At 35.5% G+C, this 57,671-nt stretch carries 42 protein-coding genes (1 of these 42 cut by a window edge); 13 read left to right on the top strand and 29 right to left on the bottom strand.

Annotated features, from left to right (window positions below; translation table 11 throughout):
- The 3 genes from BM088_RS00255 to prlC form a co-directional block, all read right to left on the bottom strand.
- On the bottom strand, positions 1–487 hold the 5' portion of the coding sequence (locus tag BM088_RS00255; RefSeq protein WP_425439261.1) for a class I SAM-dependent methyltransferase. The gene continues 233 nt to the left of window position 1, outside the view; 487 of the gene's 720 nt are visible here — the first part of the coding sequence; its start codon is at positions 485–487; the stop codon falls past the left edge of the window.
- 124 nt (positions 488–611) lie between these two features.
- Complete coding sequence (locus tag BM088_RS00250; protein WP_091978661.1) at positions 612–1,820, bottom strand: response regulator; 1,209 nt, start codon at positions 1,818–1,820, stop codon at positions 612–614.
- A 166-nt stretch (positions 1,821–1,986) separates the two neighbouring features.
- Positions 1,987–4,026: an oligopeptidase A gene (gene prlC / locus BM088_RS00245; protein ID WP_177207915.1), complete on the bottom strand. Its 2,040-nt coding sequence runs from the start codon at positions 4,024–4,026 to the stop codon at positions 1,987–1,989.
- A gap of 175 nt (positions 4,027–4,201) precedes the next feature.
- Here prlC and gorA point away from each other — a divergent pair, with 175 nt between their 5' ends.
- Positions 4,202–5,560: a glutathione-disulfide reductase gene (gene gorA / locus BM088_RS00240; protein WP_091978656.1), complete on the top strand. Its 1,359-nt coding sequence runs from the start codon at positions 4,202–4,204 to the stop codon at positions 5,558–5,560.
- Between the two features lie 98 nt (positions 5,561–5,658).
- On the opposite strand, the gene BM088_RS00235 is transcribed toward gorA, so the two are convergent.
- The 3 genes from BM088_RS00235 to BM088_RS00225 are packed head-to-tail and all read right to left on the bottom strand — an operon-like array spanning position 5,659 to position 8,202.
- Positions 5,659–6,249, bottom strand: coding sequence for a YjaG family protein (locus BM088_RS00235; RefSeq protein ID WP_091978654.1), 591 nt, complete (start codon positions 6,247–6,249; stop codon positions 5,659–5,661).
- A gap of 46 nt (positions 6,250–6,295) precedes the next feature.
- Entirely contained in the window at positions 6,296–6,616 is a 321-nt protein-coding gene (locus tag BM088_RS00230; RefSeq protein ID WP_091978652.1) for a putative signal transducing protein, read from the bottom strand.
- On the bottom strand, positions 6,616–8,202 hold the full coding sequence (locus BM088_RS00225) for a coiled-coil domain-containing protein (protein ID WP_091978650.1): 1,587 nt from the start codon (positions 8,200–8,202) through the stop codon (positions 6,616–6,618). Before BM088_RS00225 ends, BM088_RS00230 begins: the two co-directional genes overlap by 1 nt.
- 252 nt (positions 8,203–8,454) lie before the next feature.
- On the opposite strand from BM088_RS00225, the gene BM088_RS00220 reads away from it, so the two are divergent.
- The 3 genes from BM088_RS00220 to BM088_RS00210 all read left to right on the top strand — a co-directional run bounded on the left by BM088_RS00220 (position 8,455) and on the right by BM088_RS00210 (position 11,730).
- A complete protein-coding gene (locus BM088_RS00220; protein ID WP_091978648.1) occupies positions 8,455–9,981 on the top strand; it encodes a DUF3369 domain-containing protein in 1,527 nt (508 codons plus the stop codon).
- A gap of 171 nt (positions 9,982–10,152) precedes the next feature.
- A complete protein-coding gene (locus BM088_RS00215) occupies positions 10,153–11,043 on the top strand; it encodes a LysR family transcriptional regulator (protein ID WP_091978646.1) in 891 nt (296 codons plus the stop codon).
- 48 nt (positions 11,044–11,091) lie between these two features.
- The gene (locus BM088_RS00210; RefSeq protein ID WP_177207901.1) at positions 11,092–11,730 is read left to right on the top strand and encodes a 2OG-Fe(II) oxygenase; all 639 of its coding nucleotides are present in this window, start codon (positions 11,092–11,094) and stop codon (positions 11,728–11,730) included.
- Positions 11,731–11,777: 47 nt separating this feature from the next.
- Here BM088_RS00210 and BM088_RS00205 read toward each other — a convergent pair whose 3' ends face one another.
- The 3 genes from BM088_RS00205 to BM088_RS00195 all read right to left on the bottom strand — a co-directional run bounded on the left by BM088_RS00205 (position 11,778) and on the right by BM088_RS00195 (position 14,239).
- Positions 11,778–12,188, bottom strand: a complete 411-nt coding sequence (locus tag BM088_RS00205) for a hypothetical protein (protein ID WP_091978641.1) — start codon at positions 12,186–12,188, stop codon at positions 11,778–11,780.
- A 918-nt stretch (positions 12,189–13,106) separates the two neighbouring features.
- The gene (gene gloA, locus BM088_RS00200) at positions 13,107–13,514 is read right to left on the bottom strand and encodes a lactoylglutathione lyase (RefSeq protein ID WP_091979109.1); all 408 of its coding nucleotides are present in this window, start codon (positions 13,512–13,514) and stop codon (positions 13,107–13,109) included.
- Positions 13,515–13,609: 95 nt separating this feature from the next.
- The gene (locus BM088_RS00195; RefSeq protein WP_091978639.1) at positions 13,610–14,239 is read right to left on the bottom strand and encodes a hypothetical protein; all 630 of its coding nucleotides are present in this window, start codon (positions 14,237–14,239) and stop codon (positions 13,610–13,612) included.
- Between the two features lie 173 nt (positions 14,240–14,412).
- Between BM088_RS00195 and BM088_RS00190 the strand changes: the two genes are divergently transcribed.
- Positions 14,413–15,330, top strand: a complete 918-nt coding sequence (locus tag BM088_RS00190; protein WP_091978637.1) for a LysR family transcriptional regulator — start codon at positions 14,413–14,415, stop codon at positions 15,328–15,330.
- Positions 15,331–15,810: 480 nt separating this feature from the next.
- On the opposite strand, the gene groL is transcribed toward BM088_RS00190, so the two are convergent.
- The 3 genes from groL to BM088_RS00175 all read right to left on the bottom strand — a co-directional run bounded on the left by groL (position 15,811) and on the right by BM088_RS00175 (position 18,442).
- The gene (gene groL, locus BM088_RS00185) at positions 15,811–17,463 is read right to left on the bottom strand and encodes a chaperonin GroEL (RefSeq protein ID WP_091978635.1); all 1,653 of its coding nucleotides are present in this window, start codon (positions 17,461–17,463) and stop codon (positions 15,811–15,813) included.
- Positions 17,464–17,507: 44 nt separating this feature from the next.
- Positions 17,508–17,795, bottom strand: a complete 288-nt coding sequence (locus BM088_RS00180; protein WP_091978633.1) for a co-chaperone GroES — start codon at positions 17,793–17,795, stop codon at positions 17,508–17,510.
- Positions 17,796–17,932: 137 nt separating this feature from the next.
- Positions 17,933–18,442 carry an FxsA family protein gene (locus BM088_RS00175; protein WP_091978631.1) on the bottom strand — a complete coding sequence of 170 codons (510 nt, stop codon included), beginning with the start codon at positions 18,440–18,442 and terminating at the stop codon, positions 17,933–17,935.
- Between the two features lie 314 nt (positions 18,443–18,756).
- Between BM088_RS00175 and BM088_RS00170 the strand changes: the two genes are divergently transcribed.
- From BM088_RS00170 to BM088_RS00150, 5 genes are all read left to right on the top strand, one after another.
- Positions 18,757–20,547 carry a protein-disulfide reductase DsbD gene (locus BM088_RS00170; protein ID WP_091978629.1) on the top strand — a complete coding sequence of 597 codons (1,791 nt, stop codon included), beginning with the start codon at positions 18,757–18,759 and terminating at the stop codon, positions 20,545–20,547.
- Between the two features lie 278 nt (positions 20,548–20,825).
- Complete coding sequence (aroQ, locus tag BM088_RS00165; protein ID WP_091978627.1) at positions 20,826–21,275, top strand: type II 3-dehydroquinate dehydratase; 450 nt, start codon at positions 20,826–20,828, stop codon at positions 21,273–21,275.
- Between the two features lie 44 nt (positions 21,276–21,319).
- A complete protein-coding gene (gene accB, locus BM088_RS00160) occupies positions 21,320–21,787 on the top strand; it encodes an acetyl-CoA carboxylase biotin carboxyl carrier protein (RefSeq protein WP_091978625.1) in 468 nt (155 codons plus the stop codon).
- Between the two features lie 15 nt (positions 21,788–21,802).
- Complete coding sequence (accC, locus tag BM088_RS00155; RefSeq protein WP_091978623.1) at positions 21,803–23,146, top strand: acetyl-CoA carboxylase biotin carboxylase subunit; 1,344 nt, start codon at positions 21,803–21,805, stop codon at positions 23,144–23,146.
- Between the two features lie 136 nt (positions 23,147–23,282).
- Positions 23,283–26,141 (top strand): ABC transporter substrate-binding protein, encoded by a 2,859-nt coding sequence (locus BM088_RS00150; RefSeq protein WP_091978621.1) that lies wholly within the window; start codon positions 23,283–23,285, stop codon positions 26,139–26,141.
- 76 nt (positions 26,142–26,217) lie between these two features.
- Here the strand turns inward: BM088_RS00150 and acnB are convergent, their stop codons facing one another.
- The 7 genes from acnB to BM088_RS00115 all read right to left on the bottom strand — a co-directional run bounded on the left by acnB (position 26,218) and on the right by BM088_RS00115 (position 34,655).
- Positions 26,218–28,809: a bifunctional aconitate hydratase 2/2-methylisocitrate dehydratase gene (acnB, locus tag BM088_RS00145; RefSeq protein ID WP_091979107.1), complete on the bottom strand. Its 2,592-nt coding sequence runs from the start codon at positions 28,807–28,809 to the stop codon at positions 26,218–26,220.
- A gap of 221 nt (positions 28,810–29,030) precedes the next feature.
- Complete coding sequence (locus BM088_RS00140) at positions 29,031–29,420, bottom strand: hypothetical protein (protein WP_091978619.1); 390 nt, start codon at positions 29,418–29,420, stop codon at positions 29,031–29,033.
- Positions 29,421–29,505: 85 nt separating this feature from the next.
- Positions 29,506–30,459, bottom strand: a complete 954-nt coding sequence (lhpI, locus tag BM088_RS00135) for a bifunctional Delta(1)-pyrroline-2-carboxylate/Delta(1)-piperideine-2-carboxylate reductase (RefSeq protein WP_091978617.1) — start codon at positions 30,457–30,459, stop codon at positions 29,506–29,508.
- Between the two features lie 96 nt (positions 30,460–30,555).
- The gene (locus BM088_RS00130; RefSeq protein WP_091978615.1) at positions 30,556–31,635 is read right to left on the bottom strand and encodes a M24 family metallopeptidase; all 1,080 of its coding nucleotides are present in this window, start codon (positions 31,633–31,635) and stop codon (positions 30,556–30,558) included.
- Entirely contained in the window at positions 31,632–32,678 is a 1,047-nt protein-coding gene (locus BM088_RS00125) for a proline racemase family protein (protein ID WP_091978613.1), read from the bottom strand. The genes BM088_RS00130 and BM088_RS00125 overlap by 4 nt, the downstream gene beginning before the upstream one ends.
- A gap of 100 nt (positions 32,679–32,778) precedes the next feature.
- Positions 32,779–33,894 carry a methanobactin export MATE transporter MbnM gene (locus BM088_RS00120; protein WP_177207900.1) on the bottom strand — a complete coding sequence of 372 codons (1,116 nt, stop codon included), beginning with the start codon at positions 33,892–33,894 and terminating at the stop codon, positions 32,779–32,781.
- Positions 33,891–34,655: an MbnP family copper-binding protein gene (locus tag BM088_RS00115; RefSeq protein WP_091978611.1), complete on the bottom strand. Its 765-nt coding sequence runs from the start codon at positions 34,653–34,655 to the stop codon at positions 33,891–33,893. Before BM088_RS00115 ends, BM088_RS00120 begins: the two co-directional genes overlap by 4 nt.
- 66 nt (positions 34,656–34,721) lie before the next feature.
- Between BM088_RS00115 and BM088_RS00110 the strand changes: the two genes are divergently transcribed.
- Both BM088_RS00110 and BM088_RS00105 read left to right on the top strand, forming a co-directional pair.
- Positions 34,722–37,448 (top strand): choice-of-anchor B family protein, encoded by a 2,727-nt coding sequence (locus tag BM088_RS00110; RefSeq protein ID WP_091978609.1) that lies wholly within the window; start codon positions 34,722–34,724, stop codon positions 37,446–37,448.
- Positions 37,449–37,757: 309 nt separating this feature from the next.
- On the top strand, positions 37,758–37,949 hold the full coding sequence (locus BM088_RS00105) for a hypothetical protein (protein ID WP_091978607.1): 192 nt from the start codon (positions 37,758–37,760) through the stop codon (positions 37,947–37,949).
- Positions 37,950–38,030: 81 nt separating this feature from the next.
- Here the strand turns inward: BM088_RS00105 and BM088_RS00100 are convergent, their stop codons facing one another.
- Complete coding sequence (locus BM088_RS00100; RefSeq protein WP_091978605.1) at positions 38,031–39,101, bottom strand: OmpA family protein; 1,071 nt, start codon at positions 39,099–39,101, stop codon at positions 38,031–38,033.
- Positions 39,102–39,275: 174 nt separating this feature from the next.
- Between BM088_RS00100 and BM088_RS00095 the strand changes: the two genes are divergently transcribed.
- Positions 39,276–40,154 carry a DMT family transporter gene (locus BM088_RS00095; RefSeq protein WP_091978603.1) on the top strand — a complete coding sequence of 293 codons (879 nt, stop codon included), beginning with the start codon at positions 39,276–39,278 and terminating at the stop codon, positions 40,152–40,154.
- Between the two features lie 35 nt (positions 40,155–40,189).
- Here BM088_RS00095 and BM088_RS00090 read toward each other — a convergent pair whose 3' ends face one another.
- From BM088_RS00090 to BM088_RS00045, 9 genes are all read right to left on the bottom strand, one after another.
- A complete protein-coding gene (locus tag BM088_RS00090; RefSeq protein ID WP_091978601.1) occupies positions 40,190–46,252 on the bottom strand; it encodes a LamG domain-containing protein in 6,063 nt (2,020 codons plus the stop codon).
- A 497-nt stretch (positions 46,253–46,749) separates the two neighbouring features.
- A complete protein-coding gene (locus BM088_RS00080) occupies positions 46,750–51,552 on the bottom strand; it encodes a LamG domain-containing protein (protein ID WP_143085017.1) in 4,803 nt (1,600 codons plus the stop codon).
- Positions 51,527–52,033: a hypothetical protein gene (locus tag BM088_RS00075; RefSeq protein ID WP_091978597.1), complete on the bottom strand. Its 507-nt coding sequence runs from the start codon at positions 52,031–52,033 to the stop codon at positions 51,527–51,529. Before BM088_RS00075 ends, BM088_RS00080 begins: the two co-directional genes overlap by 26 nt.
- Positions 52,034–52,126: 93 nt before the next feature.
- Positions 52,127–53,014, bottom strand: a complete 888-nt coding sequence (locus BM088_RS00070; RefSeq protein ID WP_091978595.1) for a PulJ/GspJ family protein — start codon at positions 53,012–53,014, stop codon at positions 52,127–52,129.
- On the bottom strand, positions 53,014–53,733 hold the full coding sequence (locus tag BM088_RS00065; protein WP_245763717.1) for a prepilin-type N-terminal cleavage/methylation domain-containing protein: 720 nt from the start codon (positions 53,731–53,733) through the stop codon (positions 53,014–53,016). Before BM088_RS00065 ends, BM088_RS00070 begins: the two co-directional genes overlap by 1 nt.
- Complete coding sequence (locus tag BM088_RS00060; protein WP_091978593.1) at positions 53,723–54,277, bottom strand: type II secretion system protein; 555 nt, start codon at positions 54,275–54,277, stop codon at positions 53,723–53,725. The genes BM088_RS00065 and BM088_RS00060 overlap by 11 nt, the downstream gene beginning before the upstream one ends.
- 10 nt (positions 54,278–54,287) lie before the next feature.
- The gene (locus BM088_RS27865; protein WP_091978591.1) at positions 54,288–54,824 is read right to left on the bottom strand and encodes a prepilin-type N-terminal cleavage/methylation domain-containing protein; all 537 of its coding nucleotides are present in this window, start codon (positions 54,822–54,824) and stop codon (positions 54,288–54,290) included.
- 1,259 nt (positions 54,825–56,083) lie between these two features.
- Positions 56,084–56,674, bottom strand: a complete 591-nt coding sequence (locus BM088_RS00050; protein ID WP_091978590.1) for a prepilin-type N-terminal cleavage/methylation domain-containing protein — start codon at positions 56,672–56,674, stop codon at positions 56,084–56,086.
- A 196-nt stretch (positions 56,675–56,870) separates the two neighbouring features.
- Positions 56,871–57,584: a hypothetical protein gene (locus BM088_RS00045; protein ID WP_091978588.1), complete on the bottom strand. Its 714-nt coding sequence runs from the start codon at positions 57,582–57,584 to the stop codon at positions 56,871–56,873.
- Positions 57,585–57,671 lie beyond the last annotated feature (87 nt).

The raw sequence follows: 57,671 nt of genomic DNA, 5'->3' as shown, positions 1-57,671 counted from the left end.
CTTTATGAGGGAACATAGGATCTAAATAAACAACATCTGGTTTTATATCTGTTATTGATAATAAATCATGACTACTACCAAATACCATTTGCATATTTTCTTGCATCCAAGACCCTATTTCAACATCTTGATAAGCACGCTGTAAACCATCATACAATAAAGCAGCTACTACAGGATGTCGCTCAAACAATGTCACTTTACAGCCTAAAGCAGCCAAAACAAAAGCATCTCGTCCAAGTCCTGCAGTACCATCTAATACACTTGGGATGACCCCTTTTTTAAGCCCAATAGCCTTTGCGATTGCCTGCCCTTTACCGCCACCAAATTTTCGCCTGTGTGCTGCAGCACCTGTTATAAAATCAACACGAATGGGGCCTAGCTTTTTTTCATCTGTTTTAAATAAACCTAAACCAAGCTCATCATAAATAAGAGAAAATTCATGCTTTGAATTGAGCCAACTCGTTAGATTAAACTTTTCTTCAATAATAGATAAGTACTGTTGTTTTTCACTCAGATTAGTTTTGATATTCAAGAAAGGATTCTCATTGGGTAGCAAGTTATAATTATATCAACTTGATTTTACCCAAACAACTGAGAATTAAATATTCAGCTTAAAACAATTCAATATCGGTTTGTGAAGTGATTTCATTAGCCACCGAATTTTTTTGTTGCTCAGTTAGCTTTTCTAACAATGACTCTCTTTGCTGCATAATATGCTCCATATATCCGATCACATCATCAAAAGCAGTTCGTATTCCTTCATTTATATTTAGATGTCGCTCTAATTCTTTTACCGTATTTTCAACCGAATCTAAAACATAATTCTCTTGATCCGAAGTCAGTCCGAGTTCAGGAATTGTACTCATAAAGTTTTTGTAAAGCGTGTCTACTAGCGAAACCGAAATTTTTGTATGATGATATAAGTCATCAATTTGTTTTCTAAGCGTATTATCAACCTGAGTGAAAGTTTCTGTTATTTCATTAGCTTGCTCTAATACTAAATCATTTACTTCCATAGCTTGTACTTTTGCATTCGTCGCTTCTAGTATGTGAGGAAATAAATCTTTATACCTGCCATATAATGCCGCATCCGAGAGAGGCATATTTTTCACCAACAAGGATACATGGGGGTAGTTGATAATAGTGCGCGCACCAAAATCGATGAAACGCTCGCCATCACTGCATTTTTCTAGTAACTCTTGCTCTAACGGACACACAGCGCCTTGATTACTATAATATTTAGCCTCTCCTCTATACCAATATACAACCACAACATTTAAGCTCAATGGTGTAAAGAACTCTAAAAAGTATTCTGATAAAGCATCTAAATTATGGGTATGATATGTTTGCCCAACATAACGCATTACCCGACCCATATCACCAGAGTCTGTCATGGCTATTTCGGCTGTGTTTTGCGCTTGCGCTACATCTCCTTTTAATGCATTAGACTCTTGCCTGTATTGATATAAAACATCTATTCTGGCTTGTAACTCCTGAGCTTCAAATGGCTTGACTATATAATCATTGCCACCGGAATTATAACCCTTTACACGTTCAGCTAAAGCTGACTTAGCGGATAAGAACATAACGGGAATACCTGAAGTTGAACTATCTTTTTTTAATAGTTCACACACTTCATAACCATTCATGCCTGGCATTTCAACATCAAGTAGAATTATATCTGGGTTGTTTTTAATTGCGCTTCGGATCCCTTCTTCACCGTTATTAGCATGGATCACTTTACAAAATGTTTTTAAACTCTGTTCAACTATATGATGAATAAATTTATCATCATCAATTGCCAATATCACCTTTGACATACACACTTTCCCTTTTTGTAGCGCATACCATTTTTTAAATAAGTATAAAAAGCATAGTTGCCTTTATGTAAATTGCTAACTTATTCAAATGAATATCTATGAATTAAATAAAATCAGACACAAAAAAAGCACCATGAAGGTGCTTAAACATTTTGTTTATTTTAAATCAAGCCATAATACCACTATGCCTTAATAAAGCATCAACTTGAGGCTCTCGTCCTCTAAAGGTTTTAAATAGCTCCATGGGTTCTTTAGAACCCCCCATTTCTAAGATATTCTCCATAAATGACTTACCTGTCTCAGAATTAAAAACACCTTCCTCTTCAAATCGAGAAAACGCATCTGCTGATAATACTTCAGCCCATTTATAAGAGTAATAGCCAGCACTATAGCCACCTGCAAAAATATGGCTGAAACCATGTTGAAAACGATTAAACTCAGGGGCCTTTATGACTGATGTTTCTAAACGTACTTTATTTAATATTTGTTGAATTTCACATTCTTTTTCTGGGTTATAATCTGCATGAATATGAAAATCGAATAATGAAAATTCAATTTGGCGTAGCATTACCATAGCTGACTGAAAGTTTTTAGCCGCTAATAATTTATCTAATAAATCTTTTGGCAAAGCGTCGTTTGTTTCATAGTGACCTGAAATAAAAGCCAGAGCTTCTTCTTCATAACACCAGTTTTCTAAAAATTGACTCGGTAATTCTACTGCATCCCAAGCAACACCATTTATACCTGCGACAGAGCCCGCTTCAACTTGTGTAAGCATATGATGTAAACCATGACCAAACTCATGGAACAAAGTTGTTACTTCATTATGAGTAAATAAAGCAGGTTTATCCCCTACTGGACGGTTAAAATTACATACTAAATAAGCTACAGGGAGCTGAATAGAACCATCTAATCTAGGTTTACGCCCCATACAGTCGTCCATCCAGGCACCACCACGTTTATGTTCACGTGCATATAAGTCTAAATAAAACGAACCTCGTTTTTCACCATTAACATCGAATATTTCAAAAAAACGTACATCTTTATGCCAAGTATTAACGCCTTTAATTTCTTTTACATCAATTGAAAACAGGCGTTTAACCGTTGCAAATAAACCTGATAAAACACGGTTTTCAGGAAAATAAGGACGCAGTACTTCATCTGATATAGCATACTTTTCTTGTTTAAGTTTTTCTGCATAGTACGACAAATCCCAGGCATTTAATTTCTCAATGCCATGCTGCTCTTTTGCAAATAACTCAAGCTCTGCCAATTCATTTAAAGCTTGGCCTTTTGAACGTTTAGCCAAATCATGTAAAAAGCTAAATACTTGTTCCGTTGATTCAGCCATTTTAGTTGCAAGAGAATGTTCTGCATAATTATCAAAATCAAGTAACTGAGCTAACTCATGGCGCAGGTTTAATTCTTCCGCCATTATTTCAGAGTTATCAAACTTGCCATGATCTGGTCCTTGTTCAGATGCACGTGTTGCAAAAGCAGTATACACTTCTTGACGAAGTGCCTGATCATCAGCATAAGTCATTACTGGTAAGTATGATGGAAAATCGAGTGTAAATAACCATCCATCTAGCTCTTTACTTTTTGCCGTTTGTTCAGCAAGCGCTATAGCCGACTCAGGTAAACCTGCTAATAAGCTTTTATCTGTAATATTTTTTTGCCAAGCACGGGTGGCATCCATCACATTATTGCCAAACTTAGCTGCAAGTTCAGATAATTTAGTACTTATTTGTGCATAACGCTCTTGTTTTTCTTCACTTAAAGAAATACCCGACAACTTAAAATCACGTAAAGCATTCGTAATCACTTTTTGTTGTGCTGTTGATAATGTCATAAAAATTTCAGAGTCATTTATTGCTTGATATGCTTTATATAGCCCTTGATGCTGACCGACATAAGTAGAGTATTCAGAAATAAGCGGCAAACATTCATCATAGGCAGCTCTAAGCTCCTCTGAATTTACCACTGAATGCATATGAGAAACAGGAGACCATAATCGAGATAATTTATCATCAACCTCTTCTAACGGTGCAATAAAGTTATCCCAAGTATAATTTCCATTATCTAATACCTCATCAATTTTTTCTCGACATAATTTAATACCTTCTTTTAAAGCTGGCACTATATGTTCAGGTTTTATTTCTGAAAATGGTGGAAGTCCTTCAAGACCAATTAGCGGGTTGTTTATCATATTATTTCTTTAATTTCTCTTTGATTATAAAAATAGATTGGGGCAATCTAAATAAATTGCAAGCTTAAAGATTGCTATTATCTTGAAAGATAATCCACAATACACCTATCTTGTATATTCCAAAGTAGCGAAATAAACTGCTACCTCATCTATTTTTATTTAAGGAACCATCATGGCCCAACATTTTGACTATATTACTATTGGCGGTGGTAGTGGCGGTATCGCATCGGCAAATCGTGCAGCAATGCGGGGCGCTAAAGTCGCTGTAATTGAAGCACAACACATGGGTGGTACATGTGTAAATGTAGGCTGCGTACCTAAAAAGGTTATGTGGCATGGTTCACAAGTACGTGATGCAATTAAACTTTATGCACCAGATTATGGTTTTGATGTTGAAATAAAAGAGTTTAATTGGGCTAAATTAGTTGAAAGCAGGGAGGCTTATATCGGCCGTATTCATCAAGGATATGATAAATATTTAGCTAACAATGGTGTTACTGTCATCAAAGGATTTGCGAAATTTATAGATAATAAAACACTGGAAGTAAATGGAGAACACTATACTGCTGACCATATTTTAATTGCTGTAGGTGGGCGACCAAGCATACCTAACATTCCAGGAGCAGAGCATGGTATCGACTCAAATGGCTTTTTTCAATTAGCGGCATTACCTAAACGTGTAGCTGTAATTGGCGCAGGTTATATTGCAGTAGAGTTAGCTGGTGTATTGCAAGGTCTAGGTAGTGAAACTCATTTATTTGTACGCAAACATGCCCCGCTTCGTACTTTTGAGCCACTCATAGTTGAAACATTAACTGATATTATGGCAAAAGAAGGCCCTGAATTGCATACTAATGCAACCCCTTCTAAAGTAACAAAAGAAAATGATGGAAGCATTACATTACATTTAGAAAATGGTGAAACACATAATGTAGATACTCTTATTTGGGCTATTGGTCGCGAGCCAAGTACAGATAAAATTAATATTGAAGCCACCGATGTTACTTTAAATGAACGTGGCTTCGTAAAAGTAGACGAATATCAAAATACTACAGCAAAAAATATTTATGCTGTAGGCGATATTATGGAAGGCGGTGTAGAGCTCACACCCGTTGCAGTGAAAGCTGGACGATTATTATCAGAACGTTTATTTAATCCAGAATTACCTGATGCAAAAATGGACTATAGCTTAATACCTACTGTTGTATTTAGCCATCCGCCAATAGGCACGATAGGATTAACTGAAGCACAAGCCATTGAAAAATTTGGAGCCGAACAAGTAAAAGTATATAGCTCAGGCTTTGCAGCTATGTACACAGCTGTAACACAACATCGCCAAGAATGTAAAATGAAACTAGTATGTATTGGTGAAAATGAAAAAGTTGTAGGCCTGCATGGTATCGGTTTTTCAGTTGATGAGATGATCCAAGGGTTTGCTGTTGCGATGAAAATGGGCGCAACCAAAGCAGATTTTGACTCTGTTGTAGCCATACACCCAACTGGCTCTGAAGAGTTTGTTACTATGACTTAAATCCAATTAAAAAGGGGTCGGAGTACTTTAATTTAAAGTACTCCGACCCCTTTTTAATTTAGAGACGAAACCTACGCATTTTAAAATAAGATAAAGTGTTAAATTTCAATGCCTATATTTGTCTGTCCATCTTCAAGCGCTTTAAGTTTTAAGCCTTTAATTGAATCAGAATTAATACGCCCCATATTTTCAACATAATCAATCAATTCAGATAAAATTTCAATTTCATATTTCATAAGGGGGTGCGCTCTAATCGCTTCATTATTTGCACTTAGCTCTTGAGAACCCAATTGATATTCGATTAATTTTGCAACTGAAGCTTGAGAAATTTTACTAATATTAACAAACTCAAGTTCATCCTCAATCATCATGCCATTTAACATGCTCAGTAAAGCTGTTGAGGTATCTATTGCTGGGTAGACACCAAACATATCAAAATCATCAATTTCAGGTACTATAGGCTCAATTTTATCAACTAGTTTTTCTAAAGAAATTTTACTCTTAGGGAAAACTAACTTCTCCCAAATAGAATTAAGAGCATTTCTAAAAATTGTTGCATCACCAAACTCGGTAGCATCACTAAAAAGAGCGTAGTTTGGCAACATTCTCTCTAAAAGTGAGGCAGCTAATACAGCTTTTTGCATATAGTTCAATTCACGAACACGCTGAAAGTTATTTGGTTTATTCATTTATTTCCATCATTTAATTGATATAACAGCTTAAAAAATACAGGCATTATTTAGGTTTTAGGCAGGACCAACAAATTTCAAAACCGCAACCATTATATTCATTACAGTTTTGACATTTCCAGTCACACACAACCAAGTGTTTAGATTGATATTCTAACAATATTTTTTCAGCTTGGCGCTGTTTAATCTGAGGAACACATATTTTTACTTGTATTTGATCAAAAGGAATTTCACCAAGTGCCCCTCCTAGCGCTTCCCCTTTTAATTGAACCTTGATTGAATCTAATTCGAGCAACCCTTTTAACATATTTGCTTCAATGCAATCTTGGGCTGAATAAACTTCGATCCAATCAAGTAATGAAGTCATTAACTTGCAAGTTGCTTCTGTGCATATTCAAATTTTAACTTAAATTCCATCACTTTAGCCTCTAAGTCTTCAATCGCTTGAATATGAGCAAGGTTTTCAGTTCTCAAAGTTTCATATGCTGTTCTTGCTTGATGAATTTCCGTTTCTTGTCTGGATTGCAAGCTTGAATTTCGGCCTTTAGTAAAGTTAAGTTCATTATCCTGCTCGTCTAACTTTATTTTGTTTTGTGAAAGCTCTTCTTTATACTCAATTTCTTGTGCTTCTAAAAGTTTTGTTTTTTCAATAAAGTCATTTTTGTCTTGTTCTAATAATACAATTTTATCTTGGGCTTCTTGCAGACAGATTTCTAAACGCTTTGTTTCTGCTCTTAAGTCTTTTTTCAAGTCATTAAAACGACCTTCATTTTTACTATTAGATTGTTCAGCCTTTTCTTTTAATACTTTATTTTCTTCTTGTAACTTATCAAAATCAGCATGTACTTTTTGCGAAGTTTTTTCTAATTCAGATAAGCTATCAGTTAAAAGGTTATTCTTTTCTTCATATTCTTTATTATTAGATTTTATTAAAGAGTTTGCTTCATTTATTTCAATTAAAGCTTTTTCAGTTTTTTCTAATTCTTGTTTAGCTAGTTGCAAGTCTTCAGTAAGTTGTTTTTGTTCTTGCTTAAATTTACCTTCACCTGCTGTAAGTGTTTCGCCCAAGGTTTGCAACCTTTCAATAACTAAACTTTTTTCTTCATTTGACTTTTCAGAACTTAAAATAGACTCATTTAATTGCACTAATTTTTTATTTTGCTTACTAATCAGTAAATCTTTTTGTTCATTATTGGTATTTAATTCATTATTTTCATTTTTTAATAGGCTTAATTCATCCGAATGCTGTGAATTTAGTTGTTTAACTTTTTCATCTACATTTAAACTTTCTTCACTTCGTTGGGTAATCAATTGTTTTAATTTTGTTGACTGCAATTCGTTATGTTCTTTTTGTTTCACTAAAGCATGATCTATTTGCTCTACATGAAGTTCAAATTCTTTGATTTCTTCTTTTGCTTCATCAAGTTGTTTTTGCAACTGTTCCTCTACAAGTGATGACTCTTTAGAGTTAGATGTTAACTGACCTAATTGTGTTTTTAATTGATTTTGCTGCTGCTGATATGACTCAGTTTCTTTCTTTAATATTTTAACTTGCTCTGCTTGCTTTACATTTAACTGCTCAGAAGCTAATAATTCTTTAGCTTGTGCTGCATACTTTTTAGTTAATTTTGATAAAGCTTCATTCGATTCGTTTAACTGTTCATCTTCATCTGATTGCTGTTGAACCATTGCAGCCTGATGCCCTTTTTCAAGTGCTTGTTGGCATGCAATAAGCATAAAGCCTTGTAACTGAGGCGCAATTAAATCAATTAGCTGCGCAGAGCTCTGCGCTATGTAAGGATGTTTAGTTGATATTTCTTCAAAGAGCGCTTCTTTTGCTTCTTGAGGTGCTTGTTCTAATTTTTGTGCCATAGGCTGAAAAAAATCAACGGCCGAGGTTGCACTAAAAGCTTGTAACAATTCATGCAACGGCTTAGTTTGAAATTCACCCATTTTTATCCCCTTTGAGCATTTTTTATTATTAGTATTTGCTCTATTATTTATTTATTTTACAAAGGCTAATATACCCAACAGTCACCTGAGGGTAAATATTTATAACAGTTTAGCCGATCCCCCTCATTTAGTGAATATGAAAACCTAATTAACATTTAATAACAAAAACAATTACAGATTTTGGAAAAATTATTTTTCTTTAAATTATCTCTATACTACGCTTAAACTAAAGTAGAAGAGGATCTTGATTCTGTGACAGATTTTTTATTCGCTAATGATATTCAAGAAACCCATATCCCATCACCTGAACCTCTAGATGAATGGGATATTTTAGTTGTAGATGATGAAGACGATATTCATCAAGTCACTAAACTTGTATTGTCTGGCTTTCATTTTGAAGGCAAGCAATTACATTTTCATCATGCTTATTCTGCAAAAGAAGCAAAAGAAAAAATTTCTCAGTTAAATAATATTGCGGTGTGCTTGATTGATGTTGTTATGGAAACCACCCATGCAGGCTTAGATTTAGTAAAATATATACGTGAAGATGCAAAAAACCATGACGTACGTTTAGTATTAAGAACAGGGCAACCAGGTGAAGCCCCTGAAGAATCAGTGATCCGTGACTACGATATTAATGACTATAAAAATAAAACTGAACTAACGGCTATAAAACTTAAAACATTGTTATATTCAGCGCTTAGAGCCTATCGTGATATTCTAATTATTGAAAAACATAAGCGCAGCCTAGAAAAAATCATAGATGCTTCTGCACACTTTCTTGAGTGCGATACAGTTAATCAATTTGCTTCAACTATTTTAGGACATGTATCAGAAGTGATGGGACTTGATGATAATGAAATTTATTGTGCAGCAGCCGTCAATTCTCAATTTAAGTCTGCGGGGGACTTTCAACTATTAGCGGCCACAGGAGATGTAGACGAAAATGAAAACGCAAAAGTACCAAATAAGATAAGAGATCTATTTGTTAACGCTCATAATAAAAAGGTATCCATAAAAAATGATAACGAGTTTGTAGGTTATTTTCCGACTAAAGATGGTTTAGAAACCATGTTATATGTGAGCAAGTCATCAAAATTACAAGATTCAGACCATCAGTTATTAGAGTTTTTCTCTAATAATATTGCACTTGCCTACGATAATTTGTGTTTACGTGAAGTAGTAAGAGAGTCTCAAAAAGAATTATCCTATATTTTAGGGGAAGCAATTGAAAAACGTAGTAAAGAAACTGGTAGCCATGTAAAACGCGTCGCAAACTACAGTTATGTTTTAGCGATAAAATCTGGCTTAACTCCTTATCAGGCAGAAATAATAAAGTTCGCTTCACCATTGCATGATATTGGTAAAATTGGCATTCCAGATGTCATTTTAAATAAGCCCGGAAAACATACACCACAAGAATGGGAAATAATGCAATCTCATGCTCAACAGGGGTTCGATATACTTAAAAATTCAACCAACGAAATTTTGCAACAAGGCGCAATACTTGCCCATCAACATCATGAAAAATGGAATGGCTCAGGTTATCCTCAAGGCTTAAAAGAAAAAGATATTGATATTTCAGGGCGGATCACAGCACTTGCTGATGTATTTGATGCATTAGGGAGCGATCGTTGTTACAAAAAGGCTTGGCCACTTGAAAAAATAATCAAATTATTAAAAGAAGAACGAGGAAAGCATTTTGACCCTCACCTTATTGATATATTTTTAAATGAACTTGACCTATTTCTTGCCATAAGAGACAGATTTCCTGACTAAAAAACAACCATTATTTCGTTTTATTCGTTATCTTAAATTAATTCCACATTTTAAGTCCATTTTTATTGCCATCACCTAACATACTTTATTAAGATATAAAAATATCATACTTTCAATGATATTAGCGGCAGGAGTCTGCTCTCGTTAAATGAGTGTATAAGGATAAATAAAGTGAGACTGGAACAATTTAAACAGTTTTTAGCATTAGCAGAATTTCGTCATTTCAGACAAGCTGCAGAGCACTGTAACTTAAGTACCTCCGCACTTACTCGTAGCATCCAAACATTAGAGCAAGAACTTAACTGTGAATTAGTTACAAGATCTACGAGATCGGTTTCAATTACACAGTCAGGGGAGTTGTTTTTAACCTATTGTGCGAATGCTTTAGAGCAGTTCAATCATTTTAAAACACAATTAAGTGATTTTACAAATGACAACGCTAGTAAAATCGTTGTAGGCGTAACTGAAAACACAGCTGAAATAACACCCTTTGTTTGTAAAAAATTTATGGAAAAATTTCCAGATATTGAAATCGAAATTCAACAACAAGATAGATCATCGTTATCTAACAAACTTGCGGATTCTGAACTCGATATTACAATTGATAGTACAATGCAAATACCTAATAACTTTGCAATAACCGAACATTTAGTTTATTTACCCGACCAAATTATTTTATTTGCAAATAAAAATCATGCTCTAAGTTCAGAGACAACGATAGATAAAGAGACATTAACACCCTTTTCTGTACTTGGTTGTTTATCAAAAAACTTACAAGTTCAAAAAATGCTTCAAGAAACAGCAGCATCAATGCAAAAACTGACCACAATGAAAGTAGGTACATTTGAACAAATAACCGGTTATTTAAAAGATGCTAAACATCTTGCCCTTGCAGGTATTGAATATACAAATGAAATTGAAAATAACCCCGAACTTATTATTATAAAACCAGAAAAACAATCTAGAGGCATAGACTTATCAATCTCAGTAGCGAGTAATAAAACAACACACCCAGATATTTTAAACTTATTACGTTATATTGGTGAGGAAACTCAGAGCTAATTACAATATAATTAGTGACCCATTATAATTGCGTACTTGGAAAATCTTGTGGATAGCTATAGCAATGAAGTATTTCCTCAAACAATCAATCAAATTCTTGATAAAATTCAACACCAAGGTTATGGCGTTATAGAAAACGCCATTCCGCAAAATTTAATAGAACAACTATACCAAGATTGCTTATCTAATCAGAGTAATTTTCATTCGGCAGGAATTGGCCGCCAGCAAGATTTAAAACAAGATAATAAAATCCGCACAGACAAAACATTTTGGTTAAAAAATAACAATCAAAGTCAACAAACCTACCTTAATTTAATGAATGATATTCGCCTAGCTGTTAACCGTCATTTTTATTTAGGTTTATTTGACTATGAAAGCCATTTTGCTAAATATGATATAGGGGATTTTTATAAAAAGCACTTAGATGCTTTTAAGGGGCGATCTAATCGCATTTTTACTACTGTTTGCTACTTAAACACACCAATGCAAGGTGGTGAACTCCTCATTTATTCTGATATATCTGATGAAGTAATTGAAAAGATCTCCCCAAAGGCAGGCACACTGATAGTTTTTGAAAGTGAACGGTTTGCACACGAAGTGTTACCTACTAATGATATTAGATATTCAATTGCAGGTTGGTTTAGAAAAAATAACTCAGTGGCTGGTATAGTAGATCCTGCATCCTAAAAGCAAGTTAGCGAGTATTACAAATGACTCGCTAACCAAGCTAGAAATCAATTTAAAGCCAGTGGGAAAACTTTAGAAATTGATGATTTTAATGTTCCTGTCATATCACCTATGAAACATACTTTAGATTCTGCAGGTACCTTATTAAAAACCGCTTCTATTTGTTGCTGAATTGAACCGTTTTCAACTTTTAGTTCTTCAGCATAATAATTATCTTCAGTCACCTTAACATTTGTTAATGCTTCAAAAGCACCTAAACCTACAGGTGTAAAAACAATTTCATTGTTTTCTACTAGACCACCAGATAAACAACAATAAATTTCTTTATCATCAACTTGAGTTTGATAAACATGAAACTGAATATCGCCATCATGTTTTAAACCTAACATGTCAATAATTTGTTTATTGGTTTCTTGGCTTGCACTAACGTCCGTTAATAATTCGTTACTTATTTGCATGATGCCTCCATCGTATTTAAAAAATTGTCATTTATAATTTCATTATTTATTAAACAAGAAACATGCCAAAGATCTAATTTAAAATAAAGATCTTAAAAAGATCTCAAGAAACAAAAAGCCCGAATATTTCTATTCGGGCTTTCATTTGAACGCGAGTATGCGCACAGAGTAAATTGCTTAATTCGAGTTGTTTTATTTACAACGTTTAGTATTTATTAAACGAAATTATAAAGCAACGATGAAGTGGCAATCTAAGCAAGCATAAGCAACATCATGCCGCCCACTCATAACCTAAACAACTGATAATCAATTAAAAAATAAAAAACAAAGAATGGGATACCCCACTTTACACCCCTTTCAATTAAGGAACTCAGTTAAACAGTTGAAACTTAATGAAATAAAATATTTAATAAACAATTCATCGTGTTTAACCCCCTATTTCAACACAGAGCCCAAATTAGTGACTACTCATTATCTGCATAGCACCATATCAGACATGCGTTAGATACTAAAAGCCTTCTCAAAGGACGGCTTATAGTCAAAATCGGTCATTGAACTTTTGTGAAACCACGAGCATATTTAGGTCAATACTCACTAAATTTCATTTCTCATTTGAGGTGCAAGTTTAAGTTCATTGGTGTAGTTGGGAGTTCATCTCAGAACGCTAACTAATACCACAATATAGTCGGTATTTGTGTACCAAACTCAAGCCTGTTAAGGAAACGTTCAAATTCGAAAGTGAACATGAATTAAAACTATTTTAATATTTCATCGGTTAGTTTTGGCGCTAGTCATTAAAAGAAACTAAGCTCAGTTTTCCGATTATAAAACAGACGCGAATTTAGTAAACCTAAGGAACAGAGTGCTTTACTACAGATTGCTCATTTGAAGTTAAATTGTAGAGAAATCCCATTTTCTTCACGCTTGAATAAGTTCAATTTTGTATCCATCAGGGTCTTCTATAAATGCGATTACATCGCTTTCCCCGGTTTCGTCAGAAACGAAACTCATTTGCCCTGGCGCGCGCAGTACTGTAATGCCTTGTTTAGTTAATCGTTCACATAATCCGTAAAGATCTTCGACAGCTAATGCAACATGGCCATAACGCGTACCATGTTGATAGGCGTTGGGATCCCAATTGTAAGTTAACTCGATAGACGGCGTTGTTTGTGCGTCACCGTATCCCATAAATACTAATGTAAATCGTCCCTCTGTATATGTTTCCTTAGAAAAAACGCGCATACCCAGTGCGTTTTGGTAAAACGCTATCGACTGTTCTAAATCACTCACTCTAAACATAGTGTGCAAAATGCGCGATGGTGTCATCGAATTATAAACTTGTGTTGTGGTTGTCATTTTTATTCCTTCGTAAAGTTAATAAAGAGAGGGGCTCCCCTCTCATCATCGTTAAAGCAACTCTGTTACTCGTAAAATGGTGAATTCATTTCGCGGCTGGCCTCTTCCACTATACTGGCGTCAAATACACGGGTAGTGAACGCAGCATTCAATTGCTTGGCTTCTTGCGGAAAATAATTAATAGCGAAGTTTTTAGCATTCTCAATCGTATCAAACGCATATAAACCACCAGGTGTTCCTGTGTGTAATCCACTTAACCACGTTTTAGCTAAAATACCCGGTTGCTGCTTTAACACAGGATTGATATCGCGCCATGGTGCATTATCAAAAGGTAACGCGCTTAACTGAACTTCGGTATAAACATAAGCGCCCGGCTGTTGTTTGTTTTTAGCGCCAAAATGAATTGAGTCCATGTCTTTACTCGCTTCTTCTACAGTAACGGCGTCAAATATAAGTGTGCGCTGTGGAACACCTAAGCTACGTGCTTCACTTGGAAAGTACTCGGTGACAAATTTTTGTGCGTTTTCTACGGAGTCAAACGTATAAAAACCGCCAACCGATAAATCGTCAACACCAGACAACCACGTTTTATTTAAAATTCCAGGTTGTTGTTTAAGTGCTTTGTTAATATCTTTCCATGGTGCTTGTGCAAATGGAACCGATGCTTGAATTTCTGTGTATACAAATGCTTTCATGATAATTCTCCAAATATTTATTTCTGTTAAGTGTGTGAGTTAATTGATCCCTGAACTTGTCTCAAAACTTTGCTTACCAGGAATGTTATGTATACTATCTGTGCATTAACAACCCGTAAATACGAGCAAATAAACACTAAGTGTGCATTTATGCACAAACAAAGGATATACTTATGTCTATGGAACAAAAACCGATAAAAAAAACACTGCAAGAGAGTATTAATTGGAATGACCTACGCTATGTACTCGCGCTTGCTCGGGAGGGTTCAGTAAGTGGCGCTGGACGTGTATTGTCGGTAGAGCATACAACTGTTGCGCGCCGTATTAGTGCGTTAGAAAAACAATTAGGCAGCCGTTTGTTTGATCGATTACCCACAGGCTATGTAATGACACAAGTGGCTGAACGATTGTATCCACACGCGGTGTCAATGGAAGAACTTATTCAGGTAGCCGACAGAGATGTATTTGGCATGGACGCTCAATTGAGTGGCAGCTTAAAAGTTACCGCAAGCTATGATGTTTTCAGTCGGCTCATCACGCCAAAATTAGGCAGCTTCACAGAAAAGTACCCTGGAATTATTCTTGAGTTACTTAGTTCTACCAGTTTAGCCGACTTGTCTGGCCGGCAAGCAGATATTGCATTGCGGTTAAGCCCTAAACCTCCCGAATATTTAGTGGGTCGAAAAATTTCAATGCTTGGTCACGGTATATACGGCAGCACTGAATATCTCAACAAAAAACGAACAGCCGATAGTCTAATTTTATGGGAACACGACCATAAAACCCCTGAATGGGTTGCAGATCATTTTCCTAATGCCCGTGTGGTTATGCGCGCAAACGAAGTTCTCAGTATGATGGAGGCCGCACGAAATGGATACGGATTGGCTAGATTACCTTGTTATGTAGGTGACTCAGAACCAAGTTTACGCCGCCTAGACTTAAAAATGATGCCATCTACTTGGGCTTTTTGGATACTGAGCCATATTGATTTGCGCTCAACAGCTAGAGTTCGTGTTTGCCGTGAGTATTTAATTGAAATTTTGGAGCAGCAGAAAGGCTTCCTTCAAGGGTTAGAATCCCGATATTACTAGATCACATATAGTTAAAATGATTACATGAACACAAATATTTAAACTTTAAACCCTAGATTTATCACGTCAGTACGTAATAAAGTGTTAATTAACTCGATATACGAATAGTGAACTTACAGAATAAACAATTAACAAAGACAACGATCGGTTGTCCTAAAAAATAACTAACTTCTTCTATGTTTACATAAAGGTCATATAAATTAAATTACTTGAACGACAGTAATGGTGGCTTAGTTCACATTCAGGATTAAAAGCTTCTCGATATAAATCATCGTCAAAAAACTCATGTTTTTATCTATGCTGGAACGTCCGCCTCGTATCATTGAAGGCATTGGGTTGGAAGATAACTTTCGCTTTATCTACAATTAAGACATAACAAAAGTATTATTAGATATTGATAAACAGCTAATAAAAAACCCGAATATTGCTATTCGGGCTTTCTTTTAAATGGTTGGGCTAAAGTAATAGATTTAAAATCTATTACATCATGCCGCCCATTCCACCCATGCCACCCATGCCACCCATATCAGGCATTGCAGGAGCAGCCGCATCTTGTGGTACATCTGCAATCATAGCTTCAGTTGTGATCATCAGACCAGCAATTGATGCTGCATATTGTAATGCTGAGCGCGTTACTTTAGTAGGATCTAAAATTCCCATTTCAATCATATCGCTATATTCGCCAGTTGAAGCGTTATAACCATAGTTACCTTCACCTGATTTAATATTGTTTACAACAACAGATGCTTCATCACCTGAATTTGATACAATTTGACGAAGTGGCTCTTCCATTGCTCTAAGCGCAACTTTGATACCATGATTTTGATCTTCATTATCGCCTTTAAGTGCAAGTAATTTGCTTGCTACGCGTACTAATGCAACACCACCACCGGCAACCACACCTTCTTCAACTGCCGCACGAGTTGCATGTAATGCATCTTCAACACGATCTTTTTTCTCTTTCATTTCAATTTCAGTAGCAGCACCCACTTTAATTACAGCAACACCACCGGCAAGTTTTGCCATGCGTTCTTGTAATTTTTCTTTATCGTAGTCAGAAGTCGCTTCTTCAATTTGTGCTTTGATCTGTGCAACACGGCCTGCAATTCCTTCTTGCTCGCCAGCACCATCAATAATTGTTGTATCATCTTTTGAGATAACAACACGCTTAGCAGTACCTAAATCTTCCATCTGTGCTTTTTCAAGCTCTAGACCGATTTCTTCAGAAATAACAGTACCACCCGTTAAAATTGCGATGTCTTGCAACATCGCTTTACGACGGTCACCAAAACCTGGCGCTTTAACGGCTGCAACTTTAACGATACCGCGCATATTATTTACAACTAAAGTTGCTAACGCTTCACCTTCAAGGTCTTCAGCAATAATTAGCAATGGCTTGCTTGCTTTTGCAACACCTTCAAGTGTTGGTAAAAGTTCACGAATACTTGATACTTTTTTATCTACTAATAAAATAAATGGGCTATCTAATTCAACCACACCTTTCTCGGCATTATTAATGAAATAAGGAGATAAGTAACCACGGTCAAACTGCATGCCTTCAACAACATCCAGTTCATTTTCAAGAGTTTGCCCATCTTCAACAGTGATAACACCTGATGCATTACCTACTTTTTCCATAGCACTTGCAATGATTTCACCAATTTCAGTATCTGAATTAGCTGATATAGTACCAACTTGTGCAATTGCTTTAGTATCAGAACAAGGTTGTGAAATTGCTTTTAATTCACCTACTGCCGCTGCAACAGCTTTATCAATACCACGTTTTAGATCCATTGGGTTCATACCCGCTGCAACTGATTTTAAACCTTCATTTACAATTGATTGTGCTAAAACAGTCGCAGTTGTTGTACCATCACCAGCAGCATCATTGGCTTTAGAAGCAACTTCTTTAACCATTTGAGCGCCCATATTTTCAAACTTATCTTCAAGTTCAATTTCTTTAGCAACAGATACACCATCTTTTGTGATCACTGGTGCACCAAAAGATTTATCTAATACAACATTACGCCCTTTAGGACCGAGAGTTACTTTAACTGCGTTAGCAAGAATGTTCACACCCGCAAGCATTTTTGCACGAGCATCACCTGAAAAAATTACGTCTTTAGCTGACATTTTGAATTCCTATAAAATTTTAATTAAGTAAATGAATGCAGAAATTATTCTACAATTGCGACTATGTTATCTTCACGCATGATCAAGTATTCTTGATCTTCAATTTTCTCTGTTTTTTCAATGTACGAACCAAAGATAACTGTTTCGCCAATTTTTACTTCTAATGCTTTACGGTCACCATTATCTAAAACACGGCCATTACCAATAGCAACAATTTCACCACGAGTCGATTTTTCTGCCGCTGAGCCCATTAATACAATGCCGCCAGCTGATTTTGTTTCTTCTTCTAAGCGTTTTACAATAACGCGATCATTTAATGGACGTAAGTTCATTTTATGTTCCTAATAATGTTGATATTTCATATTGCTACTTTAAAAACAGCAACAAATATATTGAATAATATTTGATTATATTTATGGGGATGATTTTATTTATCCCAAGCTAATTAGCTATAAAAGAATAAAAAAAATCAATCTTTGTGCTTAAACTCACCTTCTAGCACTTTAGGTGTTTCCTTTGGAGCCTCATTTTCATACGTATTCCCTTGGTTTTCATGAGAATTAAAAGTATTTTGTTGAAAGCCTCCAGAAGAGAAGTTAAATCCTTGTGTACCAGCTGAAGTACGCATATGAGCATGTTTAATTAATCCTGCAGCCATTTTATTGCGAATAGCAGGAGTGAGTAAAATAAAGCCTATTACATCTGTCATAATGCCTGGAGTTACAAGTAATACACCCGCAATAATGACACACAAACCTGAAAATAAATCCTGCGCTGGCATTTGCCCTTGTGCCATTTGAGATTGCACATTTTTGAGTGCATCAGTTCCTTGTTGTTTTACCAATTTTGCGCCTATTAATGCTGTGATTATGACTAATGCAACTGTGCTCCAACCACCAATAATGTCACTAACTTGGATCAATAACGCTATTTCAATAATAGGAATAATAATAAAAATTAAGAGTAATGCTTTAAACATAAAAACCTCAAGGAAAAGATAATGAAATATAAATGAGGGTGAAACGGTCTTAATTCAACCCAAGATTAAGCTTATTTAGCTGATTTGATCGTCAAACTAAGGTATAAACATAGCATTCAAAAATTCATCATATATTTTATTGCTTTAAGTTTATTGTAAGTTTGATATTTCATACATAATGTAATGAGCAAAAAATTAATGTTAGTTGAATGTATTTCATGAAATAGTGCTAAATCATAAAAAAACCTGGAATTCAGGTCATTAAAAAAGAAAAATCAAATCCATTTATTAAGGCTTCAAGAGGTAACTGTTTAATGCGTTTTTTATTTAAAATTTTTTTATATTTGATTTTATCAATCAATTTATTATCTCCAACAATTAGTTACGCAAACAATATTTTTGATGAACTAATTACACCACAAGCACAAACGTTTTTACCTGTTGCTGATGCATTCAAATTAGACTTTGACCAACAAGGTGAAAAGCTATTTATTAACTGGGAAATTACACCTGGATATTACTTATATAATAAAAAGCTAAAGTTCATTGCAAAAGAAGCAAATATTCAACAACCCTTACTACCAAAAGGTGATTGGATTGAAGATGAATTTTTTGGCAAAACAGAGGTGTATTTCGATAATTTAAATTTAGTTGTTAATCTTTCAAACATTAAAGAAAACGCAATCGTTAAAATACGCTACCAAGGGTGTGCAGAGGCTGGACTGTGTTATCCACCAGAAACATTGACAATTCCTTTAAGTAAATTAAAAACAAAAGATGTAACAACTAATATCCCACAAATCAAAATCAATACTGAAAATGAACCTTCCTTAACAGAAAAACTTGCAAACCAAGATTTTATTAATAATTTAGTTTTATTCTTTTTCTTAGGTTTAGCCTTAGCTTTCACACCTTGTGTTTTTCCTATGTTTCCTATTTTATCTAGCCTTATTGCTGGACAAGCAGGTAACCTTTCAACTAAACGTGCTTTTGCTCTATCGTTTGTTTATGTACAAGGCATGGCTGTAACGTATGCTTTATTAGGGTTAGTAGTCGCGACATTAGGTGGTCAGGTTCAAGCTTATTTACAACACCCATATATATTAATCGCCTTTAGTTTATTATTTGTGGTACTTGCATTATCTATGTTTGGTTTGTTTGAAATAAGGCTACCAAGTAGCTGGATGTCACGCTTAACTCAAGTGAGTAACCAACAAAAAAGCGGTAATTATATTGGTGTGTTTTTAATGGGTGTATTATCGGGTTTAATTGCATCACCTTGTACGACAGCGCCTCTGTCAGGCGTTTTATTGTATGTTGCGCAAAATGGAGATTACTTAGTTGGTGGCATTACGCTATATGTTCTGAGTATCGGCATGGGAATACCTTTATTGCTCCTAGGTACTTCTGGTGGCAAATTATTACCAAAAGCTGGTGCTTGGATGGATCAAGTAAAAACACTATTCGGCTTTGTTATGTTAGTTGTGCCGTTGATCTTATTAGAGCGCATAATGAGTTATGACATAATTTTAACTTTAGGTGCTATTTTAATGATTGCAACTGCAACTTATTTGTATCATTGGAATACACAAACGAAGCAAGAAAAAGGTAAAACAATATTATGGCTAGGCGCATTTGTAATGCTATTTACTGCATTAAGCATATTACAAAACATATATTTAGAGCCAAAACAGCAGTCTCTAACAATAGATAAACAGCTAAATACATTAAACAACACTGAAAATTCAAAATTTAAACAAGTAACAACATTAGAACAGTTACAAAAAGAAATAATATTGGCAAATCAGAAAAATGAATTAGTTATGATTGATTTATATGCAGATTGGTGTGTTGCATGTAAAGAATTTGAACATTATACCTTTAGCGATAGCAAAGTTATTAAAGCTTTCAATAACTACACATTAATACAAGTTGATCTTTCAGACCCAGATGATGCTTTATTATTTATGAAACACTTTAATGTATTTGGCCTTCCCAGTATTTTATTTTTTGACAAACAAGGCCAAGAACTCACATCTGAACGCGTAACAGGTTTTATGGATGCTAATAATTTTGCTGCACACTTAGAAAAGTTAAAACAGTAGTTAGCAAGTTAGCAAGTTAGCAAGTTAGCAAGTTAGCAAGAAATTTTCTAAAAGAGCTTTCTTGCTAACCAGCTAAAATTTGCTCCAAATATAGTTCCCATCCTCAGTTTTCTACTGCATACTGATTAGACCAGTATTTTGCTGCTATTTTCTTTGAAATCACTATACTCTTAGGTTAACGTGATAAAAAGTTGCGATTCAAGCCAGAACCTATTAAGTTATGACTTGAACAATTAAAAATAACGGCAATCACTACTTTAAAGGAACGTTCGCAGAAAATGACTGCTAAATTTAAGATTTTAGTCCTTAACGGACCAAATTTAAATATGTTAGGAAAAAGAGAGCCTGAGACCTATGGTTCCCAAACACTTGACGATATTATTGCATCATTAAACAAGCAAGCAGCTGATTTAGATGTTGAGCTAGAACACCTACAAAGTAATGGTGAGCAGGCACTCATAGAGTGTATACATTCAGCCTGGAGCAAGGTTGATTTTATTATTATCAACCCAGCCGCATTTACACATACCAGTGTTGCTTTAAGAGATGCATTACTTAGTGTTGATATACCCTTTTATGAAGTGCATTTATCAAACGTACACAAAAGAGAAGCATTTAGACATCACTCTTATTTTTCTGATGTTGCACAAGGCGTTCTCGTAGGATTCGGAGCAATGGGTTATTCGATGGCTTTAAATGCCGCCGTCAACCATTTGCACCAAACATAAATAAAACACATTAAATTTAAACACAATTAGAGACGGGTTTATTCATGGATATTCGTAAGATAAAAAAATTAATTGAGCTAGTAGAAGAGTCTGGTATTTCAGAATTAGAAATTACAGAAGGTGAAGAATCAGTACGCATCAATCGCTACAGTCCAGCACCTATGATGGCAGCTCCAGCGGTTTACCCTGCTGCTGCACCTACAGCACCAACGCCTGCAGCTGCGGCAATTGCAGCAACACCAGAAGCAAGTGTTTCAGCGGCTCCAGCAGCCCTTTCAGGTCACGTTGTTAAATCTCCAATGGTCGGTACATTCTACCGCTCTGCTTCTCCTGAAGCTGCATCTTATGTTGAAGTAGGCTCAACAGTTAAAGTTGGCGATACATTATGTATCTTAGAAGCAATGAAAATGATGAACCAAATTGAAGCTGATAAAGCGGGTGTTATTAAAGAAATATTAGTTAATAACGAAGATCCGATTGAGTTTGATCAACCACTGTTTATTATTGAATAATCAAAGGCCAACACTATGTTAGATAAAGTTGTTATCGCAAATAGAGGTGAAATTGCACTTCGTATACTGCGAGCCTGTAAAGAGTTAGGCATTAAAACAGTTGCCGTTCATTCAACTGCAGACAGAGATCTAAAACATGTATTGTTAGCCGATGAAACAATTTGTATCGGTAAACCTTCAGCTTTAGAAAGCTACTTAGATATTCCTCGTATTATAGCTGCAGCAGAAGTAACTGACTCAGTTGCAATACATCCTGGTTATGGTTTTTTAGCTGAAAATGCTGATTTTGCAGACCAAGTTGAGCAAAGTGGTTTTGTTTTCATTGGTCCAAAAGGCGATACCATACGTTTAATGGGTGATAAAGTTTCTGCAATTAAAGCAATGCGTAAAGCAGGTGTACCATGTGTACCTGGTTCTGATGGACCTTTAGACGATGATCATGAACGCAATATGCAAATCGCTAAGCGCATAGGTTATCCTGTGATCATTAAAGCCTCTGGTGGTGGTGGTGGTCGTGGTATGCGTGTGGTTCGTAGCGATGCAGAATTAATCGATTCAATCGCATTAACACAAACAGAAGCACAACAGTTTTTTGGTAACAGCATGGTTTACATGGAGAAATTCCTTGAGAACCCACGCCATATTGAAGTACAAGTTTTAGCTGATGGACAAGGCAATGCGATACACTTAGGTGAGCGTGATTGTTCTATGCAACGTCGTCATCAAAAAGTAGTTGAAGAAGCACCTGCACCTGGTATTACCGAAGAAATGCGTAAAAACATTGGTGAACGTTGTACCCGTGCATGTATTGAAATCAATTATCGTGGTGCTGGCACTTTTGAGTTTTTATATGAAAATGGCGAATTCTATTTCATTGAAATGAATACCCGAATTCAGGTAGAGCACCCTGTAACGGAAATGGTGACTGGCATTGATTTAATCAAAGAGCAGTTGAAAATTGCTGCTGGCCAACCATTAAGCCTTACTCAAGATGATATCGTAATTAAAGGTCATGCAATCGAGTGTCGAATTAATGCAGAGGACCCTGTGTCTTTTATTCCTTCTCCAGGAAAAATTACACGTTTCCACCCTGCAGGTGGTTTAGGTATACGTTGGGATAGCCATATTTATGCCGATTACAGTGTGCCACCTTATTATGATTCTATGATAGGGAAATTAATCACTTATGGTGAAAACCGTGATATCGCAATTGCACGTGCTAAAAATGCACTAAATGAACTTGTGATTGATGGTATTAAAACAAATATTCCACTGCATAAAGAAATTTTAGCAGATGAAAACTTTCAACATGGCGGTGCTAATATCCACTACCTTGAGAAAAAACTGGGCATGCAATAGCCCAATATTAAACTTTCAATGTATCGTTTTATTATAAAGCCAGCTTTTGCTGGCTTTTTCTTTTTTAACAAGCACCTGCAAATAACTCCCCTTGTACTACACTTATGCAAATATATCTCTTTAGGGTATAACACTATTGCAAACACGAGGAAAACCTCAATCTATAAAACTTGGTTTAATGGCTCCCTTAAGTGGTCTGGTCAGTATTTATGGTGATGAAATAAGCAATGCAGCTTTAATTGCATGTGAAGAAGTAAACCAAAGTGGCGGTATATTAGGCCTTCCACTTGAGCTTATTATTAAAGACGATGGCAGTATGCCTAAAACAGCTGTACCCACCGCTATATCTCTTATTGAGAATGATAAATGTCAGGCAATTATTGGCACACTTCTGTCGAACTCTCGCATCGCTGTCGCTTACCAAGTTGCCGATCGTTTTAAAGTACCATATTTAAATTTTTCATTTTATGAAGGTGGCATTCATTCCCCTTATTTTTTTCATTTTGCAGCCCTACCAAATCAACAAATAGAAAAACTTATTACCTATTTAACCAAAGAATATGGCTTTAAGGCTTACTTTGCGGGCAGTAACTATGAATGCCCAAGAGGGACTATCGATGCAGCAAAACATACGCTAATTGAGCTCGGTGGTGAAGTTGTAGGTGAAGAATATTTTGAATTTGGCACATCCAGTTTTTCTCAACTTTTAGAGAATATAAATAATAGCGGCGCTGACTTTTTGGTTCCCTACTTTGCAGGTGAAGACCAAATTAATTTTTTTGAACAATTAGCCTTAAGTCACTTAAAAAATAAAATAGCGGTTGCCACAGGTTATTTTGACGAAGTTATTGCAGCGGGTTTATCACCAAATGTCAGAACAGGTATTTATTCGCTTAATAGCTATTATATGTCCATCAATTCCAATGAAAATAAAAATTACTTGACTAAACTACAGGCGCAATATCCAAAAAGAAAACTATGGCCAGAGGGTGATCTATTTTTAACTAACTTTGGGCAGGCAACTTATTTATGCATCTTAGCATATGCTAAAGCAGTGAATGAATGTGGTCAATATGAAGGAGAAATACTACTCAATGCTCTTAAAAAAATAGAAATCGAGGGCCCAGCTGGTGCCTTAGCTATGGATGAAGACTTGCAACATGCCTATTTAAATACTTATTTGGGCCAATGTAATGAAGAGGGTACATTTAATATTTTGCAGACCTTCGAAAATCAAGCTCCCAATATCCCAATTAGATATATGTCAGCTTTATCATCAAATACGCAGTTAAATCAACTTTCAACTCAATACCAATTATCAGCTGTTGAATTTAGCCATGCATTAGACATGGTAGAAGAGTCTGTGATTATTTTAAATGAAGCAGGTCAAATTCTTTGGGCAAATAGAAATACAAAAACGATTTTTGGTTATGCAATCAATGAACTTGAAGGAAAAGAGTTTCATCGTTTTTTAATACCTCCTAGATTTTGGAGCCATCACCATAAACAATTTAAGCAGTTTTTAGCCGACAACAAAAATAGTCTATTATCACGGGAAGTCAATACCAGAGAAGTGATTGGTTATCGTAAAAATGGTTCAGAGTTTCCTGCCCATGTTTACATAGGAAAAACAAAAGTAGATGGCACTTGGTTATTGTGCGCCACTATCAGTGATATAACCGAAGAAACCAAAATAAAAGAAAGTATGATTTGGTCAGCCACACATGATCACCTCACTAAATTACCAAATAGGCAGTTATTACAAACCCGATTACAAAGTGCATTGCAACGTACAGATATAACTAAAGATCATGTTGCTTTAATCTTTATAGACTTAGATAACTTTAAACTTGTAAATGATACATATGGTCATGAAATGGGTGATAAGTTATTAAAAATAATTGCCGATATATTGCTTCATTCCGTTCGTCCAGGTGATACAGTTGCGCGCTTTGGGGGCGATGAGTTTGTTATTTTATGCGATCAAATAAAAAATCAATATGAAGTAATTGAAATTGTTAATGATATTTTAGGTTCTTTGCATCAACCTATGAGCTTAGAGAATATTGAATATGTCGCTACAGCCAGCATTGGCATTGCTCTAGATGAAGCGGGGAAAAAAAGCGCCCAAGATCTCTTAAGAGATGCCGATGCAGCTATGTACAGGGCCAAAGATAGAGGTCGCGATCAATGGATCTTTTTTCAAGACTCTATGCACTCAGATACTCGTAAAAAACTTAACATTGCTATGGGTCTACATGATGCGCTTGCCAGCGAAGAATTCCATTTAGTAATACAACCCGCTTATCAGTTAAATCCTTTTAAAATAAAAGGTGGAGAAGCGCTTATTCGCTGGACTCATAAAGGTCAATTTATCAGTCCTGCTGACTTCATTCCTTTAGCTGAAACTAATGGCTTCATTTATGACATAGGTTTATGGGTTTTCCAACAATGTTGCAAAGCTATGATTAAGTGGCAAAATAAATTTGATTCGGGTGAGTTAGAGTATCTATCAGTTAATGTTTCAACCAGGCAGTTAATGGATAAAAGACTCTTAGTTGATTTTAAAACTGCGCTAGATAAAAGCGGTATTAATCCTAAATATATATTATTAGAAATTACCGAAACAGCTATTATGGAAGATGCCGGACACGATTTAGAAATTTTACATAAATTAAAGGCCATGGGGTTTAATATTGCAATAGATGACTTTGGTACAGGTTATTCAAGTTTTAGTCAGTTAGTAAATTTACCGCTAGATATTTTAAAAATTGATCGTTGTTTTATTATTCCATTAGAAGAAAATCCTCAAAGTCGTACCTTAGCCAAAGCAATTATTGATTTAGCACATAATTTAGGTGCAACAGTCGTAGCAGAAGGCATTGAAGATGAATATCACGAAATTTTCTTAATAGAAAACAACTGCGACAAAGTACAAGGGTTTAAATACTCAAAACCTATACCGGTAGAAGAGTTTGAAAAATTAATTTTATAAAAACAACCTGATTTTAAAAACAAAAAAGCCTGCAAATTTGCAGGCTTTTAGCATTCAATGCTCAGTGATAGCTGTGCTATGCAGATACTTGAATAATAACAGTATCTGCTTTTTTCGTATACTCTTCCATTTTATGGAAGTTTAAGTAACGATATGTATCAGCAGCAGTTGCATCAATTTGTGATGCATATTCCATATATTCAGCTGGTGTTGGCAATTTACCTAATATAGCACCGACGCCTGCAAGTTCTGCTGAAGTTAAGTAAACATTTGCACCATTACCTAAACGATTCGGGAAGTTACGAGTAGACGTTGATAACACTGTAGATTTATCAGCAACACGCGCTTGGTTACCCATACATAATGAACAACCTGGTGTTTCTACGCGAGCACCCGCTTTACCATAGATAGAGAAGTAACCTTCATCACTCAGTTGTGCACTATCCATTTTAGTAGGTGGTGTAACCCACATACGTGTAGGTAAAGTACCACCAAATTTTTCAATTAATTTACCAGCAGCACGGAAGTGACCAATATTAGTCATACAAGAACCAATAAATACTTCATCAATTTTTGTATTTTGTACGTCTGATAATAATTTTGCATCATCAGGATCATTTGGACAACATACGATAGGCTCTTTAATATCAGCTAAATCAATTTCAATGATATGAGCATATTCAGCATCTTTATCAGCAGACATAAGTTCAGGGTTAGCTAACCACTCTTGCATGCCTAAAATACGACGTTCAATAGTACGTACATCACCGTAACCTTCACTGATCATCCACTTAAGCATAACAATGTTAGACTCTAAGTATTCAGCAACAGCATCTTCTTCAAGTTTGATTGAACAACCTGCAGCAGAACGTTCAGCTGATGCATCCGATAACTCAAACGCTTGCTCAACAGTCAAGCCTTTAAGGCCTTCAATTTCTAATACTCGACCAGAAAACTCATTGATTTTACCTGCTTTTTCAACAGTTAATAGACCATTTTTAATTCCGTAATAAGGAATTGCATGTACTAAATCACGTAATGTGATACCTGGTTGCATTTCACCTTTAAAGCGTACTAAAACAGACTCAGGCATATCAAGCGGCATCACACCTGTTGCAGCAGCAAATGCCACTAAACCAGATCCCGCAGGGAAAGAGATACCTAATGGGAAACGTGTATGTGAATCACCACCAGTACCTACCGTATCAGGCAATAACATACGGTTTAACCAAGAGTGAATTACACCATCACCAGGGCGAAGTGACACACCGCCGCGATTCATAATGAAATCAGGTAGAGTATGATGTGTAATAACATCAACTGGTTTAGGATAAGCTGATGTATGACAGAAAGACTGCATTGTTAAATCAGCAGAGAAACCTAAACATGCTAAATCTTTAAGTTCATCACGTGTCATAGGACCTGTTGTATCTTGCGAACCAACAGTCGTCATTTTAGGCTCACAGTATTGACCAGGGCGTACACCTGTAATACCACATGCTTTACCAACCATTTTTTGAGCTAAAGTGAAGCCTGTAGATGATTGAGCAACATCTTCCGGTTTTTTGAATAAATCAGTTTCCGCTAAACCTAATGCTTCACGAGCACGACCAGTTAAACCACGACCAATAATAAGCGGGATACGGCCACCAGCACGTACTTCATCTAACAATACTGGACTAAGTTCGAATGTCGATATAACGTCACCAGTAGCATTTTTTACAACACCTTCGTATGGGTAAATATCAATTACATCACCCATATTCATTTTTTGTACGTCTAACTCAATTGGCAATGCACCTGAATCTTCCATTGTATTGTAGAAGATAGGTGCTATTTTACCGCCTAAACATACACCGCCGCCACGTTTGTTTGGAATACAAGGAATATCATCACCCATAAACCATAAAACAGAGTTTGTTGCAGATTTACGAGAAGAACCAGTACCAACAACATCACCAACATAAGCTAATGGAATACCATCTTTTTGTAACTCTTCAATTTGAACAATTGGACCTACAGTGCCATCTTCATCAGGCTTGATGCCATCACGCTCAATTTTAAGCATAGCTTTAGCATGTAATGGAATATCAGGACGAGACCAAGCATCAGGTGCTGGTGACAAATCATCAGTATTTGTTTCGCCAGTTACTTTAAATACTTTTACAGTAATTTTTTTCGCTACTTTATCTTTGCTTGTGAACCATTCACCGTCAGCCCAAGATTGCATCACTTGTTTTGCAGCAGCATTGCCTTTTTCAGCCATCTCTTTTACATCATAAAACGCATCAAACATTAATAATGTATGAGATAAACCATTTGCAGCAGTTGATGCTAAAGCATCATTGTTTAATAGGTCGATCATAGGTTGGATATTGTAACCACCTAGCATAGTACCTAAAAGTTCAGTTGCTTTTTCAGCTGACAAAATAGGAGATGTTGCTTCACCTTTAGTAAGTGCCGCTAAAAATCCCGCTTTAACATAAGCAGCATCATCAACACCCGCTGGCACACGATTTGTTATTAGATCTAAAAGAAACTCTTCTTCACCTGCAGGTGGGTTTTTTACTAATTCAACTAAGGCTGCAGTTTGTTCTGCGTCTAAGGCTTTAGGTACAATACCTTCAGCTGCACGTTCTGCTACGTGTTTACGATATTCTTGAAGCATGTTATGCCCTCTTGGTGACGTGGTAATATCCATCAACTCTAGCACTTTTGCTGGATATTTTTATAAATCGAAAGAAAATTTTGGGCATAGTATACGATTTTTCACGCTAGATGAAAATTAGTGAGTTTAATCCTTTATTTATACTCACTATAAATCTGGTGAATACCACTTTAAAGTTTGGTGAATAGTTGTTAATAAGAATTATTCAAATGTTTAGTGACCTATGATAAAAAAATAAAAAACAACCCTAAAATTGGTAATATGACTCCGGGTATTTTATTAATATGTTTTGGTAAAAAAATGTTTTTTGGATTAATCGGGTCAACGTAAATTTGACAGTTCTGTTCTTTATTTTGGCTTTGCTTGAATAACTTTTTGTCAAAATCAGTTATCGCACTCAATTGTTTTTGCTCAAAACCATATTCAACTAACATTTGTTTGTCTTTAAATGTACTAAATGGCATTAAATCTTGAAGTGAAACGAGTGTAATTTTTTCAATAAAACATACTCGCCATGTGCGTTTTCGATAAAAACGATATATAAAATAAATAAAAGGTTCGATACCTAAAGCAATAAATACAATTCCAGTTAAAAACAGTTCATATTTCATAGCATATCCTTATTGTAAGTATAGTAACCATAAAACAATTTATAGTTACTGACTTGCTTTATTATTTTATGCGAAGATCATTCCACTAATTTAAATCAAGGTTTTTATAAACTAAATGTGCAGCAACTAAATCACTTAAAGCTGTTCCCACAGATTTAAATAAGGTAATTTCAGTGTCACTTTGACGCCCTACAACCTCTTTTGCGCATAATTGTGCTAATTCAGCCTTCACATCTGACTTTTTAAATACGCCTTCACTAATAGGGATCAATAACTCTCCTGCTTCATTAAGAACATTTGTACGGCTATCAACAAATACAGAGCTATTTAATATGGCTTGAGTATCACACTCTCTGCGATCATGATTATGATTACCAATCAAATCTAAATGAGCACCTGCCTTTAGCCAATCACCTTTCACTAAAGGTAGCGGAGACCCTGTTGCACAACTAATAATATCAGCTTGCCTCACAGCAGCTTCAATATCATTTTTTTCACATACGCTAAATTCAACACCTGTGTGACGACTTTTCAACTGAGATATTAAGCTTGCAACCTTATCTTTATTACGCCCTACAATTGCCACTTTTTTTAGTTGTCTCACACTCAAATGAGCACTGATCATATAAATTGATAAGTTACCCGTACCAAAAAACACCATATCTGTACTATTTTCTCGAGATAAATAACGAGAAGCTAAAGCAGATACTGCCGCCGTACGCCAAAATGTCACACTCGTTCCATCAACTAACGCCAAAGGCACACCATGTTCGCGACTAAATAACATTATCTTAGAGTATAAAGAATCAAATCCTTCATCGCTATTTTGTGGAAAATAAGTAAATGATTTCACGCCAATCACATCTTGATTCCATGCTGGTAAAACAGCGAATGCATTATGTTTTTCGCAGCCAGGTTCTAGCTCAAAAACTTGGCGTTTTGGCATGTTAAAATACCCTGCGAAACCACGCTCTAGTGCAGGAATTAAATCATTAAAATTAAGTGCGTTATGAACTTGTTCTTTCTCTATTACTTTCATTTTTTACCTATTTATATACGGTATTATTTTTTCATGGATAGCCCATAGTCACTAAACGTAGGCAGAATTTCAGTCCCACTTTTTTATTTAATAAAATCAAATAATAAAAGGCTTAGGTGCATGAGTTAGAACTTGATAGTCATCTTGAGTAATCAATATGTCATCTTCTAATCTCACACCACCAAAGTCAGGAATATAAATACCAGGCTCTATGGTAATAATATTGCCAGGCTCTAAAACATAATCACAATTAGGGCCTATAATGGGTGCTTCATGTAAAAATAGCCCGACTCCATGACCTAAACCATCTCCTGCCCATTTACCATATTTAGAAGCATTTAATACTTCTCGGGCTGCTTTATAAGCTTCAACCGCTGGTAAACCTGGTTTTAATATCTCTATTGCGGCTTGCTGTGCCTGTACAACTGTATTATAAATTTCTCTTTGTTTGCTCGAGGCTTCAGCTAAAATGTAACTACGTGTCATGTCTGATCGGTAACCGTTAATAACAGCACCAAAATCTAAAGTAATAAAATCGCCATTTTTAAGCTTTTGCTCTCCAGGAATACCATGAGGCAATGAACTGCGCTGTGCAAATAACATGATAGTGTCAAAGGCGAGTCCCTCAGAGCCTAATTTTTGCATGCGATATTCAAGCTCTAAGGCTAAGTCTCTTTCTGTTGCACCTTCAACAAAATAAGGCATAAGTTCATTTAGAGCCTGATCAGAAATCGCTGCAGCTAATTTAGTTTGTTTAATTTCCCAATGATCTTTTACCATACGCTGACGTTCAATCAAGCCAGTTATAGCTTGGGTTTCAACATTATCTAACGCTTCACATATCGCTTGCCACATAGATACATTGATAAATGCAGCATCAAAACCTAACCTTGTCACATGCTTTAAATGTCGCTTTATACAAGATCCTAAAGACTCTTTTTCGCGATCTCGCGTGATCACTTCAAAGTCACTACATTCATTCATCGCTTGTTCAGCATATCTGTAGTCTGTAATCAAAAAGTTATGATCTTGTGTGATGATCCCATATGCCGCATGACCACTAAACCCACTTAAATAACGTAAATTTTCAAACCCTAACACTAATAAAGCATCTAATTTTTGCTCGATTAATTGAGTTCGACATTGACTCTGTCGTTGTTGATAAATTACTTTCATCGAAAAATAAAACCTTCTTTTAGAGGATCTTCAGGATCAATATAAAACTCTGATTTTCCCGTAATATAGGCCATACCACTCACTTGAGGGATCACCGCCTTATATGGACCAAATTTGGTTGTCTCAACCACTTTAACTTTAAAATACGAACCTAAAATACTTTCAATTTTAACCTCTTCATTAGTAACAAGCTCACCTTTTGCATGATGGATCGCAACTCTACCACTGACACCTGTTCCTGTAGGGCTTCTATCTAACTCACCTTCGGCAAATATACATACATTTCGACTATGCGCATCAGCAGAGAGAGTCTGTTGATGTGAAATAAAAATAACTCCGTATAAAAAACTTAAATCAGTCTCAAACGGATGCGCCATATCAAACTGACTTTGCACTGCTGCTTTAATACGTTTACCCATATTTATAATGGCAATACTATTACTATCACTTAAGTCTAAACCTAAGGCGTCTGCATCAACATACGCATAAAAAGCACCACCATAGGCTAAATCAAAGGTGATTTCACCTAAATCTGCTACAACTACCTGCTGTTGTATTAATGCTAAAAATGAAGGCACATTATTAAAACGGATATTAACAACTTCATTATTCTTTACTTGAATATAAGATGTTATTAGCCCTGCGGGGCTATCAATTCGTAGCTCGTTTTCACCTTCAATAACATCGAAAATGCCGGCTTCAACCGCTGCCTTAGATAATGCAATGATGGCATGACCACACATAGTGCTATAACCTTCATTATGTAAAAATAATACCCCAAAATGACTTGTTTCACGCTCAGGCTCAGTGATCAAAGCCGCATACATATCAGCATGACCACGAGGTTCAAAAATAATTGCTTTGCGAAGGCTGTCATAGTTTTTCAAACAATACTGACGTTTTTCTAAAATCGTTTTGCCACAGAGTTCCGGAAAACCCGCTGTAATTATTCTTAACGGTTCTCCACCTGTATGCATTTCTAATGTCAAAATATGATGCCAATTTTCAGGCGCTTTCCAATTAGCAAAAGAATTGTATTGCATCGCAGAATCTATCTATTAAAACATTTTGCATACAATATACCCGCTTAATTTATAAATGCAAATTCAGTATTTTTAATAAATAGATTTTTAGAAATGATTGTTAGTTAAAAGGGTTACTTAACTCAGGATCTGATATAAAAGATGTATCAGTAAGTGCATTTAAAAAGTTAATTAAATCTTTTTTTTCTCGTTCATTTATTTCAAAGCCTTTTACAAATGGACTTCTAAATTGGTTTTTGCTGTTTTTATTTCTCTTATTTACCGACTTAATTGCTTTACCACCTGCAGCATAATGATCTATCACTTCAGCCAAAGTGTGTATGCTACCGTCATGCATATAAGGTGCAGTTAAAGCAATATTACGTAAAGTCGGCGCTCGAAATGCCCCCATATCTCTTTTATTTAAAGTAATTTCATTCAACCCCATATCTGTATCAGGATAACTCCCTTTGCCATCAATATCATATAAACCTGTATTGTGAAATGGACGTCTGTCTAGTAACTGTTTTTCATGCGCTGTGGATTGCGTGAAATTAAACCCACCGTGACAATGATGGCACTCTAACCTCTCTGAAAAAAACAAATCCATACCTCTTATTTGACTGACACTCAAAGCATTATCATCCATAGCATAGGCATATCTATCAAATGGGCTATTAAATGAAGTTAATCTTCTTACAAAGCTTGATAATGCTTTATTTATTTTGTCAAAATTAACACTTTCATCATCAAAAGCATTCTTGAACAAGTTTTGATATTGAACAGATTTAAATCGAGATAAAACTTCATTTTCATTCCCTGTTATCCCCATTTCAACGGGCGTTTCTCCAAACATAGGTAACAAAACCTGGCGTTCTATAGAATCTAAACTCGGGTGTGCCCAAGTAAGCGTTTTATTATAAGCAATGTTAACTAAAGCCAGTGCATTACGCCTATGACTTTGCCCAGTAGAGCCAATTGAAACAGCACGATTCTCTGAAAAAGCATTTTTCTGATGATGACAACTTGCACAGCTTTGCGTTTGATTAGCGGATAAGTTTTTATCATAAAATAAAAACCTGCCCAACTTAACCTTGGCTTTTGTCATCGGGTTATCCCGTGGTACCTGAGGTTTAGGATAATCTTTTGGTATTTGCCACTGATAAGTTTCATGCTCTTTATTTTGGCCACACGCAACAAGAAAGAACATTAAAATAGAGATAAACAATAACTTCATTTTACCTCTCTCACTTCCTGAGAAAATAAATCTCCTTTATTTAAATTTTCATATAAAAGATTGCAAGATTCTTTATTCGCATCTCCCATGCAAGTATGTTTTTGATTTAATGTTAAATTGAAAAATAAGCGATCTAAATGAATATAAATGGGTTTACGATAATCAAATTGCTTAATGGTAAATTTAACTCTATTTGGGTTTTTACAAGGTACTTTAGGTGCGCGCATTACAGATGCAGAGTCACAACCTGTTGAGCCTAAGTGAAATGACCAGTTTTTATCAACGTGTGTTTGATTAACCATGTCTAAACGAAAAAACTTATGCCCTAACTGCCAGGTCCAAAACATATCAGCCTGATTTAATGGGGCCTTAGACGATAATGGATTACTATGATTTAATTCAAATGGCACAGCTAATTCAAATTCTAATTCGGCTAATTTATTAATTGTATTATCAAGTATTAACTGCCAGTTTTTCCCTCCTCTACAAGCTGTGCCTAACAAAGCCACTTGATGACTAACATCAGTCTTAGACTGATCATAAGTAACGGTCTGGTTAATACCATTAAATTTTATTTTAGATAAATAAAACTGAAAAGAATTTAATCGCCATAATTGCTCATTAAATTTAAAGTCATGAGTACAAGTAATTTTTTTACCATTTATAACAGGAATGAAAGTCAATTTGGTATTGGGTTCACTCTGACAGCCTATAATAAAAAAGATGGCCAAAATAAAAGCAGTGATTAAAAAACGTTTCATATATACCTATTTAATTATTTTTGTGCAAAAATCAACGACAAAGGGATTAAACCATAAGGGCAAAACATGTACCAGAGATCTTTATTTATACCTATCAGTATCATTTTATCTACACTAAGCTTTTTTAGTAGCGCACATATTGAACACGATAAAGCTCGGTATGTTGCTGAAAATGGGATAGATAAAGGACATTGTGATAAACCTTTTCGTGCTTGTAAAACAATAAGCTACGCAGTACAACAAGCCAGTAAAGGCGATAAAGTATTAGTGGCAAGTGGACATTATAAACTTGAATCAGAATCAGATATTTTTTATCTTCAAAGTCAGCTAGTCCCAGTCAAAGCAGGCTTTAATCGCATGGATCATTTCCAAGTACAAAGCCCTGTAAATAACCCCACTTTTATTAGTAATGCCCCCTCGACTATGCATGATGCTTTATACAAAGCTGGATTTACAATTGTCAACGATGGCAAATCAAACTTAAACTCTTCTGAATTAAAAGTTAAATTAGCCAAAGTAAAACAGCTTTCACACAAGCAAAGTAATGAAACTTGTCAAAATGGCACTGCAGCTGGTTTTGAATGTAAAAATGTCGACCTCTTAGCCCATATTCCATTAAACAGTTTTTCAGGTAATCCCGCGTCTGGTAGTGATATTTGGGGTCATATAGACTTAAATACGCATATTGAATACGCCCTAATGGCTCACTCAGATGGTGTGACTGTTTTTGATTTAAGCGAACCAACACAACCTAAAGAAGTGGGTACTATAAATGGCGTTAATACAACTTGGCGCGATGTGAAGGTATATCAATACTTTGATAAAGTACAAAATAGTTATCAGGCTTATGCCTACGTCACAGCAGAATCTAGCGACGGTGTTGTTATTGTCGATTTAAATAACTTACCCCATTCAATTTCACAATTAAATGACGTTACAGCCCGAGAACAGTCTATTCATAATGTCTATATTTCAAATATTGATTATGGATTAAATTTACCTTTACCACAAAGTGACGCTAATGTGATCATTGTTGGCGGATCTAAAACTGGTGGCGCATTTAGAAGTTACTCACTTGAAAACCCAAAAAACATTCCACTAACTTTTCAAAATACACAAGCAACACGCGCCGATTATACCCACGATGCTGCATCAGCTTTTATCAAAGATACGCGAGCCCAAAGAGATTGCGGCGAAACATCAGGAAAATGCACTGTACTTGTGGACTTTAATGAAAATGAGATGCGTGTATGGAATATTTCAAACAGTGAAAATGCCAAATTATTATCAAGCATTAGTTATTCAGAAGTAAGTGATGATAATAAATACGTACATTCTGGCTGGTTTAGTGAAGATAACAGATATGTTTTTGTACATGATGAGTTTGATGAAACAAGAGGTGAACTCAATACCACAGTACGTGTATTTGACTTACAAGACTTAACTTCACCAATACAAGTCGCTAGTTGGAAGGGAAATAACCAAACCATAGATCATAACGGTTTTGCCAGAGGTAATCGTTATTACATGTCTAATTATGAAAGAGGTTTAACCATATTAGATATTAGCGAACCAACGGATCCAAAAGAAATAGGCTATTTTGATACATTTCCAAGCTCCAATAACAGTAGTTATAGCGGTGCTTGGGGAGTTTACCCATTCTTACCATCTGGTATTATTTTACTGAGCGACATAAACAGCGGCCTTTATATACTTAAAGACAATAGTAAAAAAGAAGCCAAAGACAGACTTTCATTTACAACACATGAACTTGTTTTTGATAAAACCGGTTTAGCTAAAATTCCTGTAAATAGAAGCGGAGATACAAACTTAGCTACCAGCATAGAGTATGAAACACTCAATGGTAGCGCTGATGAAACCTCTGATTTCACATATAAAACAGGCACATTAAATTGGCAAGCTGGAGATAATGAAACTAAATTTATTAGTTTAGATATCACTAAAATATTCGACGGTACAAAACCCCACAATAACTTTTTTATTCGTTTATTTAATTCACAAAGCCAAAGTGCAATTGGTGAACATGGTTATATAACAATAAACCTTCAAGGCATAGCTTCTGTTGGTAACATATCTTTAGAAAAAAATGCAATTCGCATAGCTGAAAATCAAGGTTCGATAGAAATACCTATCAGTCGCTTAGGTGGCAGTAGAGGCCGTTTAGATCTCAATGTTGACTTATCAAATACAAGTTTAAATTCGCAAGACTTTTCAGTTAATCACACTCAATTAATGTGGCAAAATGGTGAAACCGCTCAAAAAATATTAACGATTAATTTAATTGATGATGATATTTCTGAACAAGATGAAGTCATAAATATCTTAATTTCAACCACAGATGAAGATGGAAAAGAACAGAAAAACCAATTAACAATTACCTTACTTGATGATGAAAATAACTTACCACCAGAAATCAGCTTAAGCCAAGGCTTTGATATCGCGCCAAGAGGCACATATAGCGGTGTAACAACTCTTGTAAGCGATCCTGAAGGTGATGATGTTACTTTTTTATGGCAGCAAATTTCTGGTAGCCCAATAGAGTTTGTCGATCCAACAAACAGCCTGATGTCAATTATTGTAGGTGATATTTCTGGTGAAATTGAATTGCAATTAACAGCAACAGATCAAAGAGGCGCAAGCGCAAGCGCCAATGTAACTATGACAGTTGTAGTACCTGAAATGCCAGCACACACTTCGTCTAATTCATCTGGTGGTACGCTTTATTGGTTAACATTGCTGTTAATGGCTTTTATAAAACGAAGAAAAATATAACTGGTTTTATTTACTCTCTGTGCTCCTCAGTAACCTCGGTGGTTAAACTTTTTAATCACCGCAGACTTATTACCAACGAGCGCACCGTGACGCTTCGCGTTGCACAGAGAAGTAAATTTTAGGTTTTAATTTTTCTATTTCCCGCTCAAACCTCTGTGGTTCAACTTCTTTTGAATTTACCGTTAAATCACTGTGTAACCTTTAGACACTTAAATTCGCCACTCATCATAAAATAATCCTATATGAACTGTTATCAGCTATTGTTCATCCCAGTTGAATTACGTAATGGTTTAAAATAGGAGTTGATTTATGGCTACATTCACACAAACAGAACATGGCACCACTTTAGATAGAAACCCAAATAATATTGCACATAAATTAAAGCTGGTTGCAGGCGTACTTGTTGCGGGTTTCACACTCTCTTTAGTTTTTAGCGGTTTAATTGCAATGGCAGTTATAGGCTCAATTGCTGCAGGCATTGCATTATTATTTCGAAAATAGGTTTAATAAACTAAAAGTTCTCCCTAAACAAAAAGCACATACCTTATCCAGTATGTGCTTTTGTTGTTTTTTACTATCTTATTAGCGCTTTACAGGTAACATCTCTACTGTTGTTATATCAGCAACAACCCGTCTATTTTTTGCATGTGCGATTTCATTATCTGCCTGGTTAATTAAACGAGATTCACCATAGCCAATCGTTGTGACCCGCGCATAAGCAATATCATATTGAGACGTTAAAACTTCTCCAACGGCTTTAGCGCGACGTTCAGAGAGTTTTTGATTATAGTTTTCATCACCTTGTGCCGAAGTATGCCCCTCTAATCTAACACTGCTTTTTTGGTGACTATTCAAAAAGTCAGCGACTTTTTTAATGTCAGCTAAATATTGTGAATTAACATCTGAATTATCATTTGGAAAATTAACCAATAGTCGAACCGATACTTCACGCTCTTCCATTAATGTACAGCCTTTAACATCAACAGCATAGTTCGTTGGTGTATTAGCGCATTGATCATTTAAGTCATATACACCGTCTTTGTCTGTATCCATAGGTTTTGTAGGTGCAGATACCTGAGAGACAATGGCAGGCTCAGCTGTTTCTTTAACTTGATAAGATGCATCGCTTTGTCCAAAGAAGTAATTAATACCTAGTTTTAAGCTAATATCTGTATGTGTTTCATCTATTCCTTCATACCAGTTAATTTCACCTGAAACAGCTAAATCATCAGCTAAATAATGCCGCATCCCAAGTCCTAAATTAGCCATATTAAACGATCTGTAAGCGTCCATGTATTTATACCCTGCGATGACATAAAGTGGATTATCATCAAAATGATATAAAAGTGCAGCACCGTAATACTCCACTTGTTTATGATCATCTTCATTTTCAATATTAAAATTATGCACAGCAAATGCTAGCCTAGCGGTCCAGTCATCCGTAAATCGATAACCAAATTCAAAACCAACACCTAAAGATTCACCTAAATTAATCGTATTTGATGATTCAACGTCGTCCCAGTCAGCCCAATAGTACTCGCCAAATGCGCCTACATAAAACTTTTCACCCGTTACATTCTCTGCACACGCAACATCAGAGGTTAAACTCAATAGCCCTAACATAATGCCAGATGCCAATGTGTTAAATTTCATATTTTATCCTTAATAAATTGAACACAAAAAAATATACAATATTCACTTTAAATTTAATTTATTTATGGTACTTTACTCGCCCTTATTTATACGAGATTTTAATCTTGTGCATATAATTCAATCAATACGCTAAATAAACCTTATTAAATAAAACCTAAGCAGCTGAAACTAAGTATGATTAAAAATCAGAAACACGCCATTTATTTTGCTCTTATCGCTATTTTTTTATGGTCGACGGTGGCAACTGCATTTAAATTAGCGCTTCAACAGCTCACTCCTTTGCAATTGGTATTTTATGCATCAAGTTTCAGTTGGTTATTTTTATTATCGTGTTTAATTAAAACCAAAGACTTTGATCAGGTAATGCCCACATTTAAGCGCAATAAGATACACTACCTAAAATTGGGCAGTTTAAATCCATTTTTATATTATTTAATTTTATTTAAAGCCTATGACTTGTTACCTGCTCAACAAGCTCAAGCATTAAATTACACTTGGGCAATTGCATTAAGTCTACTGGCTGTGCCTATGCTTGGACAAAAATTACGAAAAACCGATATTGTCGCATTAAGTTTTGCCTATTTTGGTGTGCTCATTATAAGTACAAAAGGTGAGTTCACACAATTGAACTTTCAAAGCCCTTTAGGTGTGGGTTTAGCTCTATTAAGCACTCTATTATGGGCATTGTATTGGATTTATAGCACTAAAAATAAAGACAAACCTATTTTAAGTTTATTTATTTGTTTTAGCATTGCCCTACCACTAATTTCAGCAGTCATGACCTGGCAACACGCTTGGCTTATACCTAACTTAAAAGGCACTTTAGCTGCGCTCTATGTGGGTTTATTTGAAATGGGGATCACGTTTGTTTTATGGTTAATGGCAATGAAAAAAGCAGTGAATACAGCTAAGGTCAGTAACTTAATATTTATATCCCCTTTTATTTCTTTAATCTTAATTAATCAATTTTTAGGCGAAGAAATTCATTCGGCAACTTTAATTGGTTTATTATTTATTGTTACGGGCTTAATGGTACAAAAATTAGTAAAATAGCAAAAAATATAAAGTGAATTGATGTGTAAAAAAGCTTATTGCTCTCGCCAAGATATTACTCTGTCATTACCTCTATAACGACCAAATTGAATATTCGCAGTTGGGTTTTCATCACCGGCTATTAACGGTTTCCAGTCAAACTGAAGATAATCAAAAACATTAAATTCAACTTGGGTACTGCCATTCACATTAGGTGCATCTAATTTCAACCCCCCTCCCGTTGGATATTGCCCAAAAATAAAAGTCGCATCGACTCCTGATTTACTATAACTAGGCTCTATGGTTAAGTCTGCTAAATTATAGTCCGTACAACTATCCAAATTACTTAATCTAAAGCTACCTATTGTATTATCCCAATATTCCACTTTCATTGGCACTAAAATATCTTCAAGCTCAGAACCATAATTATTTTCCAATACAACTCGACCATAACGAAAATTATTGATAGCACCTAGTGTCACTCCAGTACAAGCAGTGCCAATACAAGTGCTTGATAAATTATTTACATCTGGATTTTCATTTTTATTTATCAGTTCTGTAAAGCGAGTTGTCTCTCCGTCAGCTGCCATTAAAACAAATTGAACATCAGAAAAAGCACCATCAACTTGACTATCGCGTTTTAAAGTAAAGTTTGCACTATTTACCGTATATATCCCATTAGCCCATGCACCTGTTACATCAGTAAACCTGTGGTTACTATTTGAATCGATAAAATCATCATGCTTTTTGTATAAAGCAACACCATTATCATCATTACCAATTTGATTGTTTTCTAACTTAACTTCTACAGTCGATTTTGCAAATCCCCCAGCATAGTTTTGAGTAATACTACTGCTGGCATTTGATCTGTCTGAAATGGCATGCACAATATATTGCCCAGTAAAGTTCTGACCTAAATAAGTAAATGATGCACTACAGCTATGAGTAAAGCTGTCTGATGCTGGTTTTAAAGCAAAAGCAGCGGGTACAAACCGCCCGACATTTTCAATTTTACCTATCACACCACTGCCACCAGCTAAATAATTATTGCCCGTTAAAATCGCATCTAAGCCAATAATGCCTACTTCATTATATTTATAGCGATTCACAATAACGCTATTGCCAAAAGTACTTCCTAGAGTCTCACTCAAACTGCCTAAAACGCCACCTAATGGCTGTATTAACCTAGCAGTTAAACTTAATGTCTCATTATCAAAATGCATTGCTGTGGCATTATTTGTCAGCAAACTAAAATCATCAGGAATACCATCGTTATTGCTATCCTCCCCAGTAACCCACTGAACTGCGGTTGCACCTAAAGAAAAGCTCACATCTGTATTTTTAAATACAGAACCAGAGCTATTTGTTGCAAATGCAGAAGTTTGCTCAGTCCCAACAGGAAAATCTAATTTAAAACCAAATGGCCGTACAACAAACGCATTAGTTGATGCTGTTATATTTTTAGTTATAGCACCCACAGTAATATCGGCTTGCGCATTAATTAATACTTTTCCTGCATCAGGGTATTTAATTGAAAAAGCCGCTTTAGAATCAGCATCAAACCTTAAATTTTGAACAACATCCGTTGTTGTTAAACCAATATCATTTGAATTATTATTCATTACTAAATTATTTGTACAGCTACTGCTATCAGCATGGCAAGTGTAAGAAAGCTTAACGGGCACATCTTGCCCACTAGGGAATGCAGCGGTACACGAACCTGTATTGTCATCTGTTTTTACGGCCTGTAAATACATACTTTGACTATGATAACCCGTATTAGAAGGCTTGCCAGATAATTGCGTTTTTATAATAAGCGCATTATCGGCATCATCTATGTATCTAAAACCAACATCTGAAAACACTGTTTTACAATCAGCTAAACTAGCGACTTCATTTCCATTAATAAAACATCTTAAACCAGCTGACGGTGTTGCAGAGTCTAATGCATAAGTAATTTCAGTGGCTGTTGTATTACTAAAGGTAACCGCTTGTTGGCCTGTAAAAGGAAAGCTTTCGCTTGGTGACCAACTGGTAGTTGCTATGGGTGATGGCGATAAGTTGACCGTTGAACTTTCTGAAGCCAAACTGGTACAATTTACATCTGAGCATGCTTTCAAATTGATATTTTCAGACTCACACGTCAGGCCAGCTGAGTCTGATAGTTCTAACCGATAATGATTTACTAAATTACCACAGCTATGTACAAAATTCATATCAGTTTGAATATCAGTTTGTGATAATGCCCGTGTATAAATTCTGACTTCATCCATATAACCTTGAAAGTTACGGTTTGTTAAAACACTGCCGCATTGACTTAGGGTATTAGTTGCAACATCAGTTCCGATATAAAAATTACAAGGTGAATCAGCCAGACCATCTGAATAAGTTTCACTACTATCTAAAACCCCATTTATATACATACTTTGTGCACCATTCGAAAAAACAACGGCAACATGGGTCCAAGTATTAATTGCTATGGTGGCATTGCTAGTAATGGAATGAGGTGAGTTAGAAGCATTAGTCCACCACCAATATAATTTACCTAAATCATTAATATGAAATTCAAAATGCTCATCTTTTGACACTAAACCTCTAATTCCTGAACCTGGAATTGACGTAGGATGGATCCAAGCTGATACCGTTAACTGATCTGAATTAAATGCGCCTGTATCATCAACTGAGGCATAATTAGTACCGTCAAAGCCCACATAATTACATGTACTTAATAAACCATTTATATTTGCAGGCCCTGGATTACTAATACCAAATACGGGTGAATTTACCGGTGATAAATTATGAGGGTCACTCAAGATTGAATCTAAAAAGTTATTTTCTAATCGCCATTCACCAATCAAACATACATCATTTCTACTTGTACCATCATAGTTATTTCCCGCTAATTGATTGGTATAAATATTTGCAACCTCAGATGCATTAAGAGAGTTATCAAAAACTAATATTTCATCTAATCGCCCTCTTAAACCACTAAAACCACTATTTGGTGAAGTACTATTAAGTAATTGCCCTGCAACAAAAGTGGTTATATTTAACGCCACTGAAGGTAATGCTTTACAACTTTTACTTTGACCATTCACAAATAAACACACATTACCATTTGAAACTGATACAACTAAATGATGCCAACTATTATCGTCTTGTACTTGTATATCATCAAAGTCTTTCCAGGTATGATCTAATATGATTCTGGGTGTATAAGTTGAACCTGATGAATAATTAAGTTTCACTTCAAATTCAACTTGATTACCACTGTCTAATGCCGAAAAGAGGCCATGAGTTGCTTTATGATTAGATATTGAAAACCAACTAGATACCGAGAAACTAGTTTTACCTTGTAGCGGTGTAACATCATTAAATTGAATATAATCATTACTCGTATCAGCAGTTAAATTTGCAGCACTATTCACAACTCCTAATGACGTTATAAGCAGATTGCTGCCTGTGGCTAAATAATTATTAATTAGCTCTGAAATTGCAAAACCATCTAAATCACCACATAAATCTAATGGATAATGTGCATTAACCACACCTCCCCCGTGAACAGCTCCTATATCACACATGCCATTAAAATCTGCATTACTAATATAACTTGCATTATAATTGGCAAGCCCACTGCCTCCTCCTTCAGTTGTAATAGCACCGTTTATAATACCGCCACCTGAAACTGATGTTGTACCTTTAACATATATTATGGCATTTATAACTGTACTGGCTCCTGAAATAGATGCTGAGCCATCAACCACAACCACTAAATCTTCAGGATTTCCTGATTGATTTATTTTAGTATTATGCCAAGACACCCCACCTCTAAAATAAAGTCTTGCTGTTGTTTCGCTGCCCACTGCTGGTGCGACAAAAATTTCATTTGAACTGGTTAACGCAGAATCAAGGTATAAGTTATCGCCACGGTTCAGCGTCGTTGTAGTATTTAAAGTTATCGCTGAATTGTTATTTGGGAAGTTAGCTAATTTTTCATTTATAGAGGTCGCCTGATTATAACCTGATGGAAACACAGCGGAGCACAATGCACAGCTGCCAACAATCATATTACAGCTCGCTCCTACCCCATCATTACATTCAAACGCATTACTAGGTGCTGTACTTGGACTATTAATTGAGAAAGTGAGTGTTTCAGTGACTGTATGCTCAAAGGTAATATTCGTACTGCCTGTAAAAGTAGGTGAACTACTTGTTATGCCATTTATTTGAAAGTTAAGACTAACCGGGCTGGTATATAAAGATGAACAAGAGGCATCTTCACAGGCTTTAATGGTAATAGACTCAGCATCACATACAGATCCTGCACCATCATGATGAATTTCGTAGTGATCAACTGAAGGAGGGTTACCACATAAACTTCCAACTTGAACACCAGAAACATCTTCATAATTAACAGTTGCAGTGCCTTTTATTTCTAACTTACCAAATACTGAAATAGCACCAAAATGCTTAGCCTGATTTTGAATATGTATATCCTGACCCGCGCTATACAATACAGCATGAACCTCTGTATCATTTTTCATATGAATTTGCTTATAACTAACTAATACTAAATTTTTAGCATTTCCGCCTACATTTATTTTTGCATTATCCTCTATATCAAAGTGATTAGCCTGACCATTCACATAAATTGTCACAGCACCATTAATTATGACCTCTGAACTATCTAATATTTCAAGCTCATCAAACCAATAAGTACCCGTATTAAAAGTAATTTTTGCACTAGAAGAAAACAAGCCATTATCTATTTTATAATCTGAAGACGCTGGGTTAAAAGTAACATTAGCCGTACCTGAGATTGTTAAATTATCTATTTCAGTTATGGGGAATGTACCGCTAGGGCCTATCGTAATACTGCCCGAACTAACTGAGATGTCATCTGTTGCTGCCGTTGTTTGAAACGTTGGTAATGACAATGCCGGAGCACTTACTCCTGATGTTGTACAATCAACTAAACCACAAGTATTGTGACCAGCAGGTACATTTGCATCTTCAGTTAACGTTGGGAAAGAAACAGTATTATCACTGTCGAGTAATAGTTGTCCTGTGTCTTTAAATTTAATAGAAGACGATGAGTTATGGCCTTGCACTACATCAGAAAAATAAGCAAAACATGAATTACTACATCCTGCCGATGAATAGCTAATATTACAGCTTGTACCACTGCCATCATTACATACCAAGCCACTAGAGGCTGTTACAGTTTCATTAGTAATATTTAATGCCATAGATCCTGTATTAGTATTGGCAAAGTTGAATGTGGTACTTCCCGTAAAAGTAGTTGAACTCACTGTATTTCCACCAAGTGTAAAACCAAGCCCGACAGAGGAGTTGACTAAAGTAGAACAGTCACTATTTAAACACGCCTTGATAGTTACAGACTCAGATGCACATGTAGAGGCTGAGCCATCATGGTGAATTTCATAATGATCGACTGTTATCACAGGCGTATTAGTACAAAACCCTTGTGTATCTAAATTGTTCAAATTAGCAGGTGTGTAGGTATAGGTACTATTTTCTTTCAGTGTTAATTTTTTTTTGGCTGCAATACCACCATTAATTACTGAGTTTTTCTCAATAGTTGTTTCATTGCCTTTAACATAAATAAAAGCACTTATTTCAGCACCTTCTTCAATTTTTAATTTGCCTTTAAAAATTAAAATTACATTGGCTGGATCACCATTTTTATTAATATCAGTATTTTTCTTAATCACAACATCATTACTTTTAAAGTAAATAATCGCAGTGCCACTACCACTAAAATTAACTTGTGCACCATCACCTAAACCCCAACCGTTATGTTGATATATTCCATTAGTAATAGAAGTACTATTAAAGTTACCAGAAGGCGAAATACTAGGAAAAGGATTAACAGCAGTAAATGATGGCGGGTTATTACAGCTTCCACTATTACAAGTCACACCACTTTCAATTGATTCAACAGAATCTGTTGTAAATGGTTTTGGACCGGGAAAAATGTCAGAACATGAAGTCGCATAGGCATAATTAAAGTTAAAAAGAAAACTAAAACACATTACAAAAACAGCTAAACAACAACGTTTAACGATTAATAAAACCGATATAAAAGTCTTTATCATCAAAATAATAGCCTTGATATCATCCTTTGAATCATTACTTTTAATTTTCACAGAGCAATATATTTTTACTGAGTAAAAAACAAAGCATCATTAATAAGTGTAGACAAGAATAAAAAAGAGGCTAAAAAACGTTCAACTCAAAGACGCATTTAATGTGACCTTAAAGTAAAATCTAAAGGTTGAAGGTTGAAGGTTGAAGGTTGAAGGTTGAAGGTTGAAGGTTGAAGGTTGAAGGTTGAAGGTTGAAGGTTGACATGATGCTAAGCACTCAGCACACTTTCAAAAGATCTTTTATTAAGAATCAAGCTCTTCAAAAAAAACTTATTGATAGAATTCTTATCTATAAATAAGAATATTAACGACACTTTAAATAACGCCCTATACGCTCGCCACATCCATGCCTGTAGTGGTACAGTGACACAATATCTGTTTCAATATTCACTATCAGCATCTCGCTAAAAGTAAAAACACAAATTCGCCTATAAATTGGTTAAAAATTATTTTTCTTTCCAGTAAATAACCCTGTCTTCACCTCTAAAACGACCAAATTGAATTGTAGAAGTCGGGTTATCTCCCGTTTGAGTAACAGGATCCCAATTTGATTTGAGCCAATCAGGTGTTGCATTATATTCAACTTTAAAAAGACCTGTTTGATCTTGTGTTACCTTATCAACAAATACGCCTTGTCCTGTAACATATGAACCCGTATTAAATATATTCCCTATTGATTTAAAAGTCAGTTTAGGCACATTAGGATCTGCCGGTATTGGATTTGGATCAGGCAATAATTGCGTAATATTAGCCCCATAATTTGAGCAAAAATCAGCGCGATTAACAATAAACTCACTGCCATTCCAATACTCAACTCGCATCGGTATTTGAGTATCATTAAATTCAGAGCCATGGGTATTTAACATCGTTAAGCGGCCGTATCTGAAATCCAAAGGATCACCGTTCAACTTTTTTCCTGTGCAATTTATAGGACTTCCACAACTTTGAGCATCAGGATTTTGATTTAAATCTAGTAGCTTAACGCCATCGCTATCTACTACAGATAAAATGATATTACTTTGATTAAAATTACCATCTGGGGTGGTACTTTTTGCTAAAACTGAATTATTAGAATCTCTTAAAATTACAGAACCATCTACCCATGCATTAATCGGCACAGTTAGCCGGCTCCCAAAATCACTTGATTTTTTATAGTTCCCCCCAGAGGATGAGTCATCATTTTCAATATCAATTGAAATAACACCTTTAGCTAAGCCATTAATTGTATTGTAGTTTTTAGTAATTATAGATTTTGTATTTCGTGCCTGTAAATTATAATTAGTTGTAAAATTTTGTCCCATATAAATAAAGCCTTTGCACTGTGGCAACCACGAGACTGAAGAACTAAATAAATTAAAGTCTGCAGGCACAAAGCGTCCTAGATTTTCTTGTTCACCATTAATTGTATTACCATGGCCCATATAACTATTGCTAGCCAATTCAGCTTTTAGCTTAATAATACCAACTTCATCCCAAGATGCGTTTTCATATAGCGCAACTCCTTTAGCGAACCCTGTATTAACTGTTGGTGATGTTAAATTACCCGCAACTCCGCCTTGAGCTAAAGTCGGTAATTGTAAATCATGCTTCCAGAGTAAATTACTTATATTGATGTCTGCATGATTAAAGTTATCGGTTGTAACCCCATCTTCATTTTTAGCTTCAAGTGTAACATCAAAGGCTTCACCTGCTTTTTTATATACCGCACTTAATACCCCATCCTTGGCATCGTGAGAACCTTCAGCTGTTATTTTAAAATATTGGGGTATCACAACAAATTCATTTGAAACATCCGATATATTACTACCATTTGGTGCTGTGGCCTTAACAGATAAACTAATTTTTCCAGCGTTTGTGTAGTTTAAATTACCTAAAGAAGCTAAAAAATCATCATTATCAAAATCAAGCTCTACTTCTTTATAACTGTCATCAGGAATTTGCACCCCCTTTAAAGTGAGCTTCATTTTAGGAGTATCACTACACACACTAGGTGCATCACAATTTAATTTAAAACTAATTTTTTGTTTATCTTTAAAAGCCGTTTTACACGCACCTGTACTGCTATCTTTAATGACCGATTTCAAGAAAAGCACACTAGAGTTAATACCTGCAACTTGATTCAGTATTTTATTACCATGAGCATCTACAAATTCAAACCCCGCATCTGCAAATACGGTTTCACAGGTCACTTCACTGCTACCTGTATAACACTTTAAATCTGCACTGGGATTAGCACTGTCAAGAGCATAACTCACTTTAACTGGGGTCGTTTGACTATATTTTATAGGCAGTTCACCTGTGGTTAAATTATAAATTCCATCTGTGACGGGTGTATCTGAATTATCTAACCAGCCTGTGTCTGGTGATAAATTCACATTCACACTGCCTGTATAGATTGAATTACAACTGGCGTCTTCACAGGCTTTGATTGTCATGGTTTCGGCCTCACAGGTCAGGCCTGTATTGTCAGCCAATACTAAACGATAATGATCAACTGTTTGTGCACAAGTTCGGGTTTCGTCTTTTACTTTTATCACTTCTGCTGCCGACAAATACCGTTTAAATATTTTAACTTCATCTATACCCCCATCAAAAAAGCGTCCAGATGAATTTTGATCTTGGCCGACCTGAAATAAATCATTATTTAATGTGAGCTTTCCAGGCTCTGTAGCACTTGCTCGCTCAATGCCATTCACATAAATTTTTTGAAGGCCATCTTTATACGTAATGGCAATGTGATACCAGTTTCCAGCCGTAATATTGGCATTTGTCGAGGTAAGTGCTTTTGCACCACCGCCCCACCACCAAAAAATATTACCGCTGCTATTTAAATGAAACTCATAGTTTTCATCTTTAGAGACGATGGTTTTAATCGCAGTTCCAGTGGGTAATACATCAGGGTTGATCCACGCAGTGACCGATACTTCATCGGCTAAACTAATAAGACTATTACTAGTATCAAGTTGTAAATAAGAGCTACTACCATTAAATTCACCATATCGACAATACCCTGGGCTACCGCTTACAATAGGGTTTGCATTTGAAGTATTGGCATTATACGAGGTTAAATGTAAGTTATTAGCAGATGAGTCTTTAGCATCGCCCGCAGAACCATCCCAATTGGTTTCATCAAATCGGTATTCGGCAACAGGGGTTAAATCTAAACATGCGCGCGCCGAGCCATCCCACGTTTTTTTTGCTTCTATATTCGTTTTAATTGCATTAATTTGCTGTGTATCTAACACAGTATTAAAAATTAATAGCTCATCTAATAAACCTTCCCAATCTTGGCTATCATCAAAGCTACCTAAAAAACTATCTTGATCTTGACCTAAAATTAAACCTGCTACTTGTAAGGCTGCGTTATCATTGCCGTCATCATCATTATGTGTAATACAGCCTTGACTTACCCCATCTAAGAAAAAACAACTTTGCGCTGTATTTGCCTTTCTGGTCCAGACTAATTGATGCCAATTATCATCATTCATATTAGACGTTGAACTGAGCTTGGTACTGGTATCAAAGGGCGCAGCGGTAATTGTTGGCCAAAATCGATTATTATTTTCAAAAAAGAAAGTGGCTTCGTTGGCATCTAAGGAGGGGTTTGAGCCATTTTTTGCTGCTGAAATAATTGTTGAATTAGAGTTTGAGCTTGTTTTACCCCAAACCATCACAGTGAAATCACTCAAGCCATTCATGGCACCTGCATTAATTTGTAAATAGTCAGAAGCTGAATTTTCACTAAAATCAGCAGCATTACACACTAAACCTGCTGTAGGCAATACTTTGGTTGAAGTGCCGTGGTAATTATTACCTGAACTATCTTTAACCGCATTGGTACCAATATAGTCAGTTTCATCAAATCGCATATCTAAAACAGGACTAGGTATCGTACATAAACGACTACTGCCATCATGGCCTAAACCTGCATTTTGATTGTTATAAATAGTATCAATTTCACTGCTCGATAGTGCACCTTCATAAACAAGCAGTTCATCAACTAAACCTTCAAAAGCATATCGAGAGTCAAAACCGGTATTAGATTGCTCTTGCCCTAAAATAAATCGCTGTATATCAATAGCTTCTGAAGAAAGACTAGTACACCCTTGCAGAGCTTTGTCCCGATATAAACAATTTTGACTACCTGAGCGCGTCCAAACCACATGATGCCAGTTATTGTCTGCAATACTTGATATTGAAATACTACCATTTTCATCGTTTTTTAAATAAGGTTGAAAACTAGTATGGCTGTTAAACCACATAACCAATTCAAAATATGCGCTAGACTTTGCACCTGAAAAAATACTTTGTCCGCTTGTTCTTTCTGAGTTAAGCCAAAACGAAATTGAAAAGTCAGTTTTACCATCAAAAACTTGTTTATCCAAGTTTAAATAATCATAAATACCCGATGCGGATAAATCAACTGCATTACATACTTTACCTTCAACAGGTTGCGTACCATAAGCTGTGCCATTAAAACCACTAACAGAGTCTATAACTTGGTTTGCACTGCCATTCACCCAACTTAGTGCATCAAAACGATATTCGGAGACAAGTTTTACTGGAACAGGACCACAAATCCCAGGCAATCTCTCGGGAGGAGTTTGATAATTTATTTGAGTATCTTGTCCTAAATCAATGTCATTACCCGCTGTGATAGCCCCTGTAATTTGACTTGAAGAACCTACCGTAATTGACTTTGTAGTATAAATATAAGCCGACACTTTAGCGGCTGAACCTAGAGATAAGGTGCCATCAATATATATACTTAAATTTTCAGGATCCCCACCATTATTTACTTTACTTAAAATACTTAAATAACCAGTATGAGAACTTGATAAAATAAAAATACGAGTAGGTCCAGATACGGTATAATCGCCTATCATTTGATAAGAGGTATTTATATAATAATCACCATTTAACGTGTTAGGTAATGTTGTTACTGTATCATTACTTGTTATAGCAGGTACTTGTGATGCTTCAGTGCCATTAGCATAGCAGTATTGATTATTGCATTTAGGTCTTTTTCCCCACTTATCGTAGTATTTAATATCTACTGTTTTTGTATAAACCCAACCATTATTGTTATCATTCAATTTTACCTTGTTATTTAAAATAACTTTAGCGTTATTGAAAGTCGCAGCAGCACCAGGAAATACAGCATTACATTGTGGTAAGGCTGCGACATAAAAACTGGCAAAACCAAATAATACTATAAATAAATTAATTAAGTGTTTTAGCTTCAACACTTATACTCCTTTGAGTTTGCCAAGTATCTTTTAAACATGAACCAGATGTACAATTATTAATTGAGCACGTTGCGGTACTCGTTAATCGATAAACCGTCACTTCACCCGAGGGCGATGATAAATCAGGCACAGTAGTCGTTGCCGGAGATCCTAAATCTGATGTTGTAACAATACAACTTAAAACTGCCGTACAACCTGATAAGTACTGACTTGTAAAAGGAGTGGTTTTAGGAAAGCTATTACAAGCTGCTGTAGAAGCTTGGCTAGTATTAGCAGCACCTAATACAAATAACTGAGTTAAACTTTGCTCAATACCGCTTTGCGCGGCTAAAAAAGCACGGGCACCATAATATTCAACCGCATTATTATGAGCAGAGCTAGATAATATATTGACCAAAGCTAAACCAAGCCCTAGCATGAGTATTGCAATAAACAACGCGCTCATTAACATGCTACCTGCTTGTTTTTTTATGCTTTTCATAAACCTCTCATACCCGTTTTCACACAGCTGTTCATATTACATTCCACTCTATCTCTAAAATGACCTCTAAAATGACCTTGCATTTTAGCTATTCTAAGGCACATTCGGTAAATGAATTTCATGATTAAACGACACTGTTTCGGTATTATTAAAACCCATTTCACTGCGAATATTTACCACAGAGTTACGTGTTAAACTGGCGCTGCCGTAGTTAAAAAATGGCGTTGTTGCAATATTATTTTGAATAAATTGACCTAATAAAATACCTTGCTTGCCATTAATTTTATTATTTCCACTAGGAGTCGACTGGCTATAGGTAGGTCCAGCTGCAAAACCATAATTGTCATAACGATAAAGCTTAGATCCCTCAATGCAAAAACTAACAGGCTGCGATAATACAAAAACTCGTTTAGTAGGTGACTCAACTGTAAACGCATTATCAACCGTCCAGCTAGATGTTGGGTTACCTGCTGTTACTGCTGTCTTAGCAGTTAATTGGGATACTTTTTTTCCTGTTTTACTTAGGTTATAAACATCATCGGCTGTCAGTGCATAAATACTTAATAAATCATTTAAACTTACTGCATCAGCAGGATTCACCACTACAAAAGAGTTTTGAGTAATATTGCCAGTATAAATAGTACTTGCTTTAAAGGGTGTAAACTCTAAACATTGTTCTCCATTTGATGTACAACCAGCAGAGCAACTCAAACGAACCGAGTTAGGTGTGGCATGGCGTAATTCTCGGGTTAATCTGGCTAACATAAAACGTGATTGCGCGACTGCTTCGTCACGCTCTGTTGCATCTGCATAAATTTGTGCCCCTAACGACAAATATTGCGTCGTTGCGATACCCACTACACCTAAAATAATGATCACTAATATCAGCTCTACCAATGTAAAACCTGATGGCCTAACCTTTAATGAGCTGTTTTTTCTAAGGCTTAATTTAGCAAAAAGAAAAGGGTTATGTTTCAGCATCAATAATTCCCTTTATAGGCGGAAAAACCATATACTTCGCCATTACTGGCAGTCACAGTAACAGTTACTAATTTGGCTATTTTTTTACTGCTTGTGCCTGCACCATTAAAATCGTCGTCATATTGCACAGCAATATCCAATTGAAAACCTGCATAATAAGGCACGGCATCGCCTAAGCTATTTTCTATCGCAGTGCCAGCCAATTTTAATCCATGATAATCATCCACATCATTATAATTTTCACGGCTTGCACCTTCATCATTTGGCGTCTGATTTGAAGGCGTAGGTGTTATTAGTGTGGTACAGGTTATGGCATTTTCACCACAGCGATTCCATGGCGGGCTACGATCTGAGTTTTCGTCAAAAGATTTAGCTAAAATTTCATTCATCATAGCTTGTCCCAATTCAGTTGCCCGTATTTGCACAACTGGATCAGCACTTTGGCGCGCTTGAGGTGCCAATAAACCTGTAATTATCGTCATAACGATAGCCAAAACAACCATGCCTAAAATAAGTTCTATTAAGGTAAAGCCGTTTTGCATCGCATTTTGGTTTTTATTTGGCTGCGTTTTATAGCTAAAGACTTGATTTGGCATTAAAATACCATCTAAAAAAGTAGGTGTATCATTAATAAAATACTTTTTAGCTATCGCCTCTTTCGTAGATAAATTAGCTTCAATAAGGGGCAGAGTATTATTTTTTTTAAAATCAGCAGCCATAAATGGCACCTTGGCCTGAAATGCAAATAGCTGTTTCGGCAACTAAGCTAGCTTCTTTAATACTGATTTTACAAGTATTAGTGCAATTTAGATTACTTGCCCGACCTAAGTCGTCAAATTTAATATAAGTAAAAGATGTAGCTATTGCTTGACCATCTTTGGACTCAAAACGTAAGTCTGTTGTGCTTGAATCAATTTGAACAACTAAATAATCTGGGTTATTAACTGTATCAGGTGCTGTACTGCAAACATGTGTTATAGGCATAGGAATAGCAGTGGGTGTTGGCGGTGCTAAATCTAATTTAGTAGCCGAAATATTAATGTAATGACAACTATTATCTGCCGTCATTTGCATTGCTCTTAGTTGCATAGTACGAAGGGCGGACATGGCTTGGTCACGTATGGTATAAGAATCAAATAGAGAAGGACCAAAAAATTTGGGGATCACTGTCACAGACAGGACCCCCAAAATAATTAAAACAATGATAAGCTCAACTAAAGTAAAACCTAAATTAAATTTCAGTTTATACTTTAGAGCTTTCATTTACTTTTTATTAACATTCATCTGTATTTATTGTCACTACAGGTGGTGTTGTTGCATTAGCAGCTTCTTTATAAGCAACATAACAACCATCGTCATCATCCCCAGTTGTACCGTTACCAGCGACAATCTTACCTACTGCAGGCGCTACACTTCCTTTTGCAGAAACAACATATTGTGAATCAATAACTGCAGCTGTAAAGTCACCTGTAGCAGATACATCAATCTCTAAAGATGCTAATATTCCGGCTGCAGCTGTCGGGTAACCAAAAGCAGTCAATACATTTTTAGTACCATCACCATTAGTATCAACTCCAACACCTGCAGCACCAGCAGTTTTATGAACACCAGATATAATTGCTTTACCATAAATTATACTTGTTACACCATTCATTGCACCGGCAACACCTTCAATTGTTGCTCCCTGTGCATCACCTTGTAAATCTAAAAACTTAGGCGCAGCTGTGACGGCTAAAATGCCTAGAATTACGATCACTATGATCAATTCGATCAAAGTAAAACCTTTTTGTTTGTTAGTATTGATTGTCATATTTTGTTTCCTGTTTTGCATAACTGCCTCGTTCACTTTACTTAATTTAACTCTTATATTTTATGCTTTTTAGTTAAAACGATTGAATTAACTTTTTCACATAAAAAATAAGAAATATTTAAAAATGTTTTATATTTAATTTGATGTTTACGTTTGGGTAAAACAACTTTTCACTCAGCCTTCAGCCATTTTATTTATCTTTTATCTAAGATAAATGAGTCTATTTGTTTCACTACTTACATCCGTATAAGTAAAGCCAAAACCGAATCCATAATATTGACAGTTATATGTAAAAACTAGGTTAAACCAGGCCTAAACCATGTTTAACCTATGCCCAAATCATACAAATTACGTCAAAACTATGTCTAACAACCTATTTCCTGTGTTCTTTTATTCTTTATTTGCCCATTTGATATATCACATTTAGCAATCAATCAAATTTTGTGCCAGTTTTATTGCTCTGATATATTCATTAGGCTTATCTCATATATACCTCTGTGTTACATATGAGATAAACTGTTCAGCCCTTTGTTAGGCTTATCGGCAATATGCTCCTGCATTGCTCTACTACTTACTATCCATGTAAGCAAAGCAACCTACAAATATGTAAGCAAATCCCAATTTTGTTAGGCTAAAGCCCAACCTACAAATATGTAAGCAAATCCTAATTTTGTTAGGCTAAAGCCCAACCTACAAATATGTAAGCAAATCCTAATTTTGTTAGGCTAAAGCCCAACCTACACGTATGTAAACAAAGTCCAATTTTGTTAGGCTAAAGCCCAACCTACAAATATGTAATCAAATCCTAATTTTGTTAGGCTAAAGTCCAACCTACACGTATGTAAGCAAAGCCCAATTTTGTTAGGCTAAAGCCCAACCTACACGTATGTAAGCAAATCCCAATTTTGTTAGGCTAAAGCCCAACCTACAAATATGTAATCAAATCCTAATTTTGTTAGGCTAAAGTCCAACCTACACGTATGTAAGCAAAGCCCAATTTTGTTAGGCTAAAGCCCAACCTACACGTATGTAAGCAAAGCCCAATTTTGTTAGGGTGAAGCCCAATCCACAAATATGTAAGCAAAGTGCAACAGCATTAATCTATATATGAGCTATTCAGTACAGCTTTAATTTTGTTCAGTTATTGTCTAAGGTACAGTATTCAAACAATAATTTCTACTACTAAATCACTAGTTAGGCTTTTTATTAGATTATTTATTCAATTCTTTATTCAGTGAGCAATTAAGCCCTGTTAAGTACTAATTAAAAACTAAAACCTGTCCGTTTTGTGGAAAATACGAAAACCCTTGGCTATTAGCCGCTATTGCACCATCACTGGGTATATTATTTACATCTAACGAATTTGTTAAATAAAATATACACTGATCGTTACCCGCGTTTTCATTTAATCTAATTAAATATTTATTGTCTTGTACATCTGCGGTCAAACTACCAATTGAATTATTGGGTGCACTTTGCAGTACATCATTAAATACTTGCTGGCACTTATCTTTGGTCATTTGCGTTGCACGTGTATCACTTTGATTGTTTCTGGCTGTTGGGTAACCAATGGTACCGTCTACGCCAATTTGCAAAGTATCGTATGTGACCAAAGTTTTATTGGTATTACCCGACTCGCCATTAGGGCGACCTTCTAATTCCCACTGTGCCCTCACTAAACCGACTGCTGCGGCAAAACCACCAGCAACACCTTCGATTGAGGCTTCTTCAGCCTGATCTGTAACATCTAAAAAACGTGGCAAGGCCGTTGCTGCTAGCAAGCCTAAAATGATGACCACAATAATCAATTCAATTAATGTGAATCCACTGTGTTTTTTTATTATTTGCATTTAATTCAGCTCTTATTTTTTAGAATTATTTATTAATTTATGTTTTTATTTCAAACATTAGTTAACTATTTTATAAACAGAATGTTTTGCTGCATAAAGGCTAATTAAAGTTCATTAAATAAACGATTGTGAAATTTTACATTATGTAAAGTATAGACTACTAATATCAAATCCTAGATGCATAATTTACATCAGATTAATATAAAATAACAGTGTCAACCTTGCCATTATATAAATTATACACAAACATTTTTTTTTCAGAGTTAAAATAGGCGCAAGCCACTATTTTATTTTTGTTATCAAACACAGTGTTAGCACTTACTGTCTTTAAATTCTTTTGTGATTGCATGTTGTGCCACAAAGCCATGCAGTCAACTATTTTACGATTGTTAATTTTTTTACTTTTGTAAATTCTTATGTCACTTGTACTTTTATGAGTACTAAAATTCTTTTCATTGCGTTTTTTTTGCTCTGTTAAAGACCCAGATTTTGGCTTATTAATTTCATAGGCTTTATTAATATTACGATGAGTCACTATATTGATTGGCCAACCAAATTCATTCACCTTAAAATTCAGCACATTTTTATGATTGCTTTCTGTGTTGCTCTTTTTTGTGACAGCATCAGTCACTGAGCCTGTAACCGAAATTTGAACCTCGAGTACATCAACTAAAGGCAAGGAAATAACAGACTCTTTTGTTAGTAACCATTTGCTATGAATTGCACTTAAACTTTGTATAAATTCAATAACAGACTGCTTATCAGATGCCTGTTCAACCGAGTCCATTACATTAATAGCATGGCGGCCTAAATAACCATAAAGCACAAAAATAACAATCAAAACCATTACAAAGTTGAATAGCTTCCACTTTAAAGATTTTTGTGTCGCTTGCCTTATGCCTTTATTCACTTAGCTCTGCCTTTTTATAGCAAACAGTGTTGAGTCTTACTTTTAACTTTAACCTTTTATTGCGGACATCATGTCTCACCACTTAGC

This window comes from Pseudoalteromonas denitrificans DSM 6059, assembly GCF_900112265.1.
GTDB classification, from domain to species: domain Bacteria; phylum Pseudomonadota; class Gammaproteobacteria; order Enterobacterales; family Alteromonadaceae; genus Pseudoalteromonas; species Pseudoalteromonas denitrificans.
This window is presented reverse-complemented; position numbering and strand designations above follow the sequence as displayed.

Bases quoted from the DNA above. Each gene is read 5' to 3' on its own strand.
- groL (WP_091978635.1), bottom strand. From the start codon at position 17,463: ATGTCAGCTAAAGACGTAATTTTTTCAGGTGATGCTCGTGCAAAAATG.
- aroQ (WP_091978627.1), top strand. From the start codon at position 20,826: ATGACTGCTAAATTTAAGATTTTAGTCCTTAACGGACCAAATTTAAAT.
- BM088_RS00130 (WP_091978615.1), bottom strand. From the start codon at position 31,635: ATGAAAGTAATTTATCAACAACGACAGAGTCAATGTCGAACTCAATTA.
- BM088_RS00180 (WP_091978633.1), bottom strand. From the start codon at position 17,795: ATGAACTTACGTCCATTAAATGATCGCGTTATTGTAAAACGCTTAGAA.
- BM088_RS00105 (WP_091978607.1), top strand. From the start codon at position 37,758: ATGGCTACATTCACACAAACAGAACATGGCACCACTTTAGATAGAAAC.
- BM088_RS00065 (WP_245763717.1), bottom strand. From the start codon at position 53,733: ATGGCTGCTGATTTTAAAAAAAATAATACTCTGCCCCTTATTGAAGCT.
- acnB (WP_091979107.1), bottom strand. From the start codon at position 28,809: ATGCTTCAAGAATATCGTAAACACGTAGCAGAACGTGCAGCTGAAGGT.
- BM088_RS00075 (WP_091978597.1), bottom strand. From the start codon at position 52,033: ATGAAAAGCATAAAAAAACAAGCAGGTAGCATGTTAATGAGCGCGTTG.
- BM088_RS00100 (WP_091978605.1), bottom strand. From the start codon at position 39,101: ATGAAATTTAACACATTGGCATCTGGCATTATGTTAGGGCTATTGAGT.
- BM088_RS00120 (WP_177207900.1), bottom strand. From the start codon at position 33,894: ATGAAGTTATTGTTTATCTCTATTTTAATGTTCTTTCTTGTTGCGTGT.
- BM088_RS00175 (WP_091978631.1), bottom strand. From the start codon at position 18,442: ATGTTTAAAGCATTACTCTTAATTTTTATTATTATTCCTATTATTGAA.
- BM088_RS00070 (WP_091978595.1), bottom strand. From the start codon at position 53,014: ATGCTGAAACATAACCCTTTTCTTTTTGCTAAATTAAGCCTTAGAAAA.
- BM088_RS00060 (WP_091978593.1), bottom strand. From the start codon at position 54,277: ATGAAAGCTCTAAAGTATAAACTGAAATTTAATTTAGGTTTTACTTTA.
- accB (WP_091978625.1), top strand. From the start codon at position 21,320: ATGGATATTCGTAAGATAAAAAAATTAATTGAGCTAGTAGAAGAGTCT.
- BM088_RS00195 (WP_091978639.1), bottom strand. From the start codon at position 14,239: ATGAAAGCATTTGTATACACAGAAATTCAAGCATCGGTTCCATTTGCA.
- accC (WP_091978623.1), top strand. From the start codon at position 21,803: ATGTTAGATAAAGTTGTTATCGCAAATAGAGGTGAAATTGCACTTCGT.
- BM088_RS00115 (WP_091978611.1), bottom strand. From the start codon at position 34,655: ATGAAACGTTTTTTAATCACTGCTTTTATTTTGGCCATCTTTTTTATT.
- BM088_RS00235 (WP_091978654.1), bottom strand. From the start codon at position 6,249: ATGAATAAACCAAATAACTTTCAGCGTGTTCGTGAATTGAACTATATG.
- BM088_RS00140 (WP_091978619.1), bottom strand. From the start codon at position 29,420: ATGAAATATGAACTGTTTTTAACTGGAATTGTATTTATTGCTTTAGGT.
- gorA (WP_091978656.1), top strand. From the start codon at position 4,202: ATGGCCCAACATTTTGACTATATTACTATTGGCGGTGGTAGTGGCGGT.
- BM088_RS00170 (WP_091978629.1), top strand. From the start codon at position 18,757: ATGCGTTTTTTATTTAAAATTTTTTTATATTTGATTTTATCAATCAAT.
- BM088_RS00090 (WP_091978601.1), bottom strand. From the start codon at position 46,252: ATGATAAAGACTTTTATATCGGTTTTATTAATCGTTAAACGTTGTTGT.
- BM088_RS00230 (WP_091978652.1), bottom strand. From the start codon at position 6,616: ATGACTTCATTACTTGATTGGATCGAAGTTTATTCAGCCCAAGATTGC.
- BM088_RS00095 (WP_091978603.1), top strand. From the start codon at position 39,276: ATGATTAAAAATCAGAAACACGCCATTTATTTTGCTCTTATCGCTATT.
- gloA (WP_091979109.1), bottom strand. From the start codon at position 13,514: ATGACACCATCGCGCATTTTGCACACTATGTTTAGAGTGAGTGATTTA.
- BM088_RS00205 (WP_091978641.1), bottom strand. From the start codon at position 12,188: ATGCAAATAAGTAACGAATTATTAACGGACGTTAGTGCAAGCCAAGAA.
- BM088_RS27865 (WP_091978591.1), bottom strand. From the start codon at position 54,824: ATGACAATCAATACTAACAAACAAAAAGGTTTTACTTTGATCGAATTG.
- lhpI (WP_091978617.1), bottom strand. From the start codon at position 30,459: ATGAAAGTAATAGAGAAAGAACAAGTTCATAACGCACTTAATTTTAAT.
- BM088_RS00125 (WP_091978613.1), bottom strand. From the start codon at position 32,678: ATGCAATACAATTCTTTTGCTAATTGGAAAGCGCCTGAAAATTGGCAT.
- BM088_RS00225 (WP_091978650.1), bottom strand. From the start codon at position 8,202: ATGGGTGAATTTCAAACTAAGCCGTTGCATGAATTGTTACAAGCTTTT.
- BM088_RS00190 (WP_091978637.1), top strand. From the start codon at position 14,413: ATGTCTATGGAACAAAAACCGATAAAAAAAACACTGCAAGAGAGTATT.
- BM088_RS00250 (WP_091978661.1), bottom strand. From the start codon at position 1,820: ATGTCAAAGGTGATATTGGCAATTGATGATGATAAATTTATTCATCAT.
- BM088_RS00050 (WP_091978590.1), bottom strand. From the start codon at position 56,674: ATGCAAATAATAAAAAAACACAGTGGATTCACATTAATTGAATTGATT.
- BM088_RS00110 (WP_091978609.1), top strand. From the start codon at position 34,722: ATGTACCAGAGATCTTTATTTATACCTATCAGTATCATTTTATCTACA.